This window comes from Paraburkholderia sp. A3BS-1L, from assembly GCF_051125215.1.
Lineage (GTDB): Bacteria > Pseudomonadota > Gammaproteobacteria > Burkholderiales > Burkholderiaceae > Paraburkholderia.
The window spans coordinates 283,293-340,963 of record NZ_CP120446.1 but is presented as its reverse complement, the minus strand read 5'-3'; the positions used below and the strand labels follow the sequence as shown (position 1 = coordinate 340,963).

The following is a 57,671-nucleotide window of genomic DNA, read 5'->3' as shown; positions in this document are numbered from 1 at the left end:
CCAGCTCAATCAACTCCACCAGGTCTTCGGTTGCGCGAGCATTGATCTTGCCGCCGTCGATACGCGGATCGACAAAGGTGCGCAGTCCGACGTGCGTGACGAGGCCCGGGCGACCCGCCCCAATTTCCCGCAGCAACGTGGAAATCACGCCCGCAGGGAAACTGTAGGCTTCGATGGCCTCGTCTTTCGCCTGGCGCTGCATCTCGGGCGCCCAACTCCAGTGTCCGCCGATCACGCGCTTGACCATGCCCAGGTGAGCCAGGCGTCCGAGCCCGCTACCCAGTCCGTCCCCGATGCCGAGCGCATGGACCACCGTCAGGTCGCGTGGATGCCCGGTTTCGAGAAAGCGCTGTTCGAGCTTCGCGAGCACCGCATCCGGCTCGAGCACACCGCCACCGTTACTGGCCAGCGCGATCGTCGCGCCATCGAAAATCTGCTCGACCGCGTCCGCGGCCGCCATCCACTTGTTCAACACATCCTCCATTCAGATTGACCGAAAAGCTCGTTGACAGCGGCCGTTCGTTGGTCTTAAATAACCATCCAGATGGTTACTTGTTGCCAATGTTGGCACATGAACCGCGGCAATTCAAGACGTGTTGCGCAGAGCTCGGGTTTACCTGCATGGGCTCTATACGGCGCCAGAACAGGTAAAGCCATGATGAATGGAGACGGCATGAAACTCTCAGAAACGCACGGGCAGATCCGTGAAACCACGCGACGTTTTGCGCAGGAGGTGATCCGCCCGCTGGCCGAGGCCCTCGATCGCGAGGAACGTTTTCCGGCGGAGATCTACCAGCAGATGGGCGAGCTGGGCCTGTTTGGCATCACGGTGCCCGAGGCGTTCGGCGGCGCCGGGCTCGACGTCACCGCCTATGCGCTCGTAATGGAGGAGCTGTCGCGCGGCTATGCGTCGGTTGCCGACCAGTGCGGCCTGCTCGAGCTGGTCGGCACGCTGCTTTCCGTGCACGGCACCGATGCGCAGCGCGCGAAGTACATGGAGCCGCTGTTGCGCGCGAAGCTGCGGCCCGCGTACTGCATCACCGAGTCCGACGCTGGCACCGACGTATCGGGCATCCGCACCACCGCGACACGTACGCCCGATGGCTGGGAACTCAGCGGCGCCAAGCTGTGGATTCACAACGCGCCGGTCGCGGATCTGGCTTTCGTGCTGGCACGTACCGACCCGAGCGCCGGCAAACGCGGCATGAGCATCTTTATCGTCGACTGCCAACTGCCGGGTGTCTCGAAGGGACCGAAGGAACACAAGATGGGGCAGCGTGCGTCGCAGGTCGGCGAGCTCCATTTCGAGCGTGTGAAGCTTCCGCACGACGCCCTGCTTGGGCCGGAGGGCCGCGGTTTTCACATCATGATGAGCGTGCTCGACAAGGGACGCGTAGGCATTGCCGCACTTGCAGTCGGGATCGCGCAGGCGGGGCTGGAAGCGGCGCTCGACTATGCACAGACCCGCAAGCAGTTCGGCAATCCCATTGCCGATTTTCAGGGAATCCAGTGGATGCTCGCCGACATGGCGAAGGATATTCAGGCCGCGCGCCTGCTGGTGCACGACGCGGCGGAGCGGCTCGAAACCGGCGACAGGGCGAGCATCGCCTGCTCGATGGCCAAGTGCTTTGCGGGCGACACGGCGGTCAGGCACAGCGCCAACGCCGTGCAGATTTTTGGCGGCAGCGGCTACATCCGCGGTTATGAAGTCGAGCGGCTCTATCGCGACGCGAAAATCACGCAGATCTACGAAGGTACGAACCAGATCCAGCGCACCATCATTGCACGCGACCTGATCGCGAACGGAGCCGCGGTATGAGCACGCGTCCCGTTGCACTGGTCACCGGTAGCCGGCGCGGGATCGGCCGGGCGATTGCGGTCGAACTCGGCAGCGCCGGATTCGACGTGGCACTCACAGATGTGGTGGCGTCGGAGGAGCTCGACCAGGCCGTTGCTGAAGTCGAACGCGCCGGTGCCCGAGCGATCGCGGTAGTGTCGGATCTGGCCGACATCGATTCGCATCAGGCCACGCTGCTCGACATCGAAGCGCGGCTCGCGGCGCCGATCGATTGCCTCGTGAACAACGCCGGCGTATCGGTGATGTCGCGCGGCGACCTGCTCGACGTGACGCCCGAGAGCTTCGATCGCTGCGTCGCTGTCAATACGCGCGGCACCTTCTTTCTGACCCAGACGTTCGCCAGGCACCTGCTGGCCCGCACGCAGGCCAGCGTTGCGCATCATCCGAGCGTCATTACGATCACCTCATCGAATGCAATCGCCGCTTCACCGCTGCGCGGTGAGTACTGCGTATCAAAGGCAGGACTGTCGATGGCCAACACCCTGTTCTCGCTGCGCCTCGCCGAGCACGGCATCAGCGTGTATGAGGTGCAGCCCGGCCTTATCGAAACCGAGATGACGGCGCCCTCGCGTGCGCGCTACGACGCGCAAATGGAGCAGGGACTCACCGCCATCAAGCGCTGGGGCACCCCCAAGGAAGTGGCGACCACCGTGCGCACGCTCGCGACGGGCGGCCTGCCCTACAGCGTTGGCCAGGCTATCCGCGTCGACGGCGGCCTGCTCGTGACCAAATACTGATCCGCATATGAACCTGACACTCAAACTCCCGACCGCGTCCGGCACGATCGAAACGTATCGCGTGCAAGGCACGCCGCTCGACGTGCGTATGCCCGCGCGAGCGTTCAATCGCATCGCCTACTCGGCCGCGCACGTGGTGGCCGATCCGCTGCGCGCCGGCGAACTGAATGTGGCACCCGCGATCGACTGGGAACGCACACTCGAATACCGCCGCTATCTGCTGCAGCAGGGCCTCGGCATTGCCGAAGCAATGGACACGGCCCAACGCGGTATGGGCCTGCCGTGGAGCAGCGCGCTCGAACTGATTACGCGCACAATCGAAGAAACGCGCGATATTCCAGGTGCGGCGATCGCGTCGGGCGTCGGCACCGATCACGTGGCGCCGGCTTCGGTCACCACTTGCGATCAGGTGATCCGCGCGTATGCTGAACAACTCGAAGCCGTTCAACGCGTGGGCGGAAGCGTCATCCTGATGGCAAGCCGCGCGCTCGCCCGCGTGGCTCGCTCCGAAGACGATTATCGGCGCGTCTATCGTGAAGTCCTGGCCATGTGCGATCAGCCGGTGATCCTGCACTGGCTCGGAGAGATGTTCGATCCCGAGCTCGCGGGCTACTGGGGCGCAACGGACTATGAGAGCGCGGCACAGGTCTGCCTGGAGGTGATCGACGCGAGTGCCAGTCACGTCGACGGTATCAAGATTTCGTTGCTGGACGACGCGAAGGAAATAGCCTTCCGGCGCCGCCTGCCCCCCAAGGTGAAAATGTACACGGGCGACGATTTTAACTATCCCGCCCTGATCGCAGGCGACGAGGCTGGCTATTCGCATGCGCTGCTCGGCATCTTCGATGCGATCGCACCCGCCGCGTCGCAGGCGCTGGCCGCGCTCGCCGGCGACGACCTCGAGACCTTCAACGCTCTGCTCGCACCAACGGTGCCATTGTCGCGCCACATCTTCCGCGCGCCAACGCAGTATTACAAAACTGGCGTGGTGTTCCTCGCCTACCTGAACGGCTTCCAGGATCACTTCTTCATGCCCGGCGGCCATCACGGCATGCGCCCGCCCGCGTATCTCGCGGACGTGTTCCGCCTCGCCGATCAGGCTCGCCTGTTGCGTGACCCTGCCGACGCCATCGAGCGCGTACGCAAGGTCATGGCGCCTCTTGGCTGCGGAGGCTGATCATGTCGAGCTCATCGGGGCCGGTGCGCCACATGGTGTTTTGCCGCTTCCGCGAAGAGGTCACGCCGCAGCAGCGGCTCGCCTTCTTCGAGCAGATTCGACGACTCGCGGAAATTCCCGGCATCGCGTTCACGAACTTCCAGTGCGGGCCCAACGTCTCTCCCGAAGGTTACGGCATGCGGTTTGGGGACGGCTTCATGATGGACTTCGCGGGCCGCGATGCGTGCTTTATGTACCTGTCACATCCGACCCATCACGCAATCGTCGCCCGGCTCATCGAAGCGCTGGATGGCGGCGTGCACGGACTGCTCGTTTTCGATATCAATCTGGACAATCATGAGAAACCTGCAGGGACGACTCGACCTGTGCTCCATCAACACCGCAACGCTCGGTCACCGCGAGCCACTCAGCCGCACGATTGACCGCATCGCGAGAGCTGGGTTCGGTGCCATTGCGCCGTGGCGTCACGAGGCGGAAAACGCAGACATCGCGCAGATCGCTAGGCAAATCAAGGCGCTTGGCCTGACAGTCAGCGGCTACTGCCGCTCGACGTATCTGCCCGCCGCGACGCAGGCGCAATTCACAGCGAACATCGAAGCGAACAAGGCCGCGCTGCGCGACGCCGCGACGCTCGGCGCGCGCTGCTTCGTGATGGTGGTGGGCGGTTTGCCCGAAGGCAGCCGCGATTTGCACGCCGCACGCACACAAGTCACCGATGGCATTGCGCAACTGCTGGGAACTGCCCGCGAGTGTGGCGTCCCGCTCGCACTCGAACCGTTGCATCCCATGTATGCGGCCGATCGCGCCGTACTCAACACGCTTGCACAGGCGCTGGAGATCTGCGAGGCCGTTGACCCCGGGTGCAGCGGCTTTCTGGGCGTTGCGATCGACGCTTACCACTGCTGGTGGGATCCTGACCTGTATGCATCGATCGAGTCCGCGGGCCGCACGGGCCGGATACTCGCGTATCACGCATGCGACTGGCTACGTGAGACGCGCGACCTGCTCCTCGACCGCGGCATGATGGGCGACGGGGTAATCGATCTACCTGCGCTGCGCGGCGGCGTCGAGCGCGCCGGTTACGAAGGACCCATTGAAGTCGAAATATTCTCGAAAGAGAACTGGTGGCGCCGCGATCCGGACGAGGTGCTCCAGGTCTGCGCACAACGGCTTCAGACAATATGTTGATCGATGGATTGAACCAGACAGGAAGACAACCATGCGAGACATGATCCGATGGGGCGTACTCGGTGCGGCACGCATCGCCGACAATTTTGTGGTGCCGGCCATCCAGCGCTCGAGCAACAGCCGCGTAGTCCGTGTGGCCGCCCGCGATCGCGAGCGCGCCGCCACGTTCGCGGCGAAGCACGGCATACCCGCCACCTGCGCGACCTACGGCGAGGTCATAGAAAGCGATGCGGTCGATGCGGTGTATATCCCGTTACCGACTGCCAGTCACTTCGAGTGGTGCAGGAAAGCGCTGCTTGCCGGCAAGCATGTCCTGTGCGAGAAGCCGATTGCAATGACCGCCAGTCAGGTTCGGGAGCTGATCGCGCTTCGCGACGCGACCGGTCTGTTGTGCGGCGAAGCCTTCATGGTCGCGCATCATCCGCAATGGGCGTTCGTGAGGGATCGCATCGCCGATGGAACGCTTGGCACGCTCGAACTCGTGGAGGGCTCCTTTACCTACTTCAATGATGATCCCGCCGCGCTCAAGAATAATCTCTCGCTTGGCGGCGGCGGCGTGCGCGACATCGGCGTCTACCCGGTCGTGACAACACGCATTGCGACAGGACTTGAACCGCTTTCGGTCAGCGCCGACATTACCGTGGATCCGCGCTACGGTACCGACAGGCTCGCCCTCTGCAATCTGGAGTTCCCCGGTTTTCGTTTGCACTTCTACTGCGGCACACAGCTCGCGCGACGCCAGCACATGATGTTCCATGGTTCCAGGGGATGGCTTTGCGTCGATGCGCCATTCAATCCGGGCGTATACGGCAAACCACAAATCACCCATCGCTCCGATGCAACCGGAAAGATCGAGATTATTGAATTCGAAGATGTCGATCAGTATCAGTTGATGGTGGAAGATTTTGCCGCAGCGCTGAATGACAAGCACCACGAATTCGCGTTCCCACTGGAGAACTCCCTTGGCAACCAGCTCGTGATCGACCAGATTCTGTCGAATATGACGCCATAGCACGTCACTTGACGACACCCGAAACGTTCATGATCAATATCCAGAAGCTTCGGGAGGCTCGCTCCCTCGCTGCCACGCACGCAAACGAAGAGGATGCCGCATTATGGCGGTGGTTCTCGGCCCTCGTTGAGGCTGGAAAAATTCGCTGGTGCCAGTCGGATAAGGGATGGTTCGTTACAGTAAATCGGCGACACGTCGCCATCGAACCGCGCTTTGACGACGCGATCCGCGCGGCAAAGATGCGATCGGAATCGTTGCTCAAGTGATGCCCAGAGCAGTTGATCCGCATTCTTGTTTCGTTTCGTCGCTTTCCGCTCTGCTGCTGCCGCGAAGCTCACCAAGCTGGATTTCTTGTATCTAAATAACATCAACGTCTGCGAACGAGGTGCGCACACATCTCCGCATCCGTTGCTTACGTACCCAACACAGGTAGACAGCAACTAGCTGATTTTCAAATGAAAATATTTGGGGAAGCTAGGCAGCGCCTCGCCAGGCTTGGGTCGCGCTAACCGGAAACCTACACGAAAATCAAAGGAACACCGATTCTGGGAGCTTGTCCGGGAGGAAGGCGCATGGCGTCCGATGACAATGTACTCGAAACCCGACTGGTACGCATGCGCGGCCAGATGCAGGGGATTGGCTACCGCGAAGCGTGCGTGCGGCGCGCGAGAGAGATGGGGATTACCGGCTGGGTGCGTAACCTTATGGACGGCTCAGTGGAGGTATTGGTGCAGGGTTCGCCGAAGCAGCTCGTCGACATGTGCATATGGCTAAGAGAGGGCATGCCCGCCGCCCTCATCGACGAATTCGAGGTAACCGAACTGCCGCCCCCATTTTTCGCGCTTCGACGCCTTCGATCGGTTACCCACGCTGTGACGCCCTCAACTCGGTCGCCTGCGCGGACACAACTCGGGTCGTAGCCGGACGATATGCGGCCGGCCCCTGGCCGGGCGTGTGGGTGCCGCGCTGCAGTCTTGCCGCATGGCGGCCGCGCCCCCGAGCATCGATCAAATTGAGGCTGAACTGCGCTCCCGAACTGCCGGAGGGCACCTCGTAGATTTCATCGCCTCGCGTCATCAAAGTCGGCCCAGCTGACCGGCCATCGGATGATGGGCGCACAAGCGCGTAGATGTGAGGGTCCTTCAGTGTTTCGCACTTCTCAATGGATGCGAGTGAGGTTACGAAGGAGCGAATCGCCGTCCTGCGTCACACGAGGTCGCACAACCCCGCCGGCAAGCCTCTCCATGGTGACAAGCTGACGTTCAAGCAACGTATCAAGTTCTTCCCGTTCGGCAATGTGGTCGGCTGAATCCCTGACCAGCATCAATGTCGCAAATTCATGAGCGCTGAGCATGCTTGCCTCCTGATAGCTTGAGTAGGTGCTGTACGGATTGCGTCGGCTAAGGCGCACGCTTTTGGCGTCGCTTGCCGGTGGTGTCATTCGCTGCAATGGCGCGGGGAGTTGATGGTAGGGGGAACGCAGCGACGCGGCAATCCAGGGGCGTCCCGCATATTGGGCCGATTGGAGCGTGCCGCGCTGCAACGGACGCGGTGGCGATCATACTGGGGCGTGCCGTATCGCTGGCGGGACCAAAAGTCAGGCGAGACCATTTCGCGGTGCTGCGGAAGGTTCGGGCACCCTCATACGCCGACTCGATGAAGGTTTCGGCGCGCCGGAAATTGGGCGGATCGCTGATGGCGTCGTTCGGCCAGTAACCCGTTTCAGCCAGCTTGGATCTTCCGCTACGCGCCCTATACTAGATGTGAGCCGCGCGGAAGCCGGCCCTGAAGCAGCAAAGGACGGGAATCTCCGTTCAATGGGGCGCGGCAGCGGGGCCACGGAAACGCCTGCGTGAACAACGTGGGCGTTTTCTTTGGGCGGTTTTTTTAATGAAAAATCACATAAAGACGGAAAAAGATTCATCCTCACCTGGAGATACGATTTCGCGCACGTCATCAATCCGTTTGCTGCCTCACCTGCTGCGGTAAAACGTACAAATCGCTCGAATGATCGTCGGTCCTCTTAGAACCGAGCTTGCATGAACTGAACAGAGATCGTTAAGTTCCCGCCGCACCGAACACATCCAGCATCCCACGCTGTTCCGCGCCTGTGAAGAAAGTCAGGAGTTCCTCTATTTCGCGATCCGAGATGCGTCGGGCCGCCGGTCGGCCGTCTGGTTTGACCGAAAAATGTACCCATTTCTGGGGCAAGCGAAATTGTCGAGTTGCGGAAGGAAAATTCACACTTTCGCGACACATCGGGGACGCCACCCTGCAATATCCTTCGTGGCAGGCCCGCGAGCGCTAACTTCGAAGACTGAAGAGCCGAAGCAGCTCGTCGCGCAATCCGGAAATGTCGAGGACATGCTGTGCGCGGGTCGCGGCCACATAGAGCAGGCGGAGCTCATCGTCGTCCGGCATCGGGCTGCCGTCAGCCCCGCGCAACCGGAAGTCGTTCGCAACCTTGACCCGCTTCCATTCGAGGCCCTTGGCACGGTGGACGGTCGATATCACATAGTCGGCGGTGCCTTCCTCCGCCGAGTGCTGCGCCAGGGCCCGCAGATAACCGGTCCCCAGCTCATCGACGATGCGCACAACCGGCAGCAGGTCCTGACCGAATGCACTGCGCGCAAACGCCTGTGCGTCGCTCCAGGTCTCGAACAGCGAAAACGCCGCCGGGCGGAACGCCCGCCGGCCGGCCAGCAGCCGGTCTGCACCGTCGGCATAGGCGAGGATCTCGGCCGGACTCATCCGGATCGCCGGTCGGTGTCCCGCCTCGAGTCCCGCGGCGAACTGCCAGATAGCCGTGACGTTTTTCCGGCACAGGATCGCGTCGACCGGCGGCGCCAGCGCGGGATCTTCCACCATGATCGAGCCGATGGCTTCCTGTCCCCGGATGGGCGTGCGTTCACCGAGCAGTGCGAGCAGGCGGCTGGCGAGCGCCGCGAACGTGGCGCCAAAACGGAACGACTCCGTGAGCGCACGTTCGGGCGCGTCGATCTGCGCCATCGCATTGACCGCGCCCCGCCACTCGTAGATTTGCTGGTATGGATCACCCACATAGATGATCTGCGCGTGGCTCTGTCGACCAAGGACCGACAGCATGACACCGTCGCTGTCCTGCGCCTCGTCGAACAGGAGGTAATCGGCTTCGATGCGCGGCTTCGAGAACGCCCAGAGCTTCAGGAGCACATCAGGCGAGATGGCACTCGCGGCGCGCGCCGCCGTGCCCTCTTCCCACAGCCGCCCGACGTAAGGCAGCAGGTAGGTGCGCAGTTGCGCGGCCACCGCTTCGTCGATCTTCTCGTCGACGACAATATGCTGAGTTGCCGGCAGGATGTCAGCGGACCGGCAGAACCGGTCCCGACCATCGGCAATCATGCGCCCGATCTCGAACGGGGCAATCTCGACAGCCTTGCCGGTCACTGTGCGCACTCCCAGGGGGCCAAGCCCGAAGCGTGCGGCAAGTTCGTGCGGCGGCTCGCCCTGAAGGCTCACCCGGCTTTTGAGCGACGGGCTGACAGAGGCCCACGCCATCGAATGCACCGTCCGTGCGCCGACGTGAGGTGGAAAGCGCCGCGCTGCACTCGCCGCGATTTCCCGGTTGAACGCGAGGTACATGCCGCGCCGCTGGCCGAAATGCTCGGCCACGAGCTGAAGCGTGGAGGTCTTGCCAGCGCCGGCAAATGCCTTGATCTTCAGGTCTCCGGCGCCACTCGCCGCCGCGATCACAGCCTGCTGCTCTGCCGTTGGAGTAAAGGTCCTCTTCACGCGATATCCGACCTCATGTGCGTTCGCTCCTGGCGATGTGGGGTCGCTGATTTTCGCATGGCCCACAGCCGGTCGAACGCCCCGGCCCTGAACGCGTCATCGAAACACTGCCGCGTATGACCGTTGGTGACAGCACACCTGGCAGAGGGAAACGCTGAAAGCACCAGTCAAGTCCGAACAAGCTCAAGCCCGTTTTCGGCACACCATTGCCTCAACGCGCTTTCGACAGCGTCGGCTTCAAACGCATACCAGCGCTCGAGAACGCCTTCGCCCTCCAGCAAATCCTTGAAACGCGCATAAGCCCCTTGCCGCCGGAAAAAGCCTTCGACCTGGCCGTAACGTCCAGGCAACTCCTGTGCGGCAAAGCGCAAGGCGAGACGTCTTCCGAGATCGAGCTCGTTCTTGTGCGGTATCGCAAGGTAGCGATCGGACGTTTCAAGGTCGTCAGGGATCTCCTCGTCGAACGCATCATTCGAATCGGAAGTCCACCAGATCTTGCCCGTCTCGAGCGAGACAAACGCGCTATGTTCCATTGGCGCCGCGTTGCTGACGAAGTCGAACGCCATGGAAAGATCATCGTGCCTGACTGCGACCATGGCTCTACTCCGATAGGGTTGTAACGTTCGATCGGCCAGGTTGGCCGCCCGTATCGCTGTGTCGGCGCAGCGACTCAAAGCTCTTCGCTCGGGTCAGCGATATCGAGCCGGAACTGCCATCCTTCCATGCTCATGAGCATTTGCCCAAGATCGTCCCACGAGACCTCCTTGCCGTCGACCACCACGAGTGGCAGGTGTCCTGCCTGCGAATCGTCCCATTCGATGCGCCCGCGCACCGTGCTGTCAATGATCCGGCGCTCCCGAAAATCGATGTGCCTGACCGACAGCGCGCGGCGTATCTTCTCGACGAGTCGCCCGAGCAGCACGAGCACGTCATCGTCGGCTTCGCCGATCAGCTGGAACCGGTAGCCGGCGGGACGTTCTCCGCGTAGCTCAAAGGCGTCCAAGGCAATCCGGTCGCCCAGGAGCCGGAGCTGGAAATGGAACTGGTGGGACTCCCTGTGGCAGTCGATCATCCGGATGGGGTCAAGCCGGACGTTCTCGAAATCGGTGAATCCGGTGGACCCAGCAATCCTGGCATTGAAACACAGGGTGCAAAGCAACTCATAGCTGCCGTCGCCGGAGCCGCAATGTATGGTGTCCCAGGGCGGCGTCTCGTTGCCGCATTGTTCGCATCGCTCGTGTGCCATATCGTGCCTGCCGTAACGGTTCTTCCTGCGATCGCTCGGAGGTCGGATTCCGGTTGCCGTCTTCGAGATTGTTCGTCGCCGTTGACGGCGACAGGTCGCCCAACGAACCCGTAGTCGTAAGCGTGGGAACTGGCAAAAGCCATGCTGCTATTTTGACAGGAACTGCGAGCGCCTGCCGGGCTACAGGGCGAGCAGCACCGGACTTGCGTCGAATGTCCTTACACGAAAGCGAAACATCCTTGGACGGGGCCCACCGCATCACCCGCTTCCCTGCACACGCACTAGATGCCCTGAATTCCGAGGTCAGCCCCTCTTATGTCAATAATGGAGGAATGCGAATCAAATTTCGATAATTAGATTTATGTTAAATTTTGCTCCCGCAAAGCCTTTTGCGCGTCTCTTACCGTTGGTTCAAGTAATTTTGTTCCCGTTTTGCAAGTAATTTTGTTCCCTACCCCCAGGCGAGAGACCAAGCGTGAACTTTCCGGTGCATCGTGCTCGTCGGTCAACGGCTCGCTGAGCAGCCCGTACACTCCAAGCGGCAGGATAACGCAGATAGATCATGAGCACGGCTACGCCGCGCCAGTCATGATCGCCGCGGTGTTGCCGTACGCTCATCGACAGGAAAGGCCAGTTCGAAGCGCTGGGCCGCAGCGAGCAGCTCACGTCGAGGCATTTTTGTTGGTCTCCACGCCGTTATTCTGGTTCCTGGTCCAGCCGGTTCGTGGCGAAACGCCTGCAAAAGGCCTCCGGCGCTTCGAGTTTTTGACCCACCGAATGAGCGATAAACCATCGTCGGTTTCGCACAGGCGGGTGTAATGTTTTGGGTCATCTCGCTGCCCTGGTTGAAGCCCATGATCAATGTTATCCAACCACCTCGAAACAGCGTTGTGTGCCGCCTCGACTTCCCAGTCGGCGGCCTTTTCGAGTAAGTCCGATAGCACTGAATCGTGAACCCACTCGCAACACGATGCAATCTCCTGCTCAGTGTTGAGGGACCCCTTGGTTGTTATCTTCGAACCCTTTGCATATCGAATAAGTCCTGCAGCATGCATGTCATGAGCCAGTTCAACGAAAATCACCCGTTTTGGACTTGGGTTTCGGCCGACGTACGCCGAATTCCGATGTGCCCAACAGAGATCAAGTTCACCAATCGCAACGTCAAATGGACATCGGAACGACCAGTGCTTGCGTTCCTCCGCATGCACCTTGACCCAGTTGTGGTGCCACCCTTCAACCGTCAGTTCCCATTCACACCGACAGATGCCGTGGCGCTCCCGGAGAGAATCCTGGGCATGCCAGGCGCGGGTGACAAAAGAAGGCCGAGCCGCTGAAAACGCGCCGATGCACTTATAGAAGTCAAAGATGCGGGCGAATCCGAGACCTCGTGACCGGAACCGCTCAAGCTTGATTCTGGTCTGCTGCGGAAACTGACAGGTCTCCATGCCCCAAGCGTCTCCGGCCTCCGCAAAGAGAGTCTCAATTGCTTCAGGCATCGGCACCAGGGCACGCAGCTGCCCAAACGCCTGGGCCAACGAGAGGTCTCCCGGAAATCCGTCGTCTCCTGAACGCCATATCTCTCTTCGCGACAGGGATTCTGCGGCCAGGCTAGCGCGGGTGACCCAGTCTCCAAGGAGCGACAGATATTTATCTTCGCCGGAAGGAAAGGAGTTGTCGCAATGCGGCCACGACCTGCAGCGCTCCTGCATCACGACGTTGAGTGCAGCCATGTGTCCGGCCGCGACGGAATCTGCATGCATTCCGACCCATGCGTCTTTCAGTTCGCACATATGGAACGGACATCTGGAAATCCAACTCAGCTCATGCAGATAGCTGTGGTAGCCGCGCTGCGCACATGCGTCGCAATAGCGCACGCGATGACGATCGCGCCTGTTTGGCGGAGGAGCGTAGTGCCCACAATTTTCGAACACGATGGATGGTGAAAAGATAGCCAGGACATCGGGCAACGCTTCATGCAGGATCTCCGACAGACGAACTGCCTCCTCGTGCGGCAGCGGCAAATCTGGGTCCGGGGCGACGTTCAGGAAATTCAGACACCGGCGGCTGCTAATGCCGTTCAACGCCTGGAAGCGGATAACAACCGACAGCCTCGATTCATACGGGCGGAGATTCCCGGGCCACCAGTTGACGGAGGGATAGGTAGTCATATCCGTCAGTTGCCGGTGGCGATGATTCGCATGTGATCCGAAAAATTGGATTTCGCGAGCTCTCGCAACCAACTCTCGTAGGACGTCACCTCGTCCCAGGCCTCGCCCACGGCCAACTGGAAGAGTATCGCCTCAGTTGCCCTGGCGATATGCTGCATGGGAAACTCGAAATGCTGGCGTGAAGATTCGGGCGAAAGCTCGACAAGCGCTTTCCATAGCTGACCGGCGCAGTCCGCGAGCCGGCGCCCTTCCCTGAATTCGCCCGGTGCGAAGTATTGCAGGTATGAAACGCCGCTCCCGGGTGGCCACTCCGAATCGATGTCGTAGCCGTTGAGCACGTATGCGATTTCGTCCTGCGAGCGCAGACCATGAAACCGCGCATGCGCAGCCATAAAACGCGCGGCCACGTGAGCGTTGCCCGTGATCGCCATGTATTCGTGACGATAATTCAGCTGGTGCGAGCCGACGGAAAAAACGCTCAGCAGGTAGCCTTCGTAGTCGAGGTCATTCTGGATACCAAGCAGCCATTGCCACTCCCGGAAGGTGATACCCTGCGCTTCGTCAATGATTAGCATCACATAATTTCTCTTCGCGTTATTCGCGAGCGCAATGAAGCGCTGTTTGCACAGGTAGATCCCTTCCGCTTTTTTCGGCGGTTTCGTCGGATGGGCGAATTCGAAGTGCGAAGCGAGCAGCAGTTGATGCCAGAATCCCGCCTCGCTTGTCTGACTGTCCGGACGGCGGTTCCACACCACCAGCGGCACCACGGCGCTCAAGCGCTCTTGCAGCACCTTTTCAACATACCACTGTACGCAGCGCGACTTGCCCAGCCGCGAGGCGCCATAGATGTAGCCGCCCGGTCGTAGCTGGTCGATCCATTCGCCGATCTGCTCGATCATTTCGTGCATGGGTGGCGTATATACCGCGTACTGTTTCGTCACGATGCAGTGTCGCGGATCGAAGCGCTCGGGCAGTGAGAACCGCATGGCCTACCTCGATTCCGCCATTCGACGTGGCGGGAGCGTGGCGCCCGGACCTGCGTGCTTCGGTGGGGCCGCCGCGCCGTGCCGCACCGGGCTGCGTGTGGCCTTACCGCTCGTGCTGTCGTCGCCGGAAGTGCCGCTGGCCGTCTGCCGGGCCCGAGTTGTCGCTGCGTCCAGCATGGCAGCCCCGATTGACGGGTCGGCAGCCGCAGACAATATGCGCCGTGCTTCCAGGTAGGCCGGATGGACCGGCAAGCGGTGATGCGCGTGGCTTTCTACATAACGCATGAAGACGTCGATGGCATCTGCGCCCGCCGGGATCGTGAACTGCCCGCGCGAACAGGCCTGACGGATTGCAGCACGAACGGAAAGACTGTGCGGCGAGATGTTCCAGGGCGGCGCCGCCCGCAGCACGCCGAGCGACATGCCGTCGAGTGTGGCGGCGAGCGCGACCCGGCAATCGTCCTCCTTGTGACAGACCACCCAGATCGCGGACCCGACGAGGTCGTGCCGATTGTGAAGCACCTCGTTCGTGTAGCGTCCGTAATAGAACTCGACAAACGGGACGCGCCCCGTCTGGGCGCCGCCGCGGACGATACAGCGCTTGCGAATGCTCAATAGTGCGTCTACAACGGCAGGATCGGCTCGACGTAAGGTTTGCTGCGAATGCTGATACAGGAACTTCGCATACGCCAGCGGCGTCCGGTTGCCGATGCCGCTGTGTGGCGTGGCGTTGTAGTTTGCGACGAGCACGTCAAGCAACTCTTCCGCATACTCGTACTGGAATCGGCTCGCCAGGGCAACCTCTTCTGGCTGCCGGCCCTTGCGGTCCTGAGGCTTGCCGCCAGTGGTGTTGGAAAGGCGCTGAAAGCCCTGTCCCGCCAGGTTACGAAAAAAAGCTTCGATGAATGGGCGGTCGTCCTTGCTTCGACGTCTCGAAAACGAGTTTTTTGGGTCGAGCACCGTGGCTCCAACCGCATCGCGCAGCGCATCGCGCACGTGCTGGCAGGTCTCCGCCAGGGCGCCGTCTACGCTGGTCTCATCCCAGCATAGTCCGGCGAAATCGTCGCCAAGCCCCGAGAGGAGCCCGGCTTCGGACAGATACGGTTTGTCGCAGAAACTCACCGGTCGCACGCACCACCGCTTCAATGCCCGTTTGAGCGCGCGCAGGACGTCGTCTTTTGATACTTCCCGCCTCATGCTGAAGTAGTAGCCGAGTACCGCGCGCGAAACCACCTCAAGGATCACGATGACCCAAAGGCGATGAACGATCTTCTCCTGGAAACCGCCCCCCATCAGGGGAAGCGACACACAAAAACGTCCGTCGAGCTTGTGCGCATCCATCTCGACACGCTGCATGAACTTCATAACCGGCCGTCCAGCGCCGTCCCCGGTCTTCAGCTTTGAGACCAGGTCCGGGCCGCCGCTCGTCGCGGCTAACGCTCTTGGGTTCGTCGACAGCACGCTGTCGACATACCGGCCAATCGAGACATAACCCAACCTTGTCGTATTAAACGGCCACTCGCCGCGCTGCTCATATCCAAGGCCACGAAGTTGGTCGAGAAGCCATGCGCAATAGCGCCTTTTCGACTGCTTCGTTTCGACCAGCCGCTTGCCTGAGACGCCCGCCAAAATACGTGCGTCGAATGCCTCGCGAAGGTCTGGCCGGGCATCGAGTAGTGCATGCAGGGCGCCAGCGCCGCCGCCACCAAATTGATCGAGTCGGACCTTGCGACACCGCCGGTAATGCTTGAGCCGCATCCACGGCACGAGCCCACGCCATCCATAGGGCCGCCCGTCTGGGTGGGTTTCGAGGCAACGTTCACGAATGAGGCGATAGGCCTGTTTTGCGCCAAGTGAGGTAAGGTGCTTAATGGTGTCGGCGGTTGCACCGGAAAGATACAGCGAGACCGCTTCCTTTCTCGCAAAATACAACGCTCGCCGGCTGCCTTCGAGCGCACCCTCATCGGGACTGGCCCACTGCGACGTGTCGATAGTTCGCCTGCCCATCGTCCGGGTGGAGCAGTAAAGGCTGTCGTCAACGTCGCCTGCTTCCATGGACGCTCCATAGCCCCCGCTCGCCAACAGCCAAGGGGCAGATGCCTATAGGACCATAGAGCGCTTTCGCAGGAATGCAAGGCGAAGATCGGCCGCAGCGTTGAAAAGGATACAAAATTGCTTGAACTGTCGGCCGAAGGAACAATTTTGCTTGAACTGTTTGCAAGCAATTTTGTTCCCGATGGTCGTGGCAGCCGCTAATTTCCGGCCGTCTAGTGGTAACAAAATTGCTTGCACCGACGACTTGGCCGTCAATGAAGTGTCGCCCCGTCACCCGATCGGGGTCCGCGACTTCTCGGCTGCGACTTTTGCCACCCGTATTGCACGATCGAAGCTGCGTTCCGCCGCCAACTGCTTTCGATCGACGATAACGATCCACGTGTCAAAGCTGTAGCGCCATTTAATCCGGCGCTCCTCGAGCAAATCTGAAAGCCAGCGCCAGATAGAGGCGTCGTCTGCGTTCGCGGCAACCGCTGCCTTGTTGCGCTCGCGTTGCATCATGTCCGTCAGTGGATCCACCATCACGATGCCACCATCCGAAGTGACGGACACCGAACCACCAGCTTGTCCGCGAGCGCCATCGGCAAACAGTGCGGCGCGATTTCGCCGTCGGTGCGCGGCAGCAGCGACGCCGCGCCCGATTCCGCCTGAACGCTGCCGTCATAGGTGCGCGTGGCCGTGCAATGAGGCCCGAAGATGACCGAGGTGATGTCCAGGGTGCGAATGCCCGAGCGTATCGGAGCCACATCGCTGTGCCGTCCGCCCCGCGCGCTCAAGCCATCTGCGCCGCGAGCAGCGCTTTCAGATCGCACGAGGAATCGGCTGCCTGCTCGCGCGTCGGACTCACACGCCGTTGCAGCATGCGTCGCGCGAGCATATGGTCGGCAGGGCAGTTGAACGATTCGACGCCCGTAAGCCGGTCGTGCCGGTAGCGAAACACCGAGAAGCTGCCGCTGCGCGGGTCGCCGCGCACTACGCTGCCGTCGAGGCGCCGCGCGACGCCTGCGATCTGCAGGCGCTCACCCGCCAGCTCGCTCCAGAAGATTGGCGTCGTGTCGTAGCAACTGGATGCGCCGAACACCGTGCGCGCGACGTGCCGGGCCTGATCGACGGCATTCTGCACCGACTCCAGCCGGATGAGGTCGCCACCGTCGAAGCCATACGGAAACGCAGCGCAATCGCCGATCGCTGAGATTGCCGGGTCAGCGCTACGCAAGCGAGCGTCGACGACGAAGCCGTTGAACACCGGAAGCCTGCACTCGAGACCCAGCTCGCAGTTTGGCTCGACGCCCGTCGCCACAAGCACCAGGTCTGCGGGCAATAGCGTGCCATCCACGAGCTCGAGCGCCTCGACGCGGCCGGCGGCGCCGCGCAACTGCGCCACACGCGCGTCGAACGTGAAGCGCACTCCGGCACGTTCGAGCCGGGCGGTGACATACGCCGACATGGTTGCCGAAAGCGCGCGCTTCATCGCCCGTTCGAGCGACTCGACGACATGCACATCGCAGCCGCACGCGGCTGCGATGCTCGCGACTTCGAGGCCGAGAAAACCCGCGCCGATTACCACGAGCCGCCGCGCAACGGACAATCGCGCTTTCAGCGCCACGGCATCGGCGAGCGTGCGCAGCGAGACCACGCCTTCGAGCGGAGCGCGGGCGAACGGCGACACACGATTGCGCGCGCCGGTCGCGAGAATCAGGTGGTCGTAGCCGAGCGCCGTACCCGATGCGAGCTCGAGCCTGCGCGCCGCCCGATCGATCGACACGACGCGCTCTCCCGCCAGCAGATCGACGTTCACTGCCGCGAACCAGTCCGCTTCTTCGAGGCGAAGGTCGTCCACATCGCTCATGCCGGCGAGCCAGGCCTTCGAAAGCGGCGGGCGCGAATACGGCAAGCCCGCCTCGTCGCCGATGATACGCAGCGCTCCCGCGTGTCCCTGCTCGCGAAGCGAGCTCGCCGCCTGCAGCGCTGCCTGTCCCGCTCCGACGATCACAATCGCGCCTGGATGGTCGTTCACGGCGCTTCCCCCACGTCATCGACACCGCATTGCAGCTTCTCCACCTTGATCGCCTTCGACGGGCACTTGCGCGCGGCCCCAGGACCTTCTCATACTGTGCCTCGTCGGGCTCCGTCTGCAGGAGACTGACGACGCCATCCTCGTCGCGCTGATCGAACACCTCGCTCGTGGATAACACGCAGAGTCCCGCTCCGACGCAAACGTCCTGATCGACGGACACCTTAAGTCTGAAATTCGCGTTTTTCACGTCCCACTCTCCTCGCCCGCGGGCAATCCGGTTCAATTCGGTTATGTCGAACTCGCGCATCGCCTAATGATCAGGACTGCATCCAGTTCCCGAATCAGAGGAGCGCCCTATTCCCTCAACGCCCAGCTTCGCGGCAAACGCACAGCCGGTCCAATACTGTTTTGCGCGATCGTGAGATCGAATTCCTATGATGCGACGCGAACGACCGGCTTCAGTGCGCGAGCGCGATGCCTGCCCGCTCGCGGTCCCAGCAATCGGGCGTAACGACCTCGGCGCGCAAGCGGTACTTCTCGACTCGCTCGCTCGGCGTCTTTGGCAACGTGCTGCGAAAGGCGACGTAGCGCGGAATCGCAAAATAGGCGAGACGAGGCTCGCACCAGGCGATCAGCTCGCACGCGCTGACACTCGCACCCGGGCGCAGCACCACGACGGCCTTGACCTCGTCCTCCCCGAGCTCCGAAGGCACGCCGACCACGCACGATTCGAGCACGGCTGGATGGCCGCCGATCACGGCCTCCACCTCGAACGACGAAATGTTCTCGCCGCGCCGGCGCAAGGCCTGCTTCTTTCGATCGACGTAATAGAAGTAGCCATCCGCATCCTGGGTCGCGAGATCCCCCGTATGGATCCACAGATCGCGGAACAGCTCCAGCGTCGCTTCCGGCTGCCGGTAATAACCCGTGGTACCCAGATGGGCGCGCTGCGGCCTCACGACGATCTCGCCGGGCTGGCCGGTTGGCACTTCGTTGCCATCCTCGTCGACGAGCCTGGCTTCGTAGCCGTTGATCGCCTTGCCGCACGATCCCGGACGGCGGTCTTCATAGGGATTCACGAGGCAGCCGCTGCATTCGGTCATGCCGTACAGCTCCAGCAGCCGCGTCTGAAAACGCTTCTCGAAGGCCTGCCAGATCTGGCGCGGGGCAGCGGCGCCGACCATCAGCCGAAGCGGGTTGTCGGCATCGAGCTCCGAAGGCGGCTGCTTCATCAGGATCGCCAGCATACTGCCGATGAACTTCGCCGACGTGCATTGCCAGCGCCGGCAATCGTCGAACATGCGGCTCGCAGAGAAGCGCTCGACGAGCACGGCCTTCGCACCGGCCAGAATGGCGGGGCCGGTCGTTCCGTGCGCGCTCGTGTGAAAGAACGGCAGGCCCGTATAGAGCACGTCGTCCTCGGTGTAGCGCGCATACTGGACCGCCTCGGCCCAGATGTCGTACCAGTAGTGATGGCTGATCATGACGCCCTTCGAGCGCCCGGTGGTGCCTGACGTGTACGAGATCGTCGACAGTTGCCGGAAGTCGACGCTCACCCCCGGTGCGCTTTCCGCGTACGCAAGCAGCGCGCCGAAGTGGAGCGCCTGCACGCCGTGCCACGCCGGCAAGCGCACGGCGTCGAACGCGCGCTCGCTTGCGAGGACGAGATGGCGCAGCTTCGGCAAACGCTCTGCGACGGCTTCCAGTGCCGCCACATAGGCAGGCTCGGTCACGAGCGCCACGCAATCGGCCTGATCGATCTGCCAGGTCAGCCCGTCGCCCTTGAGCGCCACGTTGATCGGAACGCAAACGGCGCCGATCTTTGCCAGGCCGAGCCAGGCGAGCATGAATTCGAGCCGGTTCGCAAGCATCAGCGCAACTTTGTCGTCGGGCCGCACACCCATGGCGAGGAAACCATTGGCGACACGGTTGCTCAACGCGTTCAACTGCTCGAACGTCACGGCGCTTTCGCGAAACTGCAAGACTTCGCGGTAAGGGAAATGGCGGGCCTTGTCCTCCAGTATCCGGCCGATTACGCGGTCGGTCTGACTGTACTCCGGCATCGTCCAGCTCGCCCATTTGCGCGCCGCGCGTTCGAACTTGTCATCCCACTGACCCATCGTTTTTCCTGTTGGCAATTGCTTTTGGCGACATGCGCGTCTGCGACATGCGCGTCTGCGACATGCGCCGCTTACTCAGGCGGGCACCGCGACGATAAGGCCGTCCAACTCAGGCGTGATCTCGATCTGGCAGCTCAGCCGGCTAGTTGCACCCTGCACACCGATACCTTCGAGCATGTCCCGCTCGAGGTCGCAGGCCTCGCCGACCAGGCTCATCCATGCCTCATCTACATGGACCGCACAAGTCGCGCAGCTACACGCACCGCCACACTCCGCAAGGATGCCTTCGATCATGTGATCGACTGCGCCTTGCATCACCGAACTGCCGAGCGGCACGTCGGCTTCCACGATCTGGCCATTCGCCTGGACATACTTGATAACGGGCATCACACACCTCTCTCTCATGCAATAAAACGATCACGCTTGCGCGCTGGCGACGAGCGTCTTCAGCGCGAACCCTTCATCGACCAGTTGCGCGGCGTCCACGTCGATCCGTTCGGCAATCAGCCGCTTGCTAGCCATAAATTCCTGAGGTCGGTTCACGCAGTCCGCCGCGACAAGCCGCCCCGCCTTCAGGTAGAACGCCGCGAAGCTGCGTCCCGCGGTGCGATCGCCGCGCACCACGAAGGTGTCGTAACCGTGATTGAGTCCCGCGATCTGCAGCTTGATGTCGTACTGATCCGACCAGAACCACGGCAGTGCGGCATAGGGTTTCGACTTGCCGCACAATGCCGCAGCCGAGCTCTTCGCCTGTTCGGTGGCGTTTGGCACGGATTCGAGCCGCACGGTCCCATACCATGGCGACGGATGCCGCGCGCAGTCCCCGGCCGCCACGATGTCCGGATCGCTCGTGCGCGCACAGGAGTCGACCACGATGCCGTCATCGACAGCGAGACCCGCGTTCGCGGCGAGCTCGACGTTCGGCAGCACGCCCACGCCGATCACGACCAGGTCCGCAGCCCAGCGCTCTCCGTCCCGCGAGACGACCTGCTCGACACGCCCGTCTCCTTCGAAGCGCGCGAGCGCGACGCCCGTACGGACCTCCACGCCGGCTTCGCGATGTACCCGTTCGAAGAACGCCGACACCTCGGGCGCGCTCACGCGAGCGAGCACGCGCGGCGCCATTTCGAGCACGCTCACGTGCATGCCGAGCTGGTGCAGAACAGCCGCCGTTTCGAGCCCGATATATCCGCCACCGACGATCACGGCGCGCTTTCCCGGACACACGTCAGCGCGAATGCGATCGATGTCCGCCATGCTGCGCAGATAGTGCACGCCCGGCAGACCCGCGCCGGGCAGCTCGACGGCGCGTACGCGCGTGCCGGTGCACAACGCGAGCTTGTCCCACGCGAGCGAGGCGCCCGAGGCGAGCGAGACGGATCGGCCCGCGCGGTCGATGGACACGACGCGTTCGCCGAGCCGGAACTCTATGTCGAAACGCGCATAGACTTCGGCGGCGCGGATCAGCAGTTCCTCGCGTCCCTTCTCCCCCGCCAGATAGGCCTTCGAGAGCGGCGGGCGATGATAGGGCAGATGCGGATCATCGCCGATCACAACGATGCGCCCGTCCCATCCTTCCTGGCGCAAGCCCGGCGCGAGTTGCGCCGCCGCATGGCTCGCGCCGACAATGATGCAGGTCCGGCTCATCTCTTCGGCTCCTTTGTCACTGCGCTGTGCTCCACGGCTCAAACGTTGAGATTCACAGCGACCGCCTTTACCTGCGTATAGAGCTCGATCGCATCGAAGCCGCGCTCGCGGCCCCAGCCGGATTGCTTGTACCCTCCGTATGGCAGCGTCGCGTCGGGCGAGGACAACGCGTTGACGTTGATGATGCCCGCCTCCATACGACTGGCCATCTTGTGCGCGCGTGCGAGGTTGCTCGTCCAGATGCTCGCGGCGAGGCCGTAGGTGGTCGCATTAGCGGCAGCGGCGATACGGTCGAGCTCGTCGTCGCTCTCGAACGACATCGCACAGAGCACCGGACCGAAAATCTCCTCGTCGTGCACCTTCATGCCCGGCTTAACGCCGGTCAGCACGGTCGGCTGCACGAAATACCCGCGCTCGCCATTCGAACCACCGCCGGCGGCGAGTGTCGCGCCCTCTTCCTGACCACTATGGATATAGCCCGCCACGCGATCGAGCTGCCGCCGCGAAATGACCGGCCCCATCTCCGTGCCCGCGTCGAGCCCGTGGCCAAGCTTCATGGCGTTCGCGCGCTGCGTGATGCGTTCCAGCATCTCGTCGAAGGCCCGTTCGTGCACATACAGGCGCGAGCCGGCCGCGCAGATCTGGCCCGCGTGAAAAAAGATCGACGAGCACACGCCGGCGGCGGTGGCTTCGAGATTCGCGTCTGGAAAAACGATGACAGGTGATTTGCCGCCCAGCTCCAGCGAGACGCGCTTGAGATTGCCGCTAGCGGCCTGGAGAATGCGCCGGCCCGTTTCGCCCGAGCCGGTGAAGGCCACCTTGTCGATACCGGGATGTGCCGCAATAGCAGCGCCGACCGGATTGCCGAAGCCAGTCACGATATTGAGCACGCCAGGCGGAACACCCGCTTCGAGTGCGAGTTCACCCAGGCGCAGCGCGGTCAGCGGCGTCTGTTCCGAAGGCTTGAGGATGACTGTGCAGCCGGCCGCGAGCGCCGGTGCGATCTTCCACATCGCCATGTTCAGCGGGAAATTCCATGGAATGATCTGGCCGACCACACCGACCGGCTCACGCAATGTGTACGCGTGCCATTCCCCGGGCAACGAGACGTTGGCCGTTTCGCCGCCCATCTTCGTTGTCCAGCCCGCCATGTAGCGCAGCATCTCGACAATGCCTGCCACATCGCCATTAAGACAGAACCGCAGCGGCTTGCCGCTGTTGATGCATTCGAGCTCGGCAAGCTCGTCGCTGTTAGCTTCGATCAAGTTCGCAAAGCGCAGCATGATGCGCGTGCGCTCCGCTGGCGAGACCTTGCGCCACGCTCCTTCGAATGCGCGGCGCGCGGCGTCGACCGCGCGATCCACGTCGGCGGTGCCGCCCTGCGCGACCGTCGCGATGCGCTCGCCCGTGCCAGGGTCGATGATCTCGGTGCGCTCGCCACTCTGTGCCTCGACCCTACGGCCGTCGATGAGAAGTTGATGCGTGCGAGCGAGAAAGGCGCGGGCCGCGGCCCCGAGCGCCGGATGAAGTGCTGTCGTCATGCCTGAGTCCTTGCGAGTCGGAAGGTGTGCGCTGCGCTCATTTGCCGAGCAGTTGGCGCGCGATGATGAGCCGGTGAATCTCGTTCGTGCCTTCGAGTATCTGATTGAGCTTCGCGTCGCGCATGAAGCGCTCCACCGGATATTCAGTCGAGTAGCCATAGGAACCGTGCACCTGCACGGCTTCCAGCGCCACCTCCATGGCCACGTCGGTCACGTAGCACTTGGACATGGAGGAGAGCAGCGTGAGGCGGCCCGTATCGCCGTCGTCGATTTCCTGGGTGCTGCTGTAGAGCAGCGTGCGTGCTGCCTCGATCTTCATGGCCATGTCCGCGAGCTTGAACTGAATGGCCTGGAAGTCGCCGATGCGCTTGCCGAACTGGCGCCGCTCCTGCGCATAGCGCACCGATTCGTCGAGCGCCGCCTGCGCGAGACCGAGCGACGACGCGGCAACCGAAGGACGGTTCAGATCGAGAATGCGCATGCACGCCTTGAAGCCGTTACCCTCATCGCCCAGCAAACAGTCGGCATCCACCCGCATGTTCTCGAAGAACACCTGATAGCTCGGCGAGCCGTGGCGCCCCATCTTCACTTCCTTGCGCCCGATCTTCAGGCCCGGCGTTTTCGTGTCCACCAGGAACACACTGATGCCGTCATGTCCGCGGCCTTCCGAAGTCCGCGCGAACACCAGCATGTAGTGCGCCTGCGCGGCCCACGTGATCCAGCTCTTCTGCCCGTCGATCACGTAGCTGTTCCCGTCGCGGCGCGCGCGCGTGCGAATGGCGGAAACATCCGAACCCGCCTCCGGCTCCGTGATGGCCACAGCGGAAATCGTGCGCCCTTTGGCCGCCTCGGTCAGATAACGGTCTTTTTGCGCGGCGGTGCCAAAATGCAGAAGCGGCAAAATCAGGCCGATCGAATTGTTCGCGCACAGCGTGGAGGCGGCGAGCGATGCCTTGCCGATTTCCTCCTTCGCGATGCACACCGAGGTCAGATCGCCACCCGGCCCGCCATATTCCTCCGGCACCCACATCTGCAACAGGCCGAGATCGCCGAACACCTCGACCAGTTCCTCGGGAAAACGGCGCGTCTCTTCCATGCCAGGAACGAGCGGCCGTACCTGCTCGTCCGCCACGCGACGCACCATCTCGCGCAGCATCTGCTGCTCTTCGCTGAATTTCACTTCAATCTCCCTGTGCAGGCTTGCTCACGTCGCGAAAACCCAGTGCTCGCATCGCCGGTTCATCGGTCACGCGAACCAGTTGGGACCAGTCGGCAAGACCTTCGAAGCTGAAGGCGTGCCAGCACGGCGCGACCGCGACGTCGCCGCGCGTGAGCTCGACCGTGCCGAAATGCTCGATGGCCATGCGGACACTGCCTTCGACCACTGTGTAGAGGTTGTTGTCGATGCGCTTCGCCTGTTCGTGCGTGGCGCCGCGCTTGAGTCCCAGCATATGCACGCCGGTCGTATGCAGACCGTGCGTGTCGAGCTCGACGGTGCCCTGTTCGCGTGCCATGCGCGCGAGATGCGCGCCCTTGTGCCTGAGCGGCGAATCCGGCGCGTCGCCCATGGCGGGCTCGTTGCGCTGCGGATGATCCTCAAAGAACATGCATTCGAGGTTCTGCACGAGCGGCACGTCGAGGAAGTCGATCCAGAATGCGGGCGTGTCGCCGCTGTTGCTATGGCCATGCCAGTGCCACGAGGGCGTGAGCACGACATCGCCTGGCGCGACCTCAATGCGCACGCCGTTGACGATCGTGCAGGTTTCGCTGCCTGCGTCGAGAATCAGGCGCAGCGCGTTTGGCGCGTGACGATGCGAGCGCGCAGTTTCGCTGGGCAGCACGAGCTGATACGCCGCGACCAGGTTGCGGCACGTCGGATAGATGTTGTCCGCAACCGGATTCACCATGATCAGATTGCGCCGCTCGGCAAGCTCCGGCGAAACGAAGGAACATGCCGAATCCAGCGCGGCGCGAGCCTGCGCATAGCGCCAGACAGCCGGCACGAACCGCGAGCGCGGAGCCGCCCACATCTGGGGCACTTTCTTCGCCCAGCCCGGCGAAAGCGCCTGTGCGCGCAGATCCTCGAAATATTCGGGGGGCCCCGCCTGCATGGGTGCATCAACTTGGGACATCGACCTCTCCAATCAATTTGCATTCCGAATCTTTTGCGTTTTACCGGTGGCTACGCTGCGTACGTATTGCTCAGACGGCAAGTCCGGTCTTTGCGGCGTCCCACACGGCGTGGCCACCCACGGTGCCTTGCACCACCTGCACGCTCATGACGCCCACGCCGTCGATCACAATCTCGATTACGTCACCGTCCCTCACGGGACCGACGCCCGCCGGCGTGCCGGTAGCGATGATGTCGCCCGGCTCGAGCGTCATCACAGCCGACGACATTGCGATCATCTCGGGGATGTCGACGATCAGATCGCGTGTCGTCGCGGATTGCCGCTCTTCTCCATTCACGAGCAGACGCATGCAGATAGCGTCGAAATTGGTGATTTCGTCCGCCGTCGTGATCCACGGCCCAGTCGGACAGAACGTGTCATAAGACTTGCGCATGACGCGCTCCTCCTTGCCGCGCACGACCATGTCGATCAGACAGGTGAAGCCGAACACATATTCGCGGCTTTGCTCGCGGGAGACCGCACGGCCACGCTTGCCGATGATGATGCCGAGCTCGCATTCGTGATGAATCTCGCGTCCGTCGAGCGCCGGCAGCACGATCGGGTCGGCGGGCCCGCTGAGGCTCGAATTCGCCTTCAGAAAAAATCCCTGGCCGCTCGCCTGGAACTTCGAAACCACGCCGCCGTTCGAGCCGTGCTTCATCTCGTCGATATGCGCGTGGTAGTTGGCCGGAAACGCGATGACCTTGTTCGGCCATTGCACGGGTGCGTCGAGCCGCACTTCGTCGAGCGGCCGTCCCTCGCGCCCGCGCGCGGCGGCCTCCAGGGCCGCGCGGCGCGCGGGCCAGCCTTCGATCAGGCGGACCATCCCGACGGGCGGCCAGGCTTGCGGATCTATGCCGGCAACCTCCGTGACATCGACGACGCGGCCGGCCTCGACCACACCGATATGCCCGTGATTGAACGAAACCAGTTTCATCGTGCGCTCGCCTCCTCGCAAGCGATGGGCTGTACGGCGAGCGGATGCACGCCGCGCACGATGTCGACGAGCGCCTGCAAATCGTCGGGCAGCGCATCGGCGCGCCACGCAACGTGACCGTCGGGACGCACGAGCACCAGCGCACGCTCGTACAGGCCGCGAACCCTAGCGTCGTCGATGTCCTCGACCTGCAGCGGCAGGCCGACCGCGCGTGCGGCAGCCTCCAGCGGGGCGGTATCGACGGCGCGATCGAAACGCACCAGCACGAATCCGCGACCGAACAGATCGAGCGTCGAGCGGCCAGGCGCAAGCCATGCGTGCGGAGCCCGATGACCCGGACGCGCGGTCTGCGCATAGGTGTTGACCGTGTCCTCCGGCTCGGGTGTGCCGTCGGGCACCACGATCGACGAGCCTTCGTAGCGGAAGCCGAGATGAATACCGATCGTGTACCACTCGCGCTTCATCATCTGCGTGTAGGCGTCGCCGAAGATCCGGCGTGCCACGTCGCCCTCGGGGCCGGGCTCGAACACCTTCGCGTTGAGGTTCTCGCGCGGCGTGAGCATCAGCTTGAGATTGTTGGTCGCCTCGGTCACGTTGCGGATCGCCACGGGACGGCGCTCGAACTCGTAGGTATCGAGCAGGTGCGCCCCACCCCAGCCTTCGACCATCCCCTGCAGCTTCCAGCCCAGATCGACCGAATCCTGGATGCCCATATTCATGCCGAAGCCGCCCGTCGGAGAAGTCAGATGCGCCGCGTCGCCGGCGATCTTCACGCGCGCCGTGCCATAGTTGTCCGCCACCAGTTGCCGACGGATCCACGGCATCAGCGAAACGATGCGAAACTCGAAATCGTCGCGGCCCACCGCGCGCCGGAACGCTGTGGCGACCTCTTCTTCCGAAAGCGTGCGCATCGTGCCGTCACCAACAATCGAGAAGCGCCACCAGTTGCGGCCATTGATGGCGACCACCGTGCTCCAGGTGCCTTCCGGCCCGATGAAGATGTAGCGGTAGCCCGGCTTCTTCTCATGCAGCCCTTCAAGCCCTTCGCATTCGATGATCGCGTTGGTCGTGTAGGTCAGTGCCGGCGTGCCACTCATGCGAATGCCGAGCTGCTCTTTCACACGGCTCGCTCCTCCGTCGCAGCCGACAAGGTACTGGCATTCGATGGTTTCCTCTGCACCGGTTACGAGGTTGCGCATGCGCACCGTAACGCCGTCCGCGTGCTCTTCGTGCGAGAGATACTCCGTCTGATAACGGATGTCGACGCGGCCGCTGCGTTGCGCGAAGCGCGTGAGCACGGGGTCGAAGAAGTTCTGCGGGCAGCGTTCGCGCTTTTGCGGACTTTGCTCCGGCTTCGCCTCGTCCCGCACGCTCGGAAACGCCTCGCGTCCGAATTCGTAACCACCGTGCAGCTTCGAGACCCACGCGTAGTCTTGCGGATAATCGCGGTTGTAGCCGGCGTTCTCCACATCCTCCACAATGCCCCAGCGGCGGCAGAACTCCATCGTGCGGATGCCGACCATATCCATCTTCGGCTGAAAGACCTTGCCCTCACCGCGCTCGAGCAGCATGCACGGCACGCCGCGCCAGCCAAGATCGCCCGCCAGCGACAGGCCGATCGGCCCTGCCCCCACGATCACGACGGGCGTATGGCCCGCGGTGTTCTGATTCGTCATAAGTGAAAGTTCCCTCGTGCTTGCGTTGTTTGCCTCAACGCCGGAAAGTGGTCCAGCGTTTCGATGTAGAGGCAATTTAGCAAGCGGGAGCGCTAGCCGACCAATACTGTTTGCAAAGGGTTTGAGAGGATATTCCTCTTGTCCCGCACACCAACATTCTTCGTCTGACTGGATCGGAAAATCGTATTGGCGCTGCGTGAACGCGCGTGACTATCCTGTGTGCGTCGCTTGGCATCGCATGGCCGGTGCAACACGACAGGAGGAGAATCGGAAAGTATTTTGTTGGCTTACCGAAATATAAAAGATCGAAACGCTGCCATGAACTGATCTGGAAACGACGGACCGTGGTCTGCACCGGCGCCACGCAGCGCCTGGCATAACGATACAAATACAGGAGACGAAGTTGAAAATTGCAAAGGCATTGGCAGGCGCACTTGCGCTAACGTCCGGGGCATCGGCGTTCGCTCAGGGCAGCGTGACACTTTACGGGATCCTCGACGAAGGGGTTAACTACGTCAACAACGTCCAGACGGCCAAGGCAGGAGCGCCGAACGGCCGTACCGGAGCGAGCCAGTGGATGATGGCCAGTTCGGTCATGCAGGGCACGCGCTGGGGGCTTCGCGGCAGTGAGGATCTGGGCGGCGGCTACAAGGCGATCTTCGTCGTCGAAAGCGGATTCGATGTGGGTACGGGCAAGTTCCAGCAAGGCGGGACGTTCTTCGGGCGCCAGTCGTGGGTAGGGATCTCGAGCAACACGTGGGGGAGCCTGACGCTCGGGCGCCAGTACGACTCCATCGTCGATTCGATCGGTGTGATGCAGGCGGGCTCTTACGGCATGGGTGCATTTGCGGATCACCCCGGCGATATCGACAACGTGGCCGATGTCGAGCGAGTCAACAATGCGATCAAGTACACGAGTCCCAATCTCCGGGGGCTCACGCTCACCGGGCTCTACAGCCCCGGCGGCGTTGCCGGATCGTTCGGCAGGAACAGTATCTGGTCGTTGGGCGCGCACTATGACTTCGCCGCATTGAGCATGGCCGCGGGCTACATGCATATCCAGAATCCGAACCAGTCGTTTTGGGGCAACAACGCGACCAGTTCGACCACGGGTAACAACCTTGGCGCAGTGAGCGGCGTGCAATCGAACCCGATCTTCGGCGGCTTCGCGTCCGCTCGCACGCTCAACATCTTCTCGGCTGCGTCGCAGTACACGCTCGGCTCGCTGACTGTGGGCGGCGGCTATTCGAACATCCGTTTCGAGAGTCTGAACTATGGTCCGTCGGGCACGCTGAGTCTCACGAATCCGTTCGGGTATACCGGCAATGCCGTGTTCAATAACTACAACATCTACACGGCCTACTGGATTTCGCCCGCTCTCCTCCTCGGTGCTTCGTACAACTACCTGCGCGGTGGTGCGATCGACGGAAAAGATAGCGCGGCCTACCAGACGATTAACGCCGGTGTCGATTACTTTCTTTCGAAGCGCACGGACGTCTATTTCACGGGCGCCTATATGAAGGCCGCGGGCGTCGATTCGACCAGACAGGCGGCGGTCCCGTATATCGTCACGCTGACGCCATCCAACACGTCGAGGCAAGTCGTCGCCCGTATCGGCATCCGTCACAAGTTCTAGGTCAGTGCCGCCTCATTTTTCCACTGATATTTAAACGGGAGACGCACTGTGAGCGATCTGGAGTTCGACTATGTAATCGTCGGCGCGGGAGCGGCTGGCTGCACATTGGCCAATCAGCTTTCCGCGCAACTGGACGTGACAGTGTGTCTCCTCGAAGCCGGTCCAATGGACAAGCACCCGACAGTCCGGGTGCCGGCCGGCTTCACGAGGGTCATTGGCAACGCCAGCCGAACCTGGTCATTCGAGACAGAGCCGACGGTGCAGACGGCAAACCGTTCAATCCCGCTGATTCAGGGGAAAATGCTGGGCGGCTCGACCTCGCTCAACGGCATGGTGTACGTTCGCGGACAACGAGCCGACTTCGACGCCTGGGCCGCATTGGGCAATCCCGGCTGGAGCTATAAGGAGGTTCTCCCGTTCTTCCGGGCACTGGAAAGCCGGACCTTTGGCGAGCCCGAGTACAGCGGCCGATCAGGTCCTGTGAACGTCACCCGCGTACGTTGGCGGGATCCCGCCTGCTCCGCTTTCATGGAAGCCGCAGTCGAAAACGGCCTGCCCATCAATCCCGACTACAACGGACGCGAGCAGAAAGGAGTCGACTTTACGCAAGCCACCATTCACAGGCGTCGACGGGTGAGCGCCTCAACGGCCTTCCTCCAGACGGCGACGCGCCGGCGCAATCTGCACGTCGTCACGCACGCCGTTGCAGAGCGTATACTCTTCAGCACTAACAGAGCGGTTGGCGTGCGTTATGTCCGCGATGGCCAACCCATGTCGGTGAAAGCGCGTCGCGAAGTGATCGTGTCCGCCGGAACGATCAACACAGCCCGTCTTCTGCAGATCTCAGGCGTAGGCGATCCTGACTGGCTGGTGCAGCTAGGCGTGCCGCTCGTGAACGCATTACCCGGTGTAGGGCGAAATCTGCGTGACCATTATCTTTGCACGCTCGTTGCTGGCGGCCAGCGCTTTCGCTCGATCAACCAGCTTGCCGCGTGGCCGCGTCTCGGGTTGCAGCTTGCGCGCTATGTGCTCGGCGCGGTCAGCATTCTCGAATTGCCGCCGCCCGTGATGCACTGCTTCATGAAATCCGCCGACGATGGTCGTGACGCCGATATTCAGGGGGTCTTCACACCAGCGAGCAACCATCGTGTTCACAGCGCAAAGCTCGACAGTGCCGCCGGCATGACGTTCGGATTCTGGCAGCACCGCCCAATGAGCTCCGGCTATGTGCGCGCCGTGTCAACCTCGCTCTGCGAACAGCCACTCATTCAGCCCAACTATCTCGCCGACGAACGCGATCGCGCGGTCGTGGTGGCCGGCTTCCGGCTAATGAGGAATCTGCTTCGCAGCCAAAGCCTGAAGCCCTATATCCGCGAGGAAACCTTGCCCGGCGAGCACGTAGAGACCGACGAGGCGCTGCTCCAGTTCGCGCAGCAGACTGGGCGCACGGCCTATCACTTCGTGGGCACCGCATCGATGGGTCCGGCCAGTAACCGGCTGAGCGTCGTGGGCGCCGACCTCCGCGTTCACCGGATGGAAAGCTTGCGGGTCGTCGACGCATCGATCATGCCGCAAATGATCTCCGGCAATACCCAGGCCACGACCATGATGCTGGCACTCAAGGCCGCGGACATCATCCGCCGGCAAAGCCGCTGACGTTTTCGAGACAGTGCTGCAGTTGCAGGATCTCACAATGAACCGACCCGCAATAGCCTAGCGCCTGCAAGCGCGCCTCGCCGAGGTCCGCGCTCGCAACTGTCGACAAAGCCTCCGGCTGGTACGCCTCGACGAGCAGCACCATCGAGGCCGGATCTGACGCCGTTCCGGAGTGACGGCGCTCGGCCGTGTCGATATCGGACGCCGCAACGTCCTTCGTCGCGAGGTGGACCGCCGCGATGCCGGGACGCGACGCGAGCACCGGCACCAGCGCTTCGCGTATCCGTGCTCGCAGTGCGTCATCAGGGACGCTGGCGAAGCGCAATGTCAGCAACCAGGCGCCGATGCCGCTGCCTATCGACCTATCGACGCACATCGCGGCGCGGGTCGAGTCGCGGAAATGCTGCATCGAACGCCGCGTCCATGACGTCGGGTGATTGAGGCGCTCCAGATACGCTTTGTCATACAACACCGCGCGGTCGCGCAGTTCGTAAAGGATAAAGATGCGCGTCTTTGAGCCGACGCCGGCAAAGCGCCGGCCACGGCGAAAGCCATCGAGCGCCAGACGCTCCGGCAAATGCTCGCGGCTATGCCACTCCAGCAGATCGGTTTCATGCCCGAACGGCACGTCGAGCCAGGCCACGATGATGGTCTCGCCAAGGAGCGCCATCGACTACGTGCCTCGCGAAGCGAGTTCGGCGAGGACTTCCTCGGTATGCTCGCCGAGCACGGGAGGGGGCCGACGCAACGTCGTCGGCGTATCCGAAAGCCTGATGGGATTGCGGATGACCTTGATCTTGCCCGCCACACGATGGTCGAGCTCGGCAACCATGTCGCGCTGGACCCGCTCGTCGCCAAATACCTCGGCAAACGTGCGCACTGGCGCGAACATCACGCCTGCCTGTACGAGACGCTCGTTCCAGTAGCTCAGAGGCTTGGCCGCGAAGGCCGCGGCAAGTCCTTCGTCGACGATTGCGCGATGCTCGATGCGGCCTCGCTTCGTGGCGAGACGATCGTCGGCCAGCAACGCATGCGCTTCGACTGCCTGGGCAAGCTCTCGCCAGAACTTGTCGGTATTCGCCAGCACCATCAGGTGGCGCCCGTCGGACGTTTGATAGGTGTTGTAGGGCACCATTTCCCAATGGCTGTTGCCGAGCCGTTGCGGCGCGTTTCCGGTGGCGAAGTAATACGCCTCGCGCGGCACCATCGCGAAGATCGAGGCGTCGAGCATCGACAGTTCGACGCGCTGCCCGCGGCCCGTGCTAACGCGTGCATACAATGCCGCCATGACGCCCAGGGCCCATAGCATCGGCGTGATCACGTCGGAAAACGCGGCGCCGGTCTTCAGCGGCACGCCGTCAGCCTCGCCGGTTAGCTGCATGACCCCTGACATCGCCTGCACCACCGGGTCCATGCCCGGGCGCGCGCTATCGGCGCCCTCACGGCCGAACGCGGAACTCGAGCAATAGATGAGCCGCGGATTCAACGCCTGCAGCGCTTCATAGCCGATCCCGAGCCGCTCGGCCACGCCAGGGCGAAAGTTCTCCACGACCACGTCGACCTGGGTCGCGAGCGCGTGCGCGGTCTGCCTGCCGGCTTCCGTGCGTAGGTCGAGCGTCATACTGCGCTTGTTCCGGTTGACGCTCAGAAAATAGGCACTTTCTCCCTCAATAAACGTATCGCCCGACTTGCGCATCGTATCGCCGTCGGGCGGCTCCACCTTGATGACGTCAGCGCCGAAGTCGGCCAGCAACATGGTGCCGAGCGGCCCGTTCACATGCTGCGTGAAATCGAGAACACGGACACCGTCGAGTGCGCCACTCATGAATCATTCCCCTCTCTGCGGCATGTGAGCCACACCGATCGCCCCGGCATCCGCAAATGCCGCAATCTGTTCTGGCGTGAAACCGAAATCTTCGAGCACCGGCACGGTCGATGCGCCCGGTGTTTCTCCGCGCCGGCGTACTGACACAGCGGCGCCGCTCAGTTTGACCGGATTGCCGATCTGGACGGCCGGATCTGCGTCGCCGAGCGCAATCGGAATGGTCATGCCGCGCTCGTTGCAATGCGGATCGCCGAGCGCCTCGTGGAATTCATGGACCGCCGCGGCCTGAACCTCCTCGCGCTCGAACAGTGCGAGCCATTCGTCGCGATCTCGCGTCGCCATGATGCGTGCAATTTCGGCGCGCATCTCAGGCCATTGCGTACTCGCGTGCTGCCTCGCGCCGAAATCGGTCCTGCCGATCGCGCGGCAAAATCGCTCCCAGAAACGCGGCTCGATATTGGTCGTGCAAATGAACCTGGCGTCACGCGTCTTCCAGATTCCGCAGTCGACGCGGTGGGCGCCGCGCAGCGGCACGCGATCCGGATCGGGATGACGCGCGAGAAACCATGCGGCGAACATCAATGACGACTCCAGCATCGATACGTCGATGTCGCGCCCTTGCGCGTCGTGACGTTCGCCTGCGCGCGCCAGCAGCACGCCGATCGCAGCATTCAGACCGGTAACGACATCGGCGATCGGCACATTGGGAAACGAAGGCCGCCCGGCGTCTTCGCCGATGCGCGACAACACGCCCGATAGTGCGAGCGCGAGCTGGTGGTGGCCGGGGCGGCTCCGATATGGACCGGTCTGCCCCGCGAAGCTGACCGAGCAGTAGTGCAGTCGGGGGTTGATCCCGCGCAGCGCGTGCGCGCCGAAGCCCAGCCGCGCGAGGACGCCTGGACGATAGTCTTCGACAACGACGTCGGCGCTGTACAGCAAGGGACGTAGCACGTCGAGCGCATCACGATGGCCGAGATCGACGACGATGCTCTCCTTGTTTCTGGCCAGCGTCTCCGCAGCCTTGGCGCGCTCGCGTTGCGCGTCGCCAAGGCTCGCGAAGTTGAAGGCCGCCGCGAGCTTCGCGACCTCGCGAGGGTTCTCCACGCGGATCACGCGCGCCCCGAAGTCCGCAAGCATCCATGTGCAGATCTGCGCCGGCAGGAAGCGCGAGAAATCTAGTACCGTCAGTCCCGCCAATGGTAACGTTTCGTTAGCGCCAGCATTCAAGCATGCATTCATGCCCATATTCATGGTCGCGCTCACTCCCCTTTGAAATCGGCCGACTTGCGTACGAAGCAAAGCACGAGCGCACCGACCAGCGGGCCTGCTGCGATCGACGCGATTGTCATGTCGAGCGAGCGCCCGTGAGCGAACACATAGCCCGCGATGATGGGCGAGGCGAAGCTGCCGACCGACCACACCGTGTTGACGAAGCCTGCTGCCGCACCGGCAAGCCGTGGTCCGGACGCCTGCGTATAGAGGCCGATCAGAAGCGGCGTATAGCCATACGCGGCCGCCCCAAGAAACGGCGCGAGCAGGAAGTAACCCGTGTTCGACGAGCAGTTGCCGAACACGGCGAGCAGCACCACGAAGATCACGAGATCGGCGACGGCCACGAGCTTCGCGTAGCCGCTCGCGGCATCGTAGAGCCAGCCAAACAGTGGCTTCGACGCGAATGCCCCCACCCCGAACCACATGAGGATCGAACCGGCAACGATCGGCGACAGCCCGTGTGCAACTGTCAAGAGCGCGTTCGCCCACGCGACGAAGCCGAGCGTGCCATACAGCGCGCCTGCCCCGCCGAGCGCAACGATCAGCAGATTGCGGTTCTTCAGCAATGAGGCGATCTGCGCCGCCGTGGTGCGCGGGACGGCGTGGCCAATCGGCGCGTTCTTCACGAGCAGCACGCACAGGACTGCGAAAATCAGTGTGGCGCCACCGAGCACCTGATAGGCGGATTGCCAGCCATAGTTGACGGCCATGCGCGGCACAAAAGCGTTGGCCAGCACGACGGACACCGACGTGCCGGTCGCCCAGATGCCAAATGCCCGGCCCTTGTCCTTTGCGAACCAGATCGTCAGCACCTTGATCGTCGCACCGTACTCGGCTCCCGCGGCAAAACCCATCAGCATATGCAGCGCAATGCTGGCAGCGAAGCTATGAATGAAGCTGAACCCAAACGTCAGCAGGCCGAGCAGGAACATCGACGCGGCCAGCGTCGCGCGGCTGCCAAGCCTGTCGGCGAGAACCCCGCCGACCGAGCATGAAACGGTGTAGCCGACGTAAAATGCGGTCGTAAGCGAGCCGAGCAGCGCCAGCTTGAATCCGAGTGCGTGGCCGGCCAGCGCCGCAATGCTTGCCCACGCGAACCGGTCGATACAACTCACCGTGAAGGCCGACCAGATCACGAGGAGAATGATCCAGCGAAATCTGCTGTCCGTCTGGGACGTGCCGGCCAGCGACAGTCCGTCCGCCGTCAATTCGCTATTCGAATTCGCCATCGTTCGGTTTCCTGAATGTTTATCTGTCGCCCGGGTTACAGCGCATAGTCTCTTTTGCCCGCGCGGGCGGGTTGCCATACCTGATACGCAATCTCCGCCTCCATCGCGGGTGCCGTGGTCGAGTCGCACTCGATCGTGCATTCGAGCACGAACCTGAGGCTGGCGAGTTCGGTTCGGGCGCACTTGAGCCTGGCATCGAGCCGAATGCAGGAATTCACCGGCACGGGTGCTGGAAACCGCAGACTCTCGATCTCGCACTGCCGCACGAGCCCGATGTCCTCCAGCAGGAAGATGTCGTGCAGCATCGGCGACACCATTGCGAGAATCAGGCAGTTGTGCGCCACCGGTGCCCCGTAGGGGCCACGCGCGGCTTCTTCGAGGTCCACGCTGAGCGGGTCGCGGTCGTCCGTGACGGCCGCGAACGCGTCGATCATCGGCTGCCCGATCTCGACCCAGCCGCTCTTGCCGAGATGGAAGCCCGCGTAGGAGCGAATCCCCTCGATGCCTTTAAGCAGGATCGGCATGTCACTCCCCCATGCTCGTTACGCCGCGACGCGATGCGAACGGACGCCGCGCCAGCTCACCCCCCCAACAGTTCGGCATTGCCTTCCCCGAGGCCCGGCGCGGGCCGCATGGGCTTGAGCAACTGCCCGTTGATCCGTGCCGGATAGCGAATCGCGCGCAGCTTGCCGGCGCCCGTTTCGAGTTCCGAGTACAGCTCGTTGTGCTGCACTTGCGGGTCGCGCAAATGATCAGCAGGCTCACTGACCGGACCCGCTGGCACGTCCGTCTCCCGGAATCGCGCGAGCCATTCGGCCGTCGTGCGTTCCCTGAGCGGTGCGGCGATCCGTTCGAAGAAGGTATGCGTCATCTGTTTGCGGTCGGCAATGCCCTTGAGCTCCTCCTTCCATTCCGGATGACCAAGCGCTTCGAGCGTACGGCTCAATTGCTTGCCCGACACAGGCGACAGCACCATGTAGCCGTCGCTCGTCGCGAGCACGGGTTGCGGGGCCAGCGTGCATGGCGCGTCGTCATCGACCCATGTCTGGTTGTGGAACATATCGGGGAAGTTGAAATACGACAACATGTCGAGCATCGAGGTCTCGATATGCACGGGCTTGCCGCTTCGATCGCGCTCGCGCAATCCCGCGAGCGCCATTTGCGCCGCGAAGATCGCCGCCACCTTGTCCGCGAGAAACGTGTTCGTCGCGCGCGGGACGCCTCCTGCCGCTTCGTAGCTCAAAAGCCCCGTGCGGCCCTGAATCAACGCATCGAAGGCGGGTTCCTTCGAGAGTTCGCCGTCGGGTCCGTAACCGGTAATCGAGAGTTGAACGAGGCGCGTATTGGTCTCGCTCAACTGCTCGAAGCTCAGCCCGAGCGATGCGGAGACATGCGGGCGCCAGTTCTCGATATAGAGGTCGGCGTCGCACACGAGCGCCCTGAAACGCGCGAGGTCCGCGGGCAATTTGAGGTCGAGCGCGACGCTGCGCTTGCCGCGGTTCGAATTGGTCCAGACCGTACCGACGCCGTCGCGGCTATGGCCGAAGTTGCGATACGGGTCGCCGGCGGGCGGCTCGACCTTGACGACCTCGGCGCCCAGATCGGCCAGCATCTGCGCGCAGAACGGACCCGAAATGTAGCTGCACGCCTCGACGACCTTGCAGCCTTCGAGAGGCCGCACCTGGGCGGGTGAACTCATAGTGCGTACTCCTGTTTGCGATAGGGAAGACGTGCTTGCGCCCGCAGCGAGGCGAGTGCGAGTACCGTGTCGAGCGTGGGCGCTGCAGCACCGGCGAGCCGTGCGACGGCGCGCAAAGAGCGCACGAGCGGCTCCATCTCGAGTGGACGTCCGGCTTCGAGGTCCTGCAGCATCGACATTTTGTGATTCGGCGCGCTCAGCGTCGTGGCGATGCGCCGGTCCGGCTCGGGCCCCGGCTTCACGCCAAGCCGCACGGCGAGCGCATCGGCTTCGTGCATGAGGCTTCGCACGAGCGGTACGACACCCGGTGCGTCGCGCATCTCGCCGAGTGTCGCCTGGGTCAACATGGCGACCGGGTTCCAGCACAGGCTGTTGACGAACTTGGTCCAGATCGCAGAGCGAATATCGCTGCTGACCTTCGAGGCGATACCGCTTTCGTTAAGCAAGGCCGCAAGACGCGTGACACGCTCCGACGCGCTGCCGTCCAGTTCACCAACCGGGCAGCCCGCCTTGTCGCCGTCCTGCGCGATCACGCCCGGCTCGATCACGTGTGCGCCAATCCAGTGCACGCAACCGAGCACTTGCGCGGGCGGCAGCGCACGCCATTGCCGGCCTCCCGGGTCGAGTTCAGGCAACTGCACAGCGCCAGACGCGTGCTCCTCGAATTTCAGACCATGAAGAAAATAATAAGGAATCCCTGTGGTGGGCGGCAGCACGGTGGTGCGCTCGTCCATCAGCGCGGCAATATCCTCGAGCGCCGCATCGAGTTGATGCGCCTTCAGCGTGATGAACACGTAGTCCTGCACGCCAAGCTCGCGTGCATTGGCCACCGCCTTCACGCGCGCAGCGATCGTTCCGCCTGGCGTGTTGACGCGCAAACCATGCTCTCGTATCGCTTCGAGCGTCGCGCCCCGTGCGACCATACTCACTTCGCACTGTTGCGCCCGCGCGAGGTGAGCGGCAATGTAGCCGCCAATTGCGCCCCCTCCAAAAATGCATACCTTCAGCATGTCGATTCCGCCCGTTTTGCTCTCTGGTTCGTTTAACCAGGTGATGTGGAGCAAACGATAAGGCGCGGTAGCGGCGCGTGACAAATACTAAAAAACGATGATTCGAGCGGATCGCTCGATAGTTCAGCGCGCCGCGGCGAGGCGCTGCTGGCGGTCCGCCTTGCGGTACGAGGCCGGGGGGGTGCCGGTGATGCGCGCAAACGCGGTGCAGAATGCGCTATCCGAGAGATAGCCGATCGAAAGCGCGATCTCGCCGATCGAGCGGTCGCTGTGAATGAGCGCGTCCTTCGCGAGCGCGATGCGCCAGTTAGAAAGATAGGTCGCGGGCGCAACGCCGACGCGTTCATGAAAGCGCCGCGCGAACACGGCTCGGGACATGCCCACGTGTTTCGCGAGCGCGTCGACGGTCCACGGACGCGCGACCTCGGCATGCATGCGCTGGAGCGCCTGTGCGATCTGAGGGTCGGCCATGCCGCTCAACCAGCCGGTACGTTGCCCCTCGATCTGCAACATCGGGCGGCGCAGCACTTCCACCAGCATGATCTCGACGAGACGGCTCATCACGAGATTGCTGCCCGGCATATCGCAGACCGCTTCCTCGCCAATCAACTCCAGTACGCGCGCGAGGCGCCCCGCCTCCTCATCGGACGAGCGCAAGCTGATCATTTGCGGCAGCAGCGCGGCGATTAACGCGGTGTGCTCCGGACCGGTCTGGAAGTGCCCGCCGACCAGGCGCGTATAGTCGCCCGGCTCGGGGTCGTCCCAGCGCACGTAGTCTTCCTTGCGAGCCTTGCGGCGCTGCGCGTTTAGCGTCGGCATCACCTCGAGGTCGCTCGCGAGGCAGTAGCAGGTTTTGCCTCCAAGCAGAAAATAGTCGCCCTTGCGCATGTGCAACGGTCGCCCTTCGTCGGGCACGTACCAGCAATGTCCCTCGACCACGAGGCAAAAGCGCGGCGTTTCGCGGGACGGCACGCTGAGGCCCCAGCGCCCGGCCGCCTCGACGGTGCGCCATAGCACGCTCTGTGGCTGCATGAGACGCACGATGTCGGTCAGCAGGTCCATCGAGACGATCTGTAAAGAATTCGAGATAGTTCATTATGGATCATCTCTGAGCGTTTCGATAAGGTAGCTTCACAAACAGGCCTGCCGCCAGCACGGGTGAGCGGGCGCCGCCCGGCCTCGCGGGACGCCCCGAGCACAACAGGGGACGGCGGACACGGTGGAGACAGGCATGAACAAGCTGAAGGACCGCGTCGTGATCGTCACGGGCGCGGCACAGGGCATGGGTCGCGCAATCGCCGTCGAGGCCGCGCGCGAAGGCGCCGCATGGGTCACCGTCGCCGACCTGCAATGCGAGAAAGGCGAAGCGGCAGCCCAGGCCGTGCGGGACGCAGGCGCACAAGCCTTTTTCATTCAAACCGATCTCACGCAGACCGAATCGATTCGTCGGATGATTGACGAGACGGCGGAGCGCGCCGGCGGTATTGACGTTCTCGTGAACAACGCCGGCATCACCGATGATGGCCTCACGCGTCGCGCGCCCACTGTCGAAGATCTCCCCGAGGCGGTCTGGGACATGGTGATGAACGTGAATCTCAAGGCGATGTGGCTCGCCACGCGCTTCGCTGCGCCCTGGCTGCGCCGGTCCATGCGCAGCCCCGCCATCGTCAATGCCGCTTCGGTGGCGAGCACAGTCGCCTATCCGGGCCTGCCCGCCTATGTTGCGAGCAAGGGGGGCGTCGTGATGCTGACCAAAGCGACGGCCCTCGATCTCGCGCCGGCCGGCATCCGCTGCAATGCGTACGTACCCGGCGCGATCGACACGCCGATGCTGAGCCACAGTCTCGAGCACGCCGCCGACCGCGCGGCGGCCGAAAAGCGCCTTTACGGCACGCACCTGATCCAGCGGCTCGGCCGTCCCGAAGAGGTTGCGCGGCTCGTCTGCTTTCTCGCCTCGGACGAGGCCTCGTTTTCCACCGGCAGCACCTTCAATGTCGACGCCGGCACGCTAGCCTGGCGCGGTGTGCACTGACCAGGAGCCACGCGATGAACATGCGCCAGTTGCAGTACTTTCTTGCGGTCGCCAGCGAGCTCAACTTCACGCGCGCCTCGGAACGCGTGAACATCGCGCAGCCTGCGCTTTCCGCGCAAATCATCGCGCTTGAGGAGGAGCTCGGCACGCCGCTCTTCACGCGCGAGAAGCGCAAGGTGATGCTCACACCGGCTGGCGACATACTCGTCGAGCACGCGCAGCGCGTGCTCAATAGCGCCTCGGCGGCGATCGCGGCCGTTCGTGCCTCGGGACGCGGCGCGAAGGCGCATCTGATGGTCGGTGCGATCTATTCGGCCATCTACTGCTTCCTGCCGACCACGCTGCGTCTGTTCAAGGCGCTCGCGCCGAACTCCGACGTGAGCCTGCAAGAAATGACGATCGCGCAGCAAATCGCGGCGCTCAAGGAAGGGGCCATCGAAGTGGGGCTCGTGCGCGGACACATCTACGATCCGAGCATCGTGACCGAACTGCTCTACCGCGAGCTGCTCGTCGTTGCCGTTCCGGCCGGCAGCGAGTACGACCGGCCCGGCCCCGTCGAGCTGAAGGAACTTGCGAGCTGGCCGCTGATCGCCGTTGCGCGCGGCAGCGCAAGCGGACGCGGCTACGCCGACCGCATCCTCGACATCTTCGAGGAAGAAGACCACAAGCCGACCATCGCGCGCGAAGCGTACGACATGCATACGTCCGCATGCCTCGTGGCCGCGGGCATGGGCGTAGCGGTGGTACCAGCCATCATGCAGTTGATGAAGCCGCTTGGCATCGCGTGGCGACCGCTCGTGGCGCAAACGCCGGCCGTCTCGCTCTCGCTCGCATGGCACAAAGACCGCGTGCCGCCGCTGCTCGAAAAATGGCGCGAAGCCGCGCGCGAAAGCGCGAACTCGCTGATGGACGAGCATCCTGGGCTATTCCTCGACGCTTCGCGAGGCAAGGCCGTCATCTCCGCCCCCCTGGAAGCGGAAGCCTGAGCCACGAAGGCGGCGCACGCCGCCTTCGTACCCGCTTTACCAAGTGACAGGCAACGTCTGCAGTCCCTGCACGAAGTGGTCCCCCTTGCTCCGAACTTCTTCCACCGGTACGGCAAACCGCAGTTGCGGCATGCGCTCGAACAGCGCGCCGAACACGACCTGCAGCTCCGTTCGCGCGAGCGGCTGCCCCAGACACTGGTGCACGCCGTAGCTGAACGCCACGTGATGGTCGGCCTTGCGCGTGATATCGAATCGGTCCGGCTCGGGAAACGCCTGCGAGTCGTGGTTCGCGGCGGAGATCAGCGCGATCACGCCCTCGCCCTTGCGAATGAGCTGGCCCGCCACTTCCACGTCCTCGCGCGCGACGCGAAACGCGTTGTAGTGCACGATGGTATGAAAGCGCAGCATCTCCTCCACCGCGTTGCGCAGCAGCGCGGGCTCCGCACGCAGGTGCGCGAGCTGGTCCGGGTTCGTGAGGAAGCTATAGACGCCCAACGCCATCTGGTTTGCCGTCGTTTCATGGCCCGCCATGAGCAGCAGTTCCGCCATGATGACGAGCTCGCGGTGCGACAGGTGCCCGGGCCGCACTTGCTCCACGATCAGACGGCTCAGCAGATCGTCGCGCTGTTCGGCGTCTTTCTCGCGCTCGGTGATGAGCGTGTCCAGATAGCCGAGGATGCGCCCGGAAGCCTCGCGTGGCACCTCGGGGCCGACATCGAGCAGCACTTTCAGGCGGCTTTGCTCCTGAAAGAACGCGTGGTCCTCGCGCGGCACGTCCAGCAGCCATGCAATCACCTCCGAAGTCAGCGGCAGGAACAGATCTTCCACCAGATTCGCGGGCGGCCCCTTGGCAAGCAGTTCGTCCACGAGATGGTTGAAGATCGACTCGATCATCGGCCGCATGGCGGAGACCTTCTTCACCATGAACTCTTTCGTCAACATGCGGCGAAAGTGGCCATGCTGGGGCGGGTCCATGCGGATGAATGCGGGCTCCAGCTCAAGCACCGCATTGCGTGCAGCGGAGAGGCTCGGAAAGCCCGGCGTGGACGGATCGCCGCTGAAGCGGTTGTCGGCAAGCACGGCGCGCACATCGTCGTAGCGCGTGAAGAGCCAGGCGTCCTTGCCATCCCACATCTTGACCTTCAACGGGCCATCCTGCTGCTGGAACTCGCCATATACGCGCGGCGGCAGGAACGGGCACTGCCGCGCGATCGGAAACGTGGCCTGTGCCGCCGCCTCCTGGTGAAACGGACATTGAGACATGTCTTCTCCCCTTATTTCTCCTTTTACGGCCTTGTTCAAGTCACAGCCCGCCATTCACGTCGAGCGTCGCACCCGTCACGTAGCGCGCGTCGTCGCTGACGAGAAAGCCGACTGCCGCCGCGATCTCCTCGGGTTCCGCCGCGCGCCGCAGGCCCGAGCTCGCGATCAGCTTGTCCCGGATATCCTTGGGCACCTTCTCGCCCATCGCCGTATTGATGGTGCCCGGCGAGACCGCCGCCACGCGGATGCCATGCGGCCCGAGCGGCTTGGCAAGGCTCTTGGTGAGGTTGACGATCGCAGCCTTGGAACCTCCATAGTCGGTCACGCCGCTGCCTGTCGTCGCCACGATCGAAGCGAGATTGACGATCACACCGCCACCACCGGCCGCGATGATCCGCCTGGCGACCTCCTGCGCAAGGAAGAACGGTGCACGCGTGTTCACACCGTAGGTGAGGTCATAGTCGGACGGCGCGATATCGAAGAACGTCTTGCCGTGCCAGACGCCCGCGTTGTTGACGAGCACGCGAATCGTGCCGTATTGCGCGTCGATGGCTTCGACGGCGGCCTTGAGTTGTACGTAGTCTGTGATATCGCACTGCTGATAGGCGAAATCGCCCTTGGCGGATTCCCCGATGTCCAGGCCGACGACACGATAACCGCGCCCGCTCAAATTCTTTGCAATGGCCTGGCCCGTCAGACCGTTGCACCCTGTGACCACTGCTACGGGTTTGCTCATGACTATGGACTCCTGAATTGAATGATTGTTCGGCGTCGCGCCCGGCGCGACGCAAGTGCCGTTCATGGGGTTGGGCGTTCTTCGCCGGCTTCCGGCTGAGCGAACGCGGGCCACGCCGCGCCGCCCGCGCGCGCCAGCGCCTCGTCGTGCTCGCCAAGCATTGGCGGTGCAAGGTGGATATGCGTCGGGGTATCGGAGAACTGCAGCGGGTTGTTGATGACTTTGAAGGTGCCACCCTTCGGGTGATGCAGTGTGCGCAGCAGGTTCTGCACCACATGAGGGTCGCTGAATACCTCGGGCCACGTGCGAACCGCGCCATAGATCGCTCCCGCCGACGAAAGCGCCGCCTCCCAGTGCGCGAGATCGCGGCTCGCGAACACGGCGGCAAGACTCTCGTCCACGAGCGCGCGGTTCGAGAGCCGCGCGGCCTTGGTCGCGAAGCGCGGATCCGTCTTCCACTCGCTCTTGCCGGTTGCATCGCACAGGATCTGCCAGAACTTGTCGTTGATCGTGATGATCATGATCTGGCGCCCGTCCGAAGTTGCGTACGTGTTGTTCGGCACGATGTCCCAGTGCTGGTTGCCCATACGCGTCGGCGTGATGCCCGTAAGATCGAAATACACGTCGCGCGGCACCTGGCTGAATATGCTCGCATCGAGCATCGACAGATCGACGCGCTGGCCCTTGCCCGTGCGCTCGCGGGCCTGCAGCGCCACGAGGATGCCGATTGTCGCGATCAGGGCGGTCACGAGGTCCGAGAACGGAAAGCCCGTCTTGAGCGGCCCGGACTCCTCAGTACCCGTCACCTGCATCACGCCCGATACCGCCTGGATCACCATGTCTAGCGCGGGACGGTTCTGGTCGGGGCCGTTACGGCCGAAGCCTGAAATCGAGCAATACACGAGCCGCGGATTGATCTCGCGCAGCGCCTCGTAGCCGAGGCCGGATCGCTCGATCAGGCCCGGCCTGAAGTTCTCGACGAGCACGTCGGCCTCGGCCGCCAACGCGCGCGCGGCCGCGCGCCCGTCCTCGCTCTTCAAGTCGAGCACGATACTGCGCTTGTTGCGGTTCACACCGAGAAAGAATGCACCGTCGCCGCCGAGCGTGGTCTCCCCCGAACGCCGGAACGGGTCGCCGTCGGGCTGCTCCACTTTCAGGACGTCGGCGCCGGAATCGCCGAGCATCATCGTGGCGAACGGCCCCGTCATCATTTGCGTAAAGTCCAAAACCTTCAGTCCGCCAAGCGCCGATGTCCCGCCCGTCGTCATGCGTCCTCCTTCTTCACATAGAATTCCTCGCGCTCGTGATTCGACGCCCGCACGCCCTTGTCGCGCCGCTGCTTCATGAAGTTGAATTCGTCGGCCTCGTAGCGCACGTTGGTCGCGAGCGAGTGCAGCACGTGGCCGTACGAGAATTGACTGGTGATGCCCAGAGAGTCCATGGCGAGGCTCGTGGCGGCTTTACCCATGACGATGCCGTCACGCGGCAGGCGCGCGATGCGCTCGGCCCATGCTTCGCCGGCTTCCACGAGTTCCGCGAGCGGCACGACCTTGTTGACGAGCCCGTTAGCGAGACAGGTTTGCGCATCCCATACGTCGGCCATCAGCAACAGCTCGCGCGCCTTGCGCGGGCCCATCGTCATCATTTCCCAAGCTGCGAAATAGGCTGCGCCGGACAGCCCGAGTTTCTGCTCGGGATGGCCCATCCTGGCGGTGTCGGCGGCGATCACGAGATCCGATCCCTCGGCCAGATAGAGGCCCCCGCCCAGGCAATAGCCCTTCACCAGCGAAAGCGTCGGCTTCAGGAACTTGAAAACGTGCTCAAAGCGCTCGAGATAACGCTTGTCGTGCAACAGCCGCGCGCGCTGGCTCGGCTTGCGTGCCCGGCCCTTGTCGTCGTAAGTGGTTTCACCGTACTCGTTGCCGACCTCGGCGAGATCGTGGCCGGTGCAAAAATCGTCGCCCGCACCTTGCAGCACGACCACGCGCACGTCGTCGTCGTACTCGGCCTGTTGATAGCAGTGCATGAGCTGATCGAACATTGCGTTGGTCATCGCGTTCTTCTTCTCGGGACGATTCAGCGTAATGTAAGCGCGGCCGTCTCGGGCCAGATAGTCGACGCTGCCTGTCATGTGCCTGTCTCCTTGACTGTGGCTGAACCGGGGAGGCACGAGCGCGTACTCGCGCGCCTCGCGCCGGGACGTTGCGTTGCGCGTCCAGCAATGCGACGCGATACAGGTCCACTCTAGCGACGGACCGCATGGCCTGGCCAATACTGTTTGCAGAGGTTTCTAGAAGATATTCCTCTGGCTCGCGCCGCAACTTCTTCCTCTTACAGGATCGGAAAATCGTATTGGAGCGAAGCGGTTCGTTGTGTCTATCCTGTGATCGGACGTCGCTCACGACGCCGCCCATAGAAAAAGCACACAACGGAGACACATCTCATGCAGTCCTCAATCACGCGCGCGACGGCTTGCGGCCGGCAAGCGCGCCCCTCATCTTCCCGACTCCAGGCAGGCCCAAGATGATCCGTGAACCCCGCTGGTACCGCTGGTACGTCCTGCTCGTTTTGACTGTGATCTATGCGTTCGGTTACGTCGACCGGCAGATCGTCACCATCCTCGGGCCCTATCTGAAGAAGGACATGGGCATTTCGGACGCGCAACTGGGCTTGCTCTACGGCACTTCGTTCGCACTGTTCTATTGCGTGTTCGGCATTCCGCTCGCGCGTCTGGCCGATGGCTGGAGCCGCGTGCGCACGCTTGCGTTCGGTCTGTCGTTCTGGTCATTGATGACCGCACTGTCGGGCCTGTCGCGCAACTTCGTCCAGCTTGGCACGGCGCGCATCGGAGTCGGAGTTGGAGAAGCGAGCGCGACGCCTGCCGCCGTCTCGCTGCTCGGCGATTACTTCGAGCGCACCCGACGAGGCACGGTGCTCGCGCTCTATTCGGTGGGCGTGTATGTGGGTGCAGGCGCATCGCTCGCGATCGGCGGCTCGATTGTCGCCTTCTGGCAGCGCACCTACGGCACGAGCGGGCTCGCTCCGTTAGGGCTCAGCGGTTGGCAGGCATCGTTCATGGGCGTGGGCCTGCCGGGCATTCTCCTCGCGATCGTGGTGCTGCTGACCGTGCGCGAACCGCAGCGCGGCCGGCTGGATACGGTGCCGGCCAGGCCGGACCCGCACCCGTTCGCCAACGCGATGCGCGATCTCGGCGCGATGGTGCCGCCATGGAGCTGGATGCACCTCGCTACACGCGGGGCGCCGCCGCGCGAATTCGCTCGTAACGCGGCTTACCTGCTCATCGCTGCGGCCGTGGCCGTCTTCGCGACGTGGGCGACAAACGGCATGCTGTCGGCGAACCGCAATGCACAGATCGGCACCGTATTCGGTATGCCTGTTACGAGCAATCTCGTTCAATGGCTGGCCATTGCCATCGCCGTCTACGTCTGCTCGAACTGGTATCAGGCCACGCGCCTCGGCGACCCCGCCGCACACCGGCTGATTACGGGCTCAAAGGCTTTTACGGCGGTCACGGTGGCGGGCGCATTCCTCGCCTTCGCCATGAACGCGGTGAATGGCTTCGTGTTCGTTTACGCGAGCCGCAAGCTCGGCCTCACCGCCGAGGCGGGTCTGCATCTGGGCATCATCGCGATCTTCGCGGGCGGCATCGGCATCACTGTAAGCGGCTATTTGTGCGATTTCGCCAAGCGCAGGCATCCGCTCGGCCGCCTCTACTTCGTCTGCTGCACTGCCACGCTGTTTACGGCCGCAAGTGCCGTACAGTACATCACGCCAAACGTGACAGTGTTCTATTGCGCCTACGCGCTCGCCACGTTCTTTGTACCCATGTGGTTCGGCCCATTGCAGGCTACCACCCAGGATCTCGTGATTCCGCGTTTGCGCGGCACCGCTTTCGCGGCGTTCTCGCTTGGACCCAACATATTCGGGTTGGGCCTCGGCCCCTATTGTGTCGGTCTCCTTAGCGACGCGACGCATGACTTGCGCCTTGCCATTCTGTGCGCACTGGGCGTTCTGCCAGTGTCGATCGCTTCGCTGATCGTCGCGGGGAGGTCGCTGGTGGACGGCGAGGACGCTGCACGCGCCGAGCTTGCGGCTTACGAAACGGCCGGCGCGCAGGTCCAGGATGGCGTGGTCTCTGAGCATCAACTCACCCACTAGTTACCTCACTGCAAAAGGAGTCTGAATGACTGGGCTGACTCAACGACTCGCCGAGTTCGTCGCCGAAACCCGCTTCGATCACCTGCCCGAAGCGGTTGTCGCCGAGAGCAAGCGTCTGCTGCTCGACACGATTGGCTGTGCGCTCGGCGCCGTGCGCACCGAAAGCGGGCGCATTGCGCTCGAGTACGTGAACATGCTTGGCGGCATGGCGAGTGCAACCGTGATCGGCGGCACGACGCGCAGCAGCGCCACGAACGCGGCCTACGCGAATGCGCGTCTAGCCAACGTACTCGACGCCGACGACACGTTCCCGACCTCGACGCACTTCGGCAACGCAACCGTCTTCTCCGCGCTCGCGCTCGCCGAAATGCAGGCAAGGAGCGGGCGCGACCTGATCACGGCGATCGCGGTGGGGTTCGACCTTGGCGCGCGCATCGGCAGCTGGATGGGCGCGCCGATGCAGATCGAGAACGGCCGTGTCATCGGCTGGAACGAACTGGGCGGCCCCGCGGCGACCATCGCCTGGGCGGCGATCGGCGCGGCTTCGAATGTCCTCGGGCTTGACGCGCGACAGGCCAACCACGCGTTCGGCATCGGCGGTGCCAATTCACCCCAGCCGACGCTGCGCAAATGGGCCGAATCCGACGAGCAGCCGATGTACAAGTACGCTGATGCGGGCTGGTGCGCCGAGGTCGGTGTGTCGGCAGCGCTGCTCGCGAAGCTGGGCAGCACGGGCTTCAAGGACTTTCTCGACGGCGAAAATGCATTCTGGAAGACCTACGGTTCGCCCACGCACGACGACGCCGCGCTCCTGGCCGGCCTCGGCTCGCACTGGCAGATCCTCAACACGACCTACAAGCCCTGGCCGTGCTGCCGATGGATCCACCATCCGCTTACGGCATTCACACGCCTGATGGCCGAGCACGAGCTGAGGGCCGGCGAGATCGAGCGTGTCACGGTGCGCGCGAACCCGTTCGCACTCACGCGTATCTTCCGCGAGCAGCAGCCTGCCGACATGCTGAGCGCTGAATTCAGCCACGCCCACGCGCTCGCCGCTGCGGCGTTCGGTGTGCCGCCGGGACCGCTCTGGTACGCACCGGAAACGATGAACGACGGCTCGATCGCAGCGTTCCGCTCGCGAGTGAGCGTCGTCGCGGAACCGCGCTCGGCGAACATCGCCGAATGGATGACGGGTGGTCAGTGGCGCGGCGTGCCGGGGGGCGTCGACGTTCACGCGCGCGGACGCGTCTTCAGCGCGACTGCCGATCATGCGCTTGGCGATCCGTGGGACCCGGGAACGCGTTTCACGGATCAGGCTTTGCGAGCCAAATTCAATGTGATGGTTGGCCTCGACACCCATGGCGAAGGCGCCCCGGCCCTCGTGCAAGCGGCGAACGCACTGGCCGATGCCGTCATGAATATCGAAGCCCTTCCCGTCTCGTGTATCGCGGACCACCTGCAGGCGTTGCACGAAGCGGGCGTGCGAGGCTAGAGGGTCGTTCCGGCTGCCGGCCGGTGTTGCTTGCCGGCCGGCACTGGGGGGGCGCGGGCCTCGCGGCAGCGGCCGCGCCTTCGTTCAAGAGTCTTGCAGATCTGCGTTGCGTACAGGACCTCGGCGGCGGCGCTCGCCCGGCTTGTATTTCGGCAGCTCAGGCTTTAACCGCGCTCGTTGGCCTTCCGGCCGCACCGTTCATGTCGACAGTTCTAATTCCCAGCAACAACAGAGTTGCGACAGTTGCCAGCCCGACTGCCAGCTCGAAGGCGGCATGATAGCTACCCGAGCGCGCGTACAGTTTCCCAAAGAGCGCCGGCCCACATCCGAGGCCAAAGCTAAAGCAGAACATCAACGTCCCGTACACGGAGCCCAAGTGCCGACGGCCAAATAGCTGCGATGCGAGGTATGCAAGGGCATCGACTTCTGCTCCTAATGCAACGCCGATCAGGACAGCAGCCATTGGCACTGTAATCGCAGATATTCCGGCCGCAAGACAGACGAAGCCGACGGCGGCCCCGAAGAACACCAGCGCGGTGAGACGCGGTGCGCTGAAGCGGTCGAGCAAAGCGCCGAACGCGAACCGCGCAATCATCATTGCCGCCCCAACAATCGTCATGACGAACGAGCTTGATTGGGTTTTCAGACCATAATCAGAGAGCACGATCGGAAGTACATGGGTACCGGCGCCCACCACGACCGAGAGGAGGAAAAAGCTGATGGCAACGAGCCAGAATGACCGGGTACGCACTGCACCGCCCAGTGTCATCCCCCCATCCACGACCCTGTCATGTGTAGCGACGCGGCTCGCACCCAGTTGTCTGCGCACCGTCCCCGCTGGCGGCTCATACAGTAGAAGCGCGACGGACGGGATGCTGACTGCCCAGACAATGATGGCGAGCGCAATGTAGGCGTTGCGCCATCCGAAGGCATTGATGAGCGCCGCCGACAGTGGAGGAAACACCGCGACACCTACCCCGCTCAGTATCATGGCCTGTCCCAGCGCCAGCCCGAGACGTTTTTCGTGCCAGTCTGCGACCGCTTTCACGTAGGGCACCGGCACCTGCGCCGCGCCGAACAGGAAGCTCAAGGCGAAGAAGAACACGAAGCTTTGCGGACTGTTCGAGAACAAGCCGATGAGCATGACGCCTACGCCCAACGAAGGCCCGGCAAACCGCGCAACGCGCCTGGCGCCGAACCGGTCCACAGCGAGCCCCGTCAACGGGGAGGCAAGCGCAACGAGAAATTGGCCCCACAATGCTGCGGAACTGACGTCGGCACGGGACCATCCCGTGCTCTCCACGATCGGTTTCACAAACACCCCGAAACTGAACAAGAGTACCTGCCCGGTGCCGAGAAAAAGATTCAATCCCGCACCGATCACAACACACCTCGCCTGTATCCTGAGCGTGTGCCCTGACGAAGGGCTGAGGGCGGTCGCTTCTTCCATCAATTCTCGTTGCATGCCTGAACGCTCGCGATCACATGTCGATTCATTGCGTAATCTCGCCGGACGCAATACAGGTCCACTCTACCGCGTGTGAGCCGATGCTAACCAATACGCTTTACAGAGGTTCTTAGAGGATATTCCTCTGGTTCGTGCTTCTGGTTCATACATCAAGTTCATCCTTCAATTGGATCGGAAAATAGTATTGGTGCCCGACGGCACTTCGCACCTATTCTCTGCTGGCGCGCGGGCAGGTCGCGAACAAGTCACGTTGACGGGTCGTGATACCTCTACATATATTAATGGTTCATCCAATGACTTTACAAAGACATGAGTGATTCCTCCAGACGTGCACTTGCTCGCCCTCCGTCCCTCTTCATTCTCGTATGCATTACCCTGTCGGGCACTTTCCCCCTGCATGTATTCGTACCCGCATTGCCGCTCGCGGCCAGCGAACTGCATACGTCGTCGGCCGGCATCGGGCTAACTATCACGCTTTATGTGATCGGCCTGTCGATCGGACAACTGATCTACGGCCCGCTTTCGGACCGCTATGGTCGCCGTCCCGTGCTACTCACGGGCCTCGCGCTATTCGTCGTAGCGAGCTTTGCGGCAGCGTTTGCGCCATCGCTCAGGAGCCTGGAGTTGGCGCGCATCGTGCAGGCGCTCGGCGGCTGCTCCGGCCTCGTGCTTGGCCGTGCGATCACGCGCGATAGCTCCGGATCGACCATGCTCATCCGGCGCCTCGCGACCCTCAGCATTGCGATGGCGGTGGCCACGGCAATTGCGCCGGTCATCGGCGCCCAGTTCGTCGAGCACCTTGGCTGGCGCCCGATCTTTCTCGCACTATCGACCGTCAACGTGCTGATACTTGGCACCGTGTGGTTGCGGGTGCCGGAAACCCATACCGCCTCGCGCGAAGTGAAGGTTGGGCTCTACGCGCGCAGCTATCTGCAACTGCTGCGTTCGCCCGCCTTCATCGCGCACAGCCTTGGTGGCGCAAGCGCGACCACCGGCATCTACGCGTTTCTCTCCGCCTCGCCATTCATCCTCGAAGCAAAGTTCGGGCTATCCGCGCAGGCGTTCGGCTTTGCGTACTTTTCGCTGGTAGTCGGGCTCGCGAGTGGACAAAGCACGGCAAAGCGTCTTGCCGGCAAAGTTCCCCCACGCACTGCGCTCATTGCGGCAAGCCTCATCATGTGCACGGCGTCGGCGAGCCTGCTCGTATCCTGGTATTTCGACACCCTCACCGTAGTTGGCGTGATGGCACCGATGATCGTGATGTTCTTCGCGACCGGGCTGTCCAGTCCTTTCGCGATCAGTAGTGCGCTCGATGTAGAACCCACCGTGGTTGGCGCAGCAGCCGGCCTGTATGGCTGCCTGCAAATGGGCTACGGCGCGCTCTGCACCGCTGCGATGGGGCTCGTGCCCGCCAATCCGATGCTCTCGATGATCATCGCCCTGATCGTGTCGAGCGCTATAGCGTGGGCGTCGTTCAAGGCCGTGCCACGAGCGGTTCAGGCAGCCGATCGAGGCTCCGTGGCGTAAGCACGAGCAACTGCGGGTAACCGCGGCCGGGAGACACGGAAGACTGCCTCAATTAGGGTTTGTTCTCGTTTGACAGCGAAAAACGTCTCCTCGATAGTTTCATTTAATGGTTCATCCAATGATTGATTGGACCAAAAGTCGGCCGACATAGAGGCAGTGAATAATTTATCGGGTTTGGTGATCAATTCACTACGAGGAGACGAAATTGAGGCTTGGAAAACCCCTGTTGGGCATGCTCGCGCTGGGCGTAGCAGGCAGCGCTTGCGCGCAAAGCAACGTGACGCTCTATGGCTTACTCGATGAGGGCATCAACTATGTGAACAATGTACAAAAGACCGCAGTGGGCACAGCCAACGGCCGCTCGGGAGGCTCGTTGTGGTCGATGTCGACAGGCGTCCTCCAGGCGTCACGCTGGGGCCTGCGCGGCAACGAGGACCTCGGCGGAGGTTATGCCGCGGTATTCGTGCTCGAGAGCGGTTTCGATGTCGGCACGGGCCGTTTTCAACAAGGCAACACCTTCTTCGGGCGTCAGGCCTTCGTCGGGCTCACCTCGCAGCGCTGGGGCAAAATCACGCTCGGACGCCAATACGATTCGATCGTCGACGTAATCGGTCCCATGCAGGCTGGCAGCTACGCGGGCGGCGCATATGCCGACCATCCGGGCGATATCGACAATGTGGCGGACTCCCAGCGCATCAACAATTCAATTAAATACACGAGCCCCGTTCTCGCCGGCGTCACGCTCACGGGTCTCTACAGTTTTGGCGGCGCAGCGGGGGCGTTTGGTCGCAACAGCATCTGGTCGGTCGGCGCGCACTTCGAATCTGGCCCGGTCGCGCTCGCGGCAGGCTACATGCACATCAACAACCCCAACCAGTCGTTCTACGGCAATAACGCAAGCGGCTCGACGACTGCCAATAACCTCGGCCCGACAAGCGGTGTGCAGGTGAATCCGATCTATGGCGGGTTTGCGTCGGCCGGCACGCTGCAGATCGCGGCAGCGGCCGCACAATATGCTTTGGGATCGCTGACGGTGGGGCTCGGCTATTCGAACATTCGCTTCCAGAACCTCAACGACCCGGCCTCCGGCACGCTTTCGCTCACCAATCCGTTCGGCTATACCGGCAACGCGGCATTCAATAACTACAACATCTATGCGGGCTACTACATCACCCCCGTTCTGCTCGCCGGTGCCGCCTATAACTATCTGCGCGGAGGCGCAATAGACGGCAAGAAGAGCGCCAGTTATCAGACAGTCAACGCCATGCTTGACTATTTCCTCTCGAAGCGCACCGACGTCTATATCGCAGCCGCATGGATGAAGGCCGCCGGCGAGGACTCCACCCGTCAGGCGGCCGTGCCCTACCTCGTGACGCTAACGCCCGCGAACAGACAGAGCCAGTTCGTTGCACGGGTCGGCATCCGACACAAGTTCTAAGTTCAACGTCACGTGAAGTTCTCCGGGCCGGCTATCCATGCCGGCCTTTTTTCCTTCAGATGCCCGCTTGACATTGTGCGGTGCTCCGCTCAACATGCTATAAATATCAAAGGTTGATCCAATTATATTTTTGGGCGACACAACGCCCGTCTTCTCCGGAGTCATCAGATGCCAGAAACCACCCACCCCGCCGCGGGCGCGGGCAAGCGTCCCCTCGACGGCGTGACCGTCATCGAAACATCGAGCTTCCTGACCGGCCCGTTCGCCTCGATGATGCTGTCGGACCTGGGCGCCGACGTGATCAAGGTCGAGCCTCCGGGCGGCGACGGCTTTCGCAAGTTCGGCCATAACCGCGACGGATTCGGCGCGTCATGGACCAACGCAAACCGTGGCAAGCGCAGCGTCGTCATCGACCTGAAAACAGAAGAAGGGCTCGCGCGGCTGAAGACGCTAATCGAGCATGCGGACGTGCTGGTGGAGAACTGGCGCCCGCGCGTCGCCGTTTCGCTCGGTCTCGGCCAGGACGTGCTGGCTGCGCTCAACCCCCGCCTCGTGCGCCTCTCGATCAATGGATTCGGCGACACCGGCGCGCTTGCCAACGCTCCGGCGTTCGATTCGCTCATTCAGGGCCGCACCGGCATCGTTGCCGCCGAGGGGCGCAACGGCAAACCCTCCGTCACGCCGTTCAACATGGTCGACAAGATCACCGGAACCTTCGGCGCCCAGGCCATTCTTGCCGCGCTCTACGAGCGCGAGACGACCGGCAAAGGCACGCACGTGAAGCTGCCGATGCTCGACGTCATGGGCTATTTCAACTTCCCGGACATGTACCAGCATCGCACGTTCGAGGGCGACACCTCCGCATGGAAGCCGCCTGCCTCACAGGTGCTGGAAACATCGGACGGACATGTAGTGATCTCGCCGGCGAACGGCGCGCAGATGTCGAAGACCCTCAATGCGATCGATCGTCCCGAATGGAAGGCCGACTTCAAGCAGATGACCGACCCGGTCGCTATGGCCGAGGAGTTCTTCCGGCGCGTGGGCGAGGTCGTCAAGCTGCGGGACACGGCCTTCTGGCTCGAGCGCTTCGAGTCGCTCGACGTCCCCGCCGCGCCCGTCTTTTCGCTCGACGACTACCTCAACGACGCCCAGGTGAACCATAACCGCGTATTCGAGTTCGTGTCCTCGCCAGTCGGCCCGATCCGCACCGCGCGTTATCCAGCGACGTTCGACGACCAACGCCTGCCCGCGCGATTTGGTCCGCCGTCGATCGGCGAGCACGACGCCGAAATCCGAGGCGATTGATCTCTTTTACAACCCACAGGAATTCAACATGAAACTCGCAAGCTTCGATGGCGGCCGCATCGGCCTCGTGGAAGGCGACAACATCATCGATATCACGTGCGAAGTGAACGTTACGCCCGGCGCATGGCCGCCCGTCGGTATGCTGCATGTGATCGAGCGCTTCCCTTCGCTCAAGACACGCCTCGCAGCGCTTGCCGCAAACGCGCCACGCAAGCCGCTTGCGCAGGTGCGGCTCGAAACGCCTGTCGCGTGGCCGAACAAGGTGATCGCGTTCCCCGCCAACTATCACGCCCACGTCGAGGAAATGAAGCGCGGCACCGGCCTCATTTCACCGTTCAAGGCGGACGGCCAGGGCTTCTTTCTCAAGGCCAATTCGAGTCTTGCCGGCCCTGCCGAGCCGATCGTATTGCCGAATATTCCCGAACGGCAAATCCATCATGAGTGCGAACTCGCCGTCATCATCGGCAAGGGCGGGCGGCAAATCAGCCGCGAGCGGGCGCTTGAGCATGTGTTCGGCTACGCATGCCTCATCGACGTGGTGGTGCGCGGCAAGGAGGAGCGCGTGATGCGCAAGTCCTACGACACGTTCTGCCCGGTCGGCCCGTGGATCGTCACGGCCGATGAAGTGCCCGATCACACCGCGATCGACCTCCAGCTCACGGTGAATGGCGAGGTGCGCCAGCGCGCCAGCACACGGGACCTCATCGTCGACATTCCGGAGATGATCCGCATGGCGTCGGCCGTGATGACGCTCTACCCCGGCGACATCATCGCGTCGGGCACGCCTGCCGGCGTGGGCCCGATCCTGGCCGGCGACAAGGTCGTCATCGATATCGCGCGCGTCGGCTCGATGACGCTCGATGTCGTGCAGGGCGAGAACGGCGACCATCCGGTCTGGGACAAGTCGCGCACCCAGCCCGACCCGGCCTCCATCTCGACGCCATGACCGGAGCGGCGCAGATGAACGAAAATCGCCTCGATTCCTCAGCTGCGCCGCTGCGCGACGAGCCGATCGCCGCTGGCGACGGGCTCATGCTCGCCGCCAGCGTTGCCGGCGAACGCGGCCAGCCCGGCGTGGTCCTGTTGCATGGCGCGGGTCAGACGCGCCACTCGTGGCGCGGCACCGTTGCCACGCTCGGCGCGCTTGGCTATCACGCGCTGGCCTACGACGCGCGCGGCCACGGCGAGAGCGGCTGGTCGCCGCAGTCTGACTATTCGTACGAACGGCTCGCCGACGATCTCGATGCGGTCGTGCGCCATCTGGGATGCACCCCGGCGATCGTCGGTGCATCGATGGGCGGCATGACTGCGCTGCACTCGATCGGCCGCGCACAGGCCGGGTACGCACGCTCGATCGTCCTGGTCGACATTGCTCCACGGGTCGAACCACAGGGCTTGAAGCGCGTGCATGACTTCCTGAACGGACATCGAAACGGCTTTGCCAGCATCGAGGAAGCTTCCGACGCCGTCGCCGCCTACAACCCCCACCGTCCGCGCCCGAGCAATCCGCAGGGCCTGATGAAAAACCTGCGCCGGCGGGAGGACGGACGCCTTTACTGGCACTGGGATCCGGGATTCTTCGAACGACGCGACAAGCCGATGCGGGAAAGTCACGCAGCGAAAGTACTCGACATGTGCCGAAGCGTGACGATCCCCGCGATGCTCGTGCTAGCCGCGCAAAGCGATGTCGTGGGGCGCGAGGGGATCGAAGAGTTGCGCGAGGCATTGCCGCAACTGGAGATCGGTCTTGTACGCGGCGCCGGACACATGATCGCAGGCGATCGCAACGAAGCGTTCAACGAAGCAATTTTGCCGTTCATCGAACGTCATTCGGCGCATTGATCGACAGCATTGATCACTTGTTGCGTCTCGAAGAATACGTCCATACAGGAAGCAGAAGAAAAGGCCGCTCCGGCGTATAAACCGGAGCGGCCTTTTTGCGCGGCTAGCTCACCTGCCAGGTCTTGCTGCTCACCTCGTTACGCACCCTCACCGGCCGCCACGGCGCCCCGCACCGTGTCGATCAGGGAGATTGCATCTTGCGGCAAGGCATCCCCGCGCCAGGCGACCTGACCGTCGGGACGCACGAGCACGAAGTTACGCTCGTAGAGCGTGCGTGCATCCGCATTGTCGATGGACACCACCTCGAACGGCACGCCGCGCCGACGCGCCGCATCCGTGAGCGCTTCTATGCCGCCGCGCTCCGGATCGAAGCAGATGAGCACGAACGATTTCCCGAACAGATCGAGTGTGGAATGCCCCTCCGCCAGCCAGACGTGCGGTGCTCGCGAACCCGGGCGCGCCGTCTGAACATAAGTGGAGACTTCGTCCGGCGGCTGCGGCGTGCCATCCGGCACGACGATGGGCGAGCCCTCGTACATGTATCCGAGGTGAATGCCGATCGAGAACCATTCGCGCTTCATCAGCTCCGTATAGGCGTTGCCGAACTCGATACGCGCCGCCTCCGACTCCGGCCCGTCCTCGAAGATGGCGGGCGAAGGCGCCAATACGCGCGGCGACAGCATGCGCTTGAGATTACCGGTCGCCTCGGCGACATTGCGGATCGCCACGGGACGCTGCTCGGTCTCGTAGGTCGCGAGCAGATGCTCGC

51 protein-coding genes and 1 pseudogene (2 of these 52 cut by a window edge) are annotated in these 57,671 nt (G+C 62.9%); 19 read left to right on the top strand and 33 right to left on the bottom strand.

Annotation, left to right across the window (positions count from 1 at the left end):
- A protein-coding gene (locus P5W99_RS37110; RefSeq protein WP_434668261.1) for an acyl CoA:acetate/3-ketoacid CoA transferase crosses the window boundary here: on the bottom strand, positions 1 to 484 show its 5' end (the start). It extends 1,064 nt beyond the left edge of the window; only the first 484 of its 1,548 coding nucleotides appear in the window; its start codon is at positions 482 to 484; its stop codon lies beyond the left edge, outside the window.
- Between the two features lie 189 nt (positions 485 to 673).
- Here P5W99_RS37110 and P5W99_RS37105 point away from each other — a divergent pair, with 189 nt between their 5' ends.
- The 8 genes and pseudogenes from P5W99_RS37105 to P5W99_RS37070 all read left to right on the top strand — a co-directional run bounded on the left by P5W99_RS37105 (position 674) and on the right by P5W99_RS37070 (position 6,848).
- Entirely contained in the window at positions 674 to 1,819 is a 1,146-nt protein-coding gene (locus P5W99_RS37105) for an acyl-CoA dehydrogenase family protein (protein ID WP_434668258.1), read from the top strand.
- Positions 1,816 to 2,595: a 3-ketoacyl-ACP reductase gene (locus P5W99_RS37100; RefSeq protein WP_434668256.1), complete on the top strand. Its 780-nt coding sequence runs from the start codon at positions 1,816 to 1,818 to the stop codon at positions 2,593 to 2,595. Before P5W99_RS37105 ends, P5W99_RS37100 begins: the two co-directional genes overlap by 4 nt.
- A 7-nt stretch (positions 2,596 to 2,602) precedes the next feature.
- Positions 2,603 to 3,772: a dihydrodipicolinate synthase family protein gene (locus P5W99_RS37095; RefSeq protein WP_434668254.1), complete on the top strand. Its 1,170-nt coding sequence runs from the start codon at positions 2,603 to 2,605 to the stop codon at positions 3,770 to 3,772.
- Positions 3,773 to 3,774: 2 nt separating this feature from the next.
- A complete protein-coding gene (locus tag P5W99_RS37090) occupies positions 3,775 to 4,194 on the top strand; it encodes a Dabb family protein (protein WP_434668251.1) in 420 nt (139 codons plus the stop codon).
- Entirely contained in the window at positions 4,109 to 4,960 is an 852-nt protein-coding gene (locus tag P5W99_RS37085) for a sugar phosphate isomerase/epimerase family protein (protein WP_434668249.1), read from the top strand. Before P5W99_RS37090 ends, P5W99_RS37085 begins: the two co-directional genes overlap by 86 nt.
- Positions 4,866 to 5,972, top strand: coding sequence for a Gfo/Idh/MocA family protein (locus tag P5W99_RS37080; protein ID WP_434668246.1), 1,107 nt, complete (start codon positions 4,866 to 4,868; stop codon positions 5,970 to 5,972). The genes P5W99_RS37085 and P5W99_RS37080 overlap by 95 nt, the downstream gene beginning before the upstream one ends.
- 29 nt (positions 5,973 to 6,001) lie before the next feature.
- Entirely contained in the window at positions 6,002 to 6,238 is a 237-nt protein-coding gene (locus P5W99_RS37075) for a hypothetical protein (protein ID WP_434668243.1), read from the top strand.
- A 306-nt stretch (positions 6,239 to 6,544) separates the two neighbouring features.
- A pseudogene (locus P5W99_RS37070) lies at positions 6,545 to 6,848 on the top strand (acylphosphatase).
- 283 nt (positions 6,849 to 7,131) lie between these two features.
- Here P5W99_RS37070 and P5W99_RS37065 read toward each other — a convergent pair.
- From P5W99_RS37065 to P5W99_RS36980, 18 genes are all read right to left on the bottom strand, one after another.
- Complete coding sequence (locus P5W99_RS37065) at positions 7,132 to 7,326, bottom strand: hypothetical protein (RefSeq protein ID WP_368692364.1); 195 nt, start codon at positions 7,324 to 7,326, stop codon at positions 7,132 to 7,134.
- 950 nt (positions 7,327 to 8,276) lie between these two features.
- Positions 8,277 to 9,743, bottom strand: coding sequence for a UvrD-helicase domain-containing protein (locus tag P5W99_RS37060; protein ID WP_434668240.1), 1,467 nt, complete (start codon positions 9,741 to 9,743; stop codon positions 8,277 to 8,279).
- A 167-nt stretch (positions 9,744 to 9,910) separates the two neighbouring features.
- Positions 9,911 to 10,309 (bottom strand): hypothetical protein, encoded by a 399-nt coding sequence (locus P5W99_RS37055; RefSeq protein ID WP_434668237.1) that lies wholly within the window; start codon positions 10,307 to 10,309, stop codon positions 9,911 to 9,913.
- Between the two features lie 104 nt (positions 10,310 to 10,413).
- The gene (locus P5W99_RS37050; protein WP_434668234.1) at positions 10,414 to 10,989 is read right to left on the bottom strand and encodes a DUF7713 domain-containing protein; all 576 of its coding nucleotides are present in this window, start codon (positions 10,987 to 10,989) and stop codon (positions 10,414 to 10,416) included.
- A 662-nt stretch (positions 10,990 to 11,651) separates the two neighbouring features.
- On the bottom strand, positions 11,652 to 13,157 hold the full coding sequence (locus tag P5W99_RS37045; RefSeq protein ID WP_434668231.1) for a hypothetical protein: 1,506 nt from the start codon (positions 13,155 to 13,157) through the stop codon (positions 11,652 to 11,654).
- Positions 13,158 to 13,162: 5 nt separating this feature from the next.
- A complete protein-coding gene (locus P5W99_RS37040) occupies positions 13,163 to 14,056 on the bottom strand; it encodes an ATP-binding protein (protein WP_434668228.1) in 894 nt (297 codons plus the stop codon).
- Between the two features lie 90 nt (positions 14,057 to 14,146).
- Entirely contained in the window at positions 14,147 to 16,198 is a 2,052-nt protein-coding gene (locus P5W99_RS37035) for a hypothetical protein (RefSeq protein WP_434668225.1), read from the bottom strand.
- A 270-nt stretch (positions 16,199 to 16,468) separates the two neighbouring features.
- Positions 16,469 to 16,750 (bottom strand): hypothetical protein, encoded by a 282-nt coding sequence (locus P5W99_RS37030; RefSeq protein ID WP_434668222.1) that lies wholly within the window; start codon positions 16,748 to 16,750, stop codon positions 16,469 to 16,471.
- Positions 16,720 to 16,944, bottom strand: a complete 225-nt coding sequence (locus P5W99_RS37025; protein WP_434668219.1) for a hypothetical protein — start codon at positions 16,942 to 16,944, stop codon at positions 16,720 to 16,722. Before P5W99_RS37025 ends, P5W99_RS37030 begins: the two co-directional genes overlap by 31 nt.
- 26 nt (positions 16,945 to 16,970) lie before the next feature.
- Positions 16,971 to 18,215, bottom strand: coding sequence for an NAD(P)/FAD-dependent oxidoreductase (locus P5W99_RS37020; RefSeq protein ID WP_434668217.1), 1,245 nt, complete (start codon positions 18,213 to 18,215; stop codon positions 16,971 to 16,973).
- A gap of 458 nt (positions 18,216 to 18,673) precedes the next feature.
- Positions 18,674 to 20,335, bottom strand: a complete 1,662-nt coding sequence (locus tag P5W99_RS37015) for an ATP-dependent acyl-CoA ligase (RefSeq protein WP_434668214.1) — start codon at positions 20,333 to 20,335, stop codon at positions 18,674 to 18,676.
- A gap of 75 nt (positions 20,336 to 20,410) precedes the next feature.
- The gene (locus P5W99_RS37010; RefSeq protein ID WP_434668211.1) at positions 20,411 to 20,722 is read right to left on the bottom strand and encodes a 2Fe-2S iron-sulfur cluster-binding protein; all 312 of its coding nucleotides are present in this window, start codon (positions 20,720 to 20,722) and stop codon (positions 20,411 to 20,413) included.
- A gap of 30 nt (positions 20,723 to 20,752) precedes the next feature.
- Positions 20,753 to 21,982 carry an NAD(P)/FAD-dependent oxidoreductase gene (locus tag P5W99_RS37005; RefSeq protein WP_434668208.1) on the bottom strand — a complete coding sequence of 410 codons (1,230 nt, stop codon included), beginning with the start codon at positions 21,980 to 21,982 and terminating at the stop codon, positions 20,753 to 20,755.
- A gap of 38 nt (positions 21,983 to 22,020) precedes the next feature.
- Positions 22,021 to 23,523: an aldehyde dehydrogenase family protein gene (locus P5W99_RS37000; protein WP_434668205.1), complete on the bottom strand. Its 1,503-nt coding sequence runs from the start codon at positions 23,521 to 23,523 to the stop codon at positions 22,021 to 22,023.
- 37 nt (positions 23,524 to 23,560) lie between these two features.
- Complete coding sequence (locus P5W99_RS36995) at positions 23,561 to 24,703, bottom strand: acyl-CoA dehydrogenase family protein (protein ID WP_434668202.1); 1,143 nt, start codon at positions 24,701 to 24,703, stop codon at positions 23,561 to 23,563.
- A gap of 1 nt (position 24,704) precedes the next feature.
- Positions 24,705 to 25,655, bottom strand: coding sequence for a cupin domain-containing protein (locus P5W99_RS36990; protein WP_434668199.1), 951 nt, complete (start codon positions 25,653 to 25,655; stop codon positions 24,705 to 24,707).
- A gap of 70 nt (positions 25,656 to 25,725) precedes the next feature.
- Positions 25,726 to 26,631, bottom strand: a complete 906-nt coding sequence (locus P5W99_RS36985) for a fumarylacetoacetate hydrolase family protein (RefSeq protein WP_434668196.1) — start codon at positions 26,629 to 26,631, stop codon at positions 25,726 to 25,728.
- Positions 26,628 to 28,307: an FAD-dependent oxidoreductase gene (locus tag P5W99_RS36980; protein WP_434668193.1), complete on the bottom strand. Its 1,680-nt coding sequence runs from the start codon at positions 28,305 to 28,307 to the stop codon at positions 26,628 to 26,630. Before P5W99_RS36980 ends, P5W99_RS36985 begins: the two co-directional genes overlap by 4 nt.
- Before the next feature lie 403 nt (positions 28,308 to 28,710).
- Between P5W99_RS36980 and P5W99_RS36975 the strand changes: the two genes are divergently transcribed.
- Both P5W99_RS36975 and P5W99_RS36970 read left to right on the top strand, forming a co-directional pair.
- On the top strand, positions 28,711 to 29,943 hold the full coding sequence (locus P5W99_RS36975) for a porin (protein WP_434668190.1): 1,233 nt from the start codon (positions 28,711 to 28,713) through the stop codon (positions 29,941 to 29,943).
- Positions 29,944 to 29,991: 48 nt separating this feature from the next.
- On the top strand, positions 29,992 to 31,599 hold the full coding sequence (locus P5W99_RS36970; RefSeq protein ID WP_434668187.1) for a GMC family oxidoreductase: 1,608 nt from the start codon (positions 29,992 to 29,994) through the stop codon (positions 31,597 to 31,599).
- Here P5W99_RS36970 and P5W99_RS36965 read toward each other — a convergent pair.
- The 8 genes from P5W99_RS36965 to P5W99_RS36930 all read right to left on the bottom strand — a co-directional run bounded on the left by P5W99_RS36965 (position 31,577) and on the right by P5W99_RS36930 (position 39,696).
- Positions 31,577 to 32,269 (bottom strand): hypothetical protein, encoded by a 693-nt coding sequence (locus P5W99_RS36965; protein ID WP_434668184.1) that lies wholly within the window; start codon positions 32,267 to 32,269, stop codon positions 31,577 to 31,579. The genes P5W99_RS36970 and P5W99_RS36965 overlap by 23 nt on opposite strands.
- A gap of 3 nt (positions 32,270 to 32,272) precedes the next feature.
- Complete coding sequence (locus tag P5W99_RS36960) at positions 32,273 to 33,424, bottom strand: CaiB/BaiF CoA transferase family protein (protein ID WP_434668181.1); 1,152 nt, start codon at positions 33,422 to 33,424, stop codon at positions 32,273 to 32,275.
- Between the two features lie 3 nt (positions 33,425 to 33,427).
- A complete protein-coding gene (locus tag P5W99_RS36955) occupies positions 33,428 to 34,621 on the bottom strand; it encodes a CaiB/BaiF CoA transferase family protein (protein WP_434668179.1) in 1,194 nt (397 codons plus the stop codon).
- Between the two features lie 62 nt (positions 34,622 to 34,683).
- Complete coding sequence (locus P5W99_RS36950) at positions 34,684 to 35,925, bottom strand: MFS transporter (protein ID WP_434668176.1); 1,242 nt, start codon at positions 35,923 to 35,925, stop codon at positions 34,684 to 34,686.
- A gap of 35 nt (positions 35,926 to 35,960) precedes the next feature.
- Positions 35,961 to 36,449, bottom strand: a complete 489-nt coding sequence (locus P5W99_RS36945; protein ID WP_434668173.1) for a MaoC/PaaZ C-terminal domain-containing protein — start codon at positions 36,447 to 36,449, stop codon at positions 35,961 to 35,963.
- A gap of 56 nt (positions 36,450 to 36,505) precedes the next feature.
- Positions 36,506 to 37,624, bottom strand: coding sequence for a CaiB/BaiF CoA transferase family protein (locus P5W99_RS36940; protein ID WP_434668171.1), 1,119 nt, complete (start codon positions 37,622 to 37,624; stop codon positions 36,506 to 36,508).
- On the bottom strand, positions 37,621 to 38,634 hold the full coding sequence (locus tag P5W99_RS36935; protein ID WP_434668169.1) for a ketopantoate reductase family protein: 1,014 nt from the start codon (positions 38,632 to 38,634) through the stop codon (positions 37,621 to 37,623). Before P5W99_RS36935 ends, P5W99_RS36940 begins: the two co-directional genes overlap by 4 nt.
- A gap of 123 nt (positions 38,635 to 38,757) precedes the next feature.
- Positions 38,758 to 39,696 carry a cupin domain-containing protein gene (locus tag P5W99_RS36930; RefSeq protein ID WP_434668166.1) on the bottom strand — a complete coding sequence of 313 codons (939 nt, stop codon included), beginning with the start codon at positions 39,694 to 39,696 and terminating at the stop codon, positions 38,758 to 38,760.
- A gap of 169 nt (positions 39,697 to 39,865) precedes the next feature.
- Between P5W99_RS36930 and P5W99_RS36925 the strand changes: the two genes are divergently transcribed.
- Together P5W99_RS36925 and P5W99_RS36920 are read left to right on the top strand one after the other, a co-directional pair.
- Positions 39,866 to 40,666, top strand: a complete 801-nt coding sequence (locus tag P5W99_RS36925; RefSeq protein WP_434668164.1) for an SDR family NAD(P)-dependent oxidoreductase — start codon at positions 39,866 to 39,868, stop codon at positions 40,664 to 40,666.
- Between the two features lie 14 nt (positions 40,667 to 40,680).
- A complete protein-coding gene (locus tag P5W99_RS36920; protein WP_434668161.1) occupies positions 40,681 to 41,652 on the top strand; it encodes a LysR substrate-binding domain-containing protein in 972 nt (323 codons plus the stop codon).
- Between the two features lie 36 nt (positions 41,653 to 41,688).
- Here P5W99_RS36920 and P5W99_RS36915 read toward each other — a convergent pair whose 3' ends face one another.
- The 4 genes from P5W99_RS36915 to P5W99_RS36900 all read right to left on the bottom strand — a co-directional run bounded on the left by P5W99_RS36915 (position 41,689) and on the right by P5W99_RS36900 (position 45,782).
- Positions 41,689 to 42,915, bottom strand: coding sequence for a cytochrome P450 (locus P5W99_RS36915; RefSeq protein WP_434668159.1), 1,227 nt, complete (start codon positions 42,913 to 42,915; stop codon positions 41,689 to 41,691).
- Between the two features lie 40 nt (positions 42,916 to 42,955).
- Positions 42,956 to 43,651 carry an SDR family NAD(P)-dependent oxidoreductase gene (locus tag P5W99_RS36910; RefSeq protein ID WP_434668156.1) on the bottom strand — a complete coding sequence of 232 codons (696 nt, stop codon included), beginning with the start codon at positions 43,649 to 43,651 and terminating at the stop codon, positions 42,956 to 42,958.
- A gap of 62 nt (positions 43,652 to 43,713) precedes the next feature.
- Positions 43,714 to 44,919, bottom strand: coding sequence for a CaiB/BaiF CoA transferase family protein (locus P5W99_RS36905; protein WP_434668153.1), 1,206 nt, complete (start codon positions 44,917 to 44,919; stop codon positions 43,714 to 43,716).
- The gene (locus P5W99_RS36900; RefSeq protein ID WP_434668150.1) at positions 44,916 to 45,782 is read right to left on the bottom strand and encodes an enoyl-CoA hydratase/isomerase family protein; all 867 of its coding nucleotides are present in this window, start codon (positions 45,780 to 45,782) and stop codon (positions 44,916 to 44,918) included. The genes P5W99_RS36905 and P5W99_RS36900 overlap by 4 nt, the downstream gene beginning before the upstream one ends.
- Positions 45,783 to 46,174: 392 nt before the next feature.
- Between P5W99_RS36900 and P5W99_RS36895 the strand changes: the two genes are divergently transcribed.
- Positions 46,175 to 47,830 carry a spinster family MFS transporter gene (locus tag P5W99_RS36895; protein ID WP_434668147.1) on the top strand — a complete coding sequence of 552 codons (1,656 nt, stop codon included), beginning with the start codon at positions 46,175 to 46,177 and terminating at the stop codon, positions 47,828 to 47,830.
- A 25-nt stretch (positions 47,831 to 47,855) separates the two neighbouring features.
- Entirely contained in the window at positions 47,856 to 49,322 is a 1,467-nt protein-coding gene (locus tag P5W99_RS36890; RefSeq protein WP_434668145.1) for an MmgE/PrpD family protein, read from the top strand.
- A 157-nt stretch (positions 49,323 to 49,479) separates the two neighbouring features.
- Here the strand turns inward: P5W99_RS36890 and P5W99_RS36885 are convergent, their stop codons facing one another.
- Complete coding sequence (locus P5W99_RS36885) at positions 49,480 to 50,787, bottom strand: MFS transporter (RefSeq protein ID WP_434668142.1); 1,308 nt, start codon at positions 50,785 to 50,787, stop codon at positions 49,480 to 49,482.
- A 312-nt stretch (positions 50,788 to 51,099) separates the two neighbouring features.
- Here P5W99_RS36885 and P5W99_RS36880 point away from each other — a divergent pair, with 312 nt between their 5' ends.
- The 5 genes from P5W99_RS36880 (at position 51,100) to P5W99_RS36860 (ending at position 56,902) form a co-directional block, all read left to right on the top strand.
- A complete protein-coding gene (locus P5W99_RS36880; RefSeq protein ID WP_434668139.1) occupies positions 51,100 to 52,317 on the top strand; it encodes a multidrug effflux MFS transporter in 1,218 nt (405 codons plus the stop codon).
- A gap of 205 nt (positions 52,318 to 52,522) precedes the next feature.
- The gene (locus tag P5W99_RS36875) at positions 52,523 to 53,755 is read left to right on the top strand and encodes a porin (RefSeq protein WP_434668136.1); all 1,233 of its coding nucleotides are present in this window, start codon (positions 52,523 to 52,525) and stop codon (positions 53,753 to 53,755) included.
- Positions 53,756 to 53,923: 168 nt separating this feature from the next.
- Positions 53,924 to 55,060 carry a CaiB/BaiF CoA transferase family protein gene (locus P5W99_RS36870; RefSeq protein ID WP_434668134.1) on the top strand — a complete coding sequence of 379 codons (1,137 nt, stop codon included), beginning with the start codon at positions 53,924 to 53,926 and terminating at the stop codon, positions 55,058 to 55,060.
- 28 nt (positions 55,061 to 55,088) lie between these two features.
- A complete protein-coding gene (locus P5W99_RS36865) occupies positions 55,089 to 56,006 on the top strand; it encodes a fumarylacetoacetate hydrolase family protein (protein ID WP_434668132.1) in 918 nt (305 codons plus the stop codon).
- A gap of 14 nt (positions 56,007 to 56,020) precedes the next feature.
- Positions 56,021 to 56,902, top strand: a complete 882-nt coding sequence (locus P5W99_RS36860) for an alpha/beta fold hydrolase (protein WP_434668129.1) — start codon at positions 56,021 to 56,023, stop codon at positions 56,900 to 56,902.
- A gap of 137 nt (positions 56,903 to 57,039) precedes the next feature.
- Here the strand turns inward: P5W99_RS36860 and P5W99_RS36855 are convergent, their stop codons facing one another.
- Positions 57,040 to 57,671, bottom strand: the 3' portion of a protein-coding gene (locus P5W99_RS36855; RefSeq protein WP_434668127.1) for an FAD-dependent oxidoreductase. It continues 1,000 nt past the right edge of the window; only the last 632 of its 1,632 coding nucleotides appear in the window; the start codon falls outside the window, past its right edge — the gene reads right to left on this strand; the stop codon is at positions 57,040 to 57,042.

Coding starts and splice junctions, on each gene's coding strand:
- P5W99_RS37105 (WP_434668258.1), top strand. CDS start 674: ATGAAACTCTCAGAAACGCACGGGCAGATCCGTGAAACCACGCGACGT.
- P5W99_RS37100 (WP_434668256.1), top strand. CDS start 1,816: ATGAGCACGCGTCCCGTTGCACTGGTCACCGGTAGCCGGCGCGGGATC.
- P5W99_RS37095 (WP_434668254.1), top strand. CDS start 2,603: ATGAACCTGACACTCAAACTCCCGACCGCGTCCGGCACGATCGAAACG.
- P5W99_RS37090 (WP_434668251.1), top strand. CDS start 3,775: ATGTCGAGCTCATCGGGGCCGGTGCGCCACATGGTGTTTTGCCGCTTC.
- P5W99_RS37085 (WP_434668249.1), top strand. CDS start 4,109: ATGAGAAACCTGCAGGGACGACTCGACCTGTGCTCCATCAACACCGCA.
- P5W99_RS37075 (WP_434668243.1), top strand. CDS start 6,002: ATGATCAATATCCAGAAGCTTCGGGAGGCTCGCTCCCTCGCTGCCACG.
- P5W99_RS37065 (WP_368692364.1), bottom strand. CDS start 7,326: ATGCTCAGCGCTCATGAATTTGCGACATTGATGCTGGTCAGGGATTCA.
- P5W99_RS37055 (WP_434668237.1), bottom strand. CDS start 10,309: ATGGCGTTCGACTTCGTCAGCAACGCGGCGCCAATGGAACATAGCGCG.
- P5W99_RS37050 (WP_434668234.1), bottom strand. CDS start 10,989: ATGGCACACGAGCGATGCGAACAATGCGGCAACGAGACGCCGCCCTGG.
- P5W99_RS37045 (WP_434668231.1), bottom strand. CDS start 13,157: ATGACTACCTATCCCTCCGTCAACTGGTGGCCCGGGAATCTCCGCCCG.
- P5W99_RS37040 (WP_434668228.1), bottom strand. CDS start 14,056: ATGATCGAGCAGATCGGCGAATGGATCGACCAGCTACGACCGGGCGGC.
- P5W99_RS37035 (WP_434668225.1), bottom strand. CDS start 16,198: ATGGAAGCAGGCGACGTTGACGACAGCCTTTACTGCTCCACCCGGACG.
- P5W99_RS37015 (WP_434668214.1), bottom strand. CDS start 20,335: ATGGGTCAGTGGGATGACAAGTTCGAACGCGCGGCGCGCAAATGGGCG.
- P5W99_RS37010 (WP_434668211.1), bottom strand. CDS start 20,722: ATGCCCGTTATCAAGTATGTCCAGGCGAATGGCCAGATCGTGGAAGCC.
- P5W99_RS37005 (WP_434668208.1), bottom strand. CDS start 21,982: ATGAGCCGGACCTGCATCATTGTCGGCGCGAGCCATGCGGCGGCGCAA.
- P5W99_RS37000 (WP_434668205.1), bottom strand. CDS start 23,523: ATGACGACAGCACTTCATCCGGCGCTCGGGGCCGCGGCCCGCGCCTTT.
- P5W99_RS36990 (WP_434668199.1), bottom strand. CDS start 25,655: ATGTCCCAAGTTGATGCACCCATGCAGGCGGGGCCCCCCGAATATTTC.
- P5W99_RS36985 (WP_434668196.1), bottom strand. CDS start 26,631: ATGAAACTGGTTTCGTTCAATCACGGGCATATCGGTGTGGTCGAGGCC.
- P5W99_RS36980 (WP_434668193.1), bottom strand. CDS start 28,307: ATGACGAATCAGAACACCGCGGGCCATACGCCCGTCGTGATCGTGGGG.
- P5W99_RS36965 (WP_434668184.1), bottom strand. CDS start 32,269: ATGGCGCTCCTTGGCGAGACCATCATCGTGGCCTGGCTCGACGTGCCG.
- P5W99_RS36960 (WP_434668181.1), bottom strand. CDS start 33,424: ATGAGTGGCGCACTCGACGGTGTCCGTGTTCTCGATTTCACGCAGCAT.
- P5W99_RS36950 (WP_434668176.1), bottom strand. CDS start 35,925: ATGGCGAATTCGAATAGCGAATTGACGGCGGACGGACTGTCGCTGGCC.
- P5W99_RS36945 (WP_434668173.1), bottom strand. CDS start 36,449: ATGCCGATCCTGCTTAAAGGCATCGAGGGGATTCGCTCCTACGCGGGC.
- P5W99_RS36940 (WP_434668171.1), bottom strand. CDS start 37,624: ATGAGTTCACCCGCCCAGGTGCGGCCTCTCGAAGGCTGCAAGGTCGTC.
- P5W99_RS36935 (WP_434668169.1), bottom strand. CDS start 38,634: ATGCTGAAGGTATGCATTTTTGGAGGGGGCGCAATTGGCGGCTACATT.
- P5W99_RS36930 (WP_434668166.1), bottom strand. CDS start 39,696: ATGGACCTGCTGACCGACATCGTGCGTCTCATGCAGCCACAGAGCGTG.
- P5W99_RS36925 (WP_434668164.1), top strand. CDS start 39,866: ATGAACAAGCTGAAGGACCGCGTCGTGATCGTCACGGGCGCGGCACAG.
- P5W99_RS36920 (WP_434668161.1), top strand. CDS start 40,681: ATGAACATGCGCCAGTTGCAGTACTTTCTTGCGGTCGCCAGCGAGCTC.
- P5W99_RS36915 (WP_434668159.1), bottom strand. CDS start 42,915: ATGTCTCAATGTCCGTTTCACCAGGAGGCGGCGGCACAGGCCACGTTT.
- P5W99_RS36910 (WP_434668156.1), bottom strand. CDS start 43,651: ATGAGCAAACCCGTAGCAGTGGTCACAGGGTGCAACGGTCTGACGGGC.
- P5W99_RS36905 (WP_434668153.1), bottom strand. CDS start 44,919: ATGACGACGGGCGGGACATCGGCGCTTGGCGGACTGAAGGTTTTGGAC.
- P5W99_RS36900 (WP_434668150.1), bottom strand. CDS start 45,782: ATGACAGGCAGCGTCGACTATCTGGCCCGAGACGGCCGCGCTTACATT.
- P5W99_RS36895 (WP_434668147.1), top strand. CDS start 46,175: ATGATCCGTGAACCCCGCTGGTACCGCTGGTACGTCCTGCTCGTTTTG.
- P5W99_RS36890 (WP_434668145.1), top strand. CDS start 47,856: ATGACTGGGCTGACTCAACGACTCGCCGAGTTCGTCGCCGAAACCCGC.
- P5W99_RS36885 (WP_434668142.1), bottom strand. CDS start 50,787: ATGCAACGAGAATTGATGGAAGAAGCGACCGCCCTCAGCCCTTCGTCA.
- P5W99_RS36880 (WP_434668139.1), top strand. CDS start 51,100: ATGAGTGATTCCTCCAGACGTGCACTTGCTCGCCCTCCGTCCCTCTTC.
- P5W99_RS36870 (WP_434668134.1), top strand. CDS start 53,924: ATGCCAGAAACCACCCACCCCGCCGCGGGCGCGGGCAAGCGTCCCCTC.
- P5W99_RS36865 (WP_434668132.1), top strand. CDS start 55,089: ATGAAACTCGCAAGCTTCGATGGCGGCCGCATCGGCCTCGTGGAAGGC.
- P5W99_RS36860 (WP_434668129.1), top strand. CDS start 56,021: ATGAACGAAAATCGCCTCGATTCCTCAGCTGCGCCGCTGCGCGACGAG.